A 56,548-nucleotide genomic window follows, 5' to 3' on the forward strand; every position below is an offset into this window, starting at 1 on the left:
TTCGGGGGGGGGTACCCCCCGCGGGGGGGGGGCAAGGGCACCCACCCGGCCCGCGCCTGCACCCTGCGGGGGGGGGGGTTGGCTGGCCGCCCCCCCCTACACCCAACCCCCACGCGTCCCTATACGCCCGACCGCCCGCGGCCGCATCACCGGTCGGCATCTCGCTGATGCCGGTGATGCGGCCGCGGGCGGGGAAGGAGGTTCAGCGGTCGAGGTCGATCATGAAGCGCCTCGTACCGGGAGCGACCGTGTCCGCGTGGATCGAGCCACGGGCGCGGTCGAAGTCCCCGGTGCCGCCGGTGATCGCGTTGTCGAACGAAGGCGGCGCGCCCGGGTTGAGGTTGCCGAAGACCATCCCCTGGGCGGTGATCTGGCCACCGGGGAGGGTGTAGGTCACGGTGCACTCCTCGGCGCCACCGTTGTCGGTGCGGGTGGTGGTGCAGGTGCCGCCGGTCTCGCCGACCTGGTTGCCGTCCAGATCGGAGAGCACCGAGCGGAAGACGGTCCGGTCGCCCTGGGCGGGGGCGCCGCCGGGGTTGACGGGGAAGAACGACTGCTGGGCGAGGCGGCCGATGAGGGTGATGACCCGGTCACGGGCCTGGGGGGCGGGCGATTCGGTGTTCGTCGCGGCCGTCGCGACGGGGGCGGAGGCGAGGAGGGTGACCAGCGCGGCGGCCGTGCCGAGGCAGGCCGTTCTCACAGGGCGCATTCGTGTGGCTCCTGAAGTCGGTGTTCATGAGGGGTCGGGCGGCTCATTCATAACCTCGGCCCTGCCGTCGCCCGGAACGTCCCGGCACGACCCACCGGCAGATTCGACCGCACGGACCACCGGGGGCAGATCCCCGACCGGCGTTCGCCGCTGCCGGGCGCACCGCGCCGTTCGACGCCTCCGCGGAGGTCATGGCCACGGTCGCCGCCTGAAGCGGGTGGGAGGTGAGGGCGTTTGTCGGTCGGGAGTGGCAGGGTGGGGAGCATGCGCGGCCGTTTCGTCTCCACCACCACGCCCCAGGACCTCGTCGGCCTGCTCGGCGAGCTCCGCTGGGACCCCGCCGAGGCCCTCGCCCCGAGCTGGAACGTCGCCCCGACCGACCCCGTCCCGGCGGTGCTCGAACGGGTCGACCGCGAGACCGGCGAGCTGCTGCGGCAGTTCCGGCCGCTGCGGTGGGGCCTCGTCCCGTCCTGGTCCAAGGACGCCTCCGGCGGCGCCCGCATGATCAACGCGCGCTCGGAGACCGTCCACGAGAAGCCCGCCTTCCGCAAGGCCTTCACCGCCCGGCGGTGCGTGATCCCGGCGGACGGCTACTTCGAGTGGCGCGAGGTCCCGGCGGAGGCCGACCGCAGGAAGTTCAAGCAGCCGTACTTCCTCAGCACCGGCTCGGTGATGCTGATGGCCGGGCTGTACGAGTTCTGGCGCGACCGCACCCTCGCCGAGGACGACCCCGCCGCCTGGCTCGCCACCGCGACCATCATCACCACCGACGCGACGGACACCGCCGGCCGCGTCCACGACCGCATGCCGCTCACCATCGCCCCGGACGACGTGCCCACCTGGCTCGCCCCGGACGTCACCGACGCCACCGAGCTGCACCACCTGCTGCGCCGCCCCGCCGACGGCGCCCTGCGCGTGCGGGCCGTGTCGACGGCCGTCAACAGCGTGCGCTCCAACGGCCCGGAACTGCTCGACGGCGCCGAGGACCCACTGGGACTGGCGGACTGACGGTGCGGAGTGACGGTGGGGCCTGACGGTAGGGCCTGACGGCGCATCACCCACCTGCCCAAATCCGCTGACAGCCCGCTGATCTCCCGTTACGGTTGGCGAGCAAGCGTCAACGGGGGGTGGGCAGCACGGTGATCACGTCGATGACGACGCACGCCCGGCCCGAGGGCGGCCTGCCCGACCACGACGCGTTCGAGCAGCGCCGCCGCCCGTCCGCGCCCTCCACCACCGCCGTCAACCCGCACACCGAGCAGCGCAGCGTCGTCCTGCCGCCCGCCGCCGCGCGGGCCGCGCTCAGCGTCGAGGCCACCCCGCCCTGGCACAACCTCCCGCCGCGCTCCGGCGGCGGCTTCGTCGGGCGGGACGCCGCGCTCCAGGCCATCGGCGAGGCGCTCGCGGACGGCGACGGCAGCGGGCTCGTCACCCAGGCCACCACGCTCCACGGCCTCGGCGGCGTCGGGAAGACCACGCTCGCCCTGCACTACGCCTACGCCCACGCCGACCACTACCGGCTGATCTGGTGGATCACCGCCGAGTCCGAGGAGCAGCTCGCCGAGGCCTTCGCGGACCTCGCCGTCCAGCTGTACCCGTCGTGGGCGCTCACCGCCACCCCGGGCCAGCAGGTCGAGTGGGCGCTGGCCTGGCTGCGCGCGCACGACCGCTGGCTGCTCGTGTTCGACAACGCCGAGGACCCGCTCCACCTCACCCCCTACCTCGGCCGCCTCCTCGGCTGCGGCCACCAGCTCGTCACCAGCCGGCGCGCGAGCGGCTGGCACCCGGGCATCCGGCGGGTGCGGATCGACGTGCTCGACGGGCCCGAGGCCGCCCGGCTGCTGTGCGACACCGCCTACCCGGGCAGCGCCGTGGACGCCGACGAGCAGGCCGAGGCCCGCTCGCTCGCCGACGAGCTCGGCCACCTGCCGCTCGCCCTCGCCCAGGCCGGGGCGTTCGTCCAGCAGACCCGCACCACGTTCGCGGCCTACCGCCGCCGCCTGCTGCGCTCCACCGGCCCCAGCACGGGCACCCGTCCGTCCACCGTCGAGACGGTCGCGCGGCTGTGGCAGACGACGCTGCACACCGTCCAGACCACCGCGCCGTTCGCCGTCGAGCTGCTGCGCACCCTCGCCTGGTACGCCCCCGAGGCGCTGCCGCGCGAGGCCCTGGTGCCGTTCGGTGCGCGCCGGCCGGACGAGGTCGCGGCCGGGCTCCGGCTGCTCGCCGACTACAACCTGATCACCCTCGGCACGTCCACGGTCGCCGTGCACCGGCTGCTGCAGAGCGTGCTGCGCACCGCGGACGGCGGGCGGCGGATGCGCGAGCGCGCCGAGCAGCAGCTCGCCGAGGCGGCGGCGCGGCTGTGGCCGGCGTCCGACCCGCGGATCCGCCGGGCGCTGCTGCCGCACATCCGCGAGCTGGCCGCCACCGGCCCGTCCGAGCGGCCGACGGCGCGGACGGTCGCTCTCTACCGCTTGGCGGCGGAGGAGTTCACCGACAAGGCGCAGCGGGTGTTCGCGCTCCCGCTGGTGACGGCACTGGCGGACGGCCAGGCCCGGCTGCTGGGCACCTACCACCCGGACACGGTCGCCACCCGCGGCCGGCTCGCCGAGCTGCACGCGCGCACCGGCGATCCGGCCCGGGCCATCGCGCTGACGCGGTCCGTCATCGCGGACCGCCTGCACCTGCTCGGCCCGGACGACCCGGCGGTGCTCGGCGACCGCAACACGCTCGGCCACGCGTACCGGCGGTCGGGCCAGCACGCGCTGGCCGTCGAGGAGTTCGGCTCGGTCGTGGCGGACCGGACCAGGGTGCTCGGCGCCGACCACCCGGACACCCTGTCCAGCCGGGCGGGCCTCGCGTACGCGCTGCAGGTGGCCGGGCGGCACGCGGAGGCGGTGGCCGAGTTCGAGCGCGTGCTGGCCGACGCCGCCCGCGTCCTCGGCCCCGACCACCCGGACACCCTGACCCGCCGGATCGGCCTGGCCTTCGCCCAATTGACGGCGGGCGAGCACCGGTTGGCCGTCGCCCTGTACGAGGAGGCGGTGGCCGACCGCACCCGCGTGCTGGGCCCGGACCACCCCGACACGCTGACGAGCCGCGGCTGGCTGTCCGCCGCGCACGCCGTCGCCGGCGACCACCCGGCGGCGGTGGCCGGCTACGAGGCGGTCGTGCGCGACCGCACGCGCGTCCAGGGCCCGGACCACCCGCAGACGCTCGCCGCCCGCTGCCGCCTCGCCCTCGCGCGCAGCGACGCGGGCAGCCCGGCCGCGGCCCTCGCGGAGTACACGGAGGCCGTCGCCGACTACGGCCGCTCCCTCGGCCCCGACCACCCCGAGACGCTCGCCGCCCGCACCGGCCTCGCCCGCGCGCACCGCGAGGCGGGCCGCTACCGGCGGGCGGTCGAGCTCCACCGCGCGCTGGTGCAGGACCGCGAGCGTGTCCAGGGGCCGGACCACCCGGACGTCCTGGAGGAGCGCGGCGACCTCGCGTTCGCGCTGCGCCTCGCCGGGCCGGCCGCGCAGGAACTGCCGGAGCGGGAGCGGCTGGTGGCCGACCGCATCCGGCTCCACGGCCCGGACCACCCGCACACCCTCGCCGAACGCCACCGCCTCGCCTGGGCGTTGCAGGCCGCCGGTCGTCCGCGGGCGGCGCTCGCGGAGTGGGAGCGGCTGGTCGAGGAGCACGCCCGCGTCCACGGCCCGGACCACGGGGAGACGTTCAACGCCCGCCTGGGCCTCGCGCAGGCCTGCGGCGCCGCCGGCGACCACCGGCGCAGGGCCGACCTGTGCGACGCTCTGGTCGAGGACCGCACCCGGGTCCAGGGGGCGGACCACCCCGACACCCTCGGTGCCCGCCGCTGGCAGGCGCTGGCCCACGGGGAGGCGGGGGACCACCGTCACGCGCTCGCGTTGCTCACGGCGCTCGCGGCCGACGCGGCCCGCATCCAGGGGCCGGACCACCCCGACACCCTCGACAGCCTCTACTGGCTGGCCACCGCACACCAGCGCGTGGGTGACCACCGCAGCGCTCTGGCGGTCTACACCGGGCTGGTGGCCGACCGCACCCGCGTGCTGGGCCCCGACCACCCCGACACCCTGGACGCCCGGCACTGGCTCGCCGCGACACACCGGGACACCGACGACCCCCGCACGGCCGTCAGGCTGTACGAGGAGCTGGCCGCCGACCGGGCGCGCGTCGAGGGCCCGCAGCACCCCGCCACCCTGGGCGACCTCCTGGCCCTCGCCCGCTGCCTGACGGTCACGAGCGAGCACCACCGCGCGCTCGCCCTCTACCCGACGCTGGTCACCATCGGCACCCGCGTCCTCGGCGCCGACCACCCCACCACGCTCGGCATCCGCTGGTGGCAGGCCCACGCACACCAGGTGGCCGTCGACCACGCCCGCTCGCTCGAACTCTTCGAGGCCCTGGTCGCCGACAGCACCCGGATCCACGGCCCCGACCACCACGAAACGCTCACCAATCGCTGGTGGCAGGCCACGGCGCACCGCCTCGCCGACGACCACGCCCGCGCCCTCGAACTCTTCGACGTCCTCGTCACCGACAACGCCCGGATCCACGGCCCCGACCACCATGAAACGCTCCAGGCCCGCTCCGGCCTGGCCTGGGCCTGCTCCGCCGCACGGAGCCACCGCCGTGCCCGGGACATCGCGGAGGAGCTCGTCGCGGCCCGGACCCGGCTCGTGGGCCCGGACCACCCGGACACCTTCGGCGCCCGGTTCACCCTGGCCTGGTTCGTCCAGGAGGCCGGCGACCACCGGCGCGCGATCGCCCTCTTCGAGTCGCTGGCGTCCGACCGGGCCCGCGTCCTCGGTGCCGACCACCCGGGGGCGCTCGGCGACCGGTGGTGGCTCGCGGTCGAATACCGGGTGACGAACGACTTCGGGCGGGCGACGGAGCTGTGCGAGGCCCTGCTCGCCGACCGGCTGCGCCTCGACGGGCCGGACCACGCGAGCACGCTCGGTACCCGGTACCTGCTCGCCTCGACGCACCAGGCAGCGGGCGACCGGCACCTCGCCGCCAGGCTCATCGAGGAGCTGCTCCAGGACCGCATCCGCGTCCAAGGCCCGGACCACCCGGCCACGCTGACCGAGCGCGCCAACCTCGCCTTCGCCCGCCACGAGGCGGGGATGATCCGTCAGGCCCTGGACGACCGGGAAGCGCTGCTCGCCGATCGGCTGCGGATCCAGGGCCCCGAGCACCCCGCCACCCTCGACCTGCGCCGCGCGATCGCCCGGACCCGGCGCGAACTCGGCGAGGCCGACCGGGCCGTCGAGCTGTACGAGGCGCTGGTCGCCGACCGGACCCGGATCCAGGGCCCCGACCACCCCGACACCCTCGACGAGCGCCGCGGCCTCGCCCAGGCCCTCAACCTGGCCGGCCGCAAGCGGGCGGCGATCGCCGAACGCGAGGCCGTCGTCGCCGCGCACGCCCGCGTCCTCGGCCCCGACCACCCGGACGCCCTCGCCGCCACCGAGTCGCTCGGCCACGGACTCCGCCGCGCCTGGCAGCACGACCGCGCCGCCGCCGTCTTCGAGCACGTCAGGTCCGGCCGCGTCCGCGCCCTCGGCGCCGGGCACCCCCTCACGCTCGACGCCTGGGACAGCATCGCGCTCAACCACTGCGACGCCGGGCGCTACGCCGAAGCCGTCGCCTGCTACGAGGACGTCCTCGACGCGGCGACCCTGGCCCTCGGCGAGGGCAGCCTCCAGGTGCTGATGACGCGCCGCGACCTCGCCGACGCCCGGCTCCTGGCCGGTTACGCCGGTTTCGCCGGTTTCGCCGGTAGCGCTGAAGCCGCCGTGGCCGACTACACCGCCCTGGCCGCCGACGCGGCCCGGCACCTCGGCGCCGCCCATCCGATGGTCCTCGCGACGGAGGGCAACCTCGCGCTCGCGCACCGGGCGACCGGCGACCAGGAGGCCGCCACGCTCCTGGCGGCGGAGCTCGTCGCCCGCACGCGCGAGACCCTGGACCCGACCGACCCCCGCGCCCTCCTGGCCCGCGAGATCCAGGGCCTCGTCCTCGCCAACGGCCCCCGCCCGCTGCGCGCCGTCGTCCTCCTGGAGGAACTCGCCGAGGAAGCCACCGAGGCGCACGGCCCCCGCCACCCGGGCACCCTGAGCATCCGCCAGAGCCTCGCGTACGCCCGTCTCCGCGCCGGGGACCACGCCGGGGCCGTCCGCGTCTACGCGGGCGTCGTCGCGGACCTCCTGCCGCCCGACAGCCGGAGCGCCGTCACCCTGCTGACCGACGGGCACCGGCGGCTCGACGAGCGGGCCCTGTCCGTCGGGGCCGAGCGGCCCCGCGTGGTCGGCCACTACCCCACCCTCGCCGTCGGCCTCGCCCGAGCCCTCGCCGGGGCGGGCCGGCCGGAGGCCGCGCAGGAGCTGCTCGACGCCGTCCGGGCCGGGCGGGAGGCCGTCATGGGCCCCGAACACCCGCTGGCCGTCGAGACCCGGGCGAGGCTGCACGGTTCGGCGGAGCCTCCCGCCCTCACCGCCGTGCCCGACCTGCCGCTCCCCGCACGACGGGCCCGGCGGACGGCCGTGACGGTGTCCCGCAGCGCCTGGCGCCCCCGGCTCACGCTGCTCGACGAGCCCGCGCCCGGCACCACCGTGCGGCTCGAACTGCGGCTGGAGCCGGACGCGCCCGGCGCCGACCCCCGCGAGCTGCCGGACCTGCGGCTCGTCGCCGCCGTCGCCTCGGACGCCGCGCTCGAACCGCCGGTCGCCGCCTACGCGCCCGGCCGCGAACCGGCCGTACTGGCGCTGACGCCCGCCGTGCCGGGGCGGCACCGGGTGCGGATCACCGTGTACGACGCGGGCCACGGCGCCGCCCTCCAGGACCTCACCGCCGTCGTGGACGTGCCGCTGCCCGGTCCCGTCCGCAGCCTCCCCGATCCCCAGTCCACGCAGGAGTGACGCACGTGCCCCAGGAGCTCCTCGTCGAGATCCGGCAGAACCCCTCCGCGAACTTCACCCGGCTCCCCCGCCAGCGCAGTCCGCGAGAAGCCGAGGACGCCAGGGACGCCAGGAACCCCGAGGACGCCGAGGACCCGCTCCCGCTCGACCTCATCGTCTCGCTGCGCCGCCGGCGCGACGACACCCTGGACATCCACGCGTTCCGGCCCGGCGAGCGCACCCCGCGCACCCGCCCGCACCGCGCGGAGCTCGCCGTCACGGGCACGAAGCTCCTCGCCAGGGCGGCCCGGCTGCGCACGACCTGGCGCGACCAGCTGGTCCGCTACGCGACGGTCGACGACTTCGGGATGCCCGACGACTACCCGTTCGCCTCCGCCGTCGACGTGTCCCACCTGCGCCCCGTCGCCGAGGGCCGGGCGGCCGAACTCGCCGAGGAGGGACGGTACTTCCTGGAGACGATGCTCGACGGGCCCGGCCGGGAGCTGACCGTCTTCCGGGAGTACCTCAACCGGACGCTCACCGAGCACGGCCCGCTCCGGATCAGCTTCGACTCCGACCTGCACCTGCCGTGGCCGATGCTCGCCGTCGACGGCGGACCGGGCCCCGACGGCCGCCCGGACCCGTGGGCGGACTTCCTCGGCCACCGGCACCAGATCGAGCAGACCGGCGCCGCCTACCCGCCGATCCAGCCGCCCCACCCGGCCCGGCCCCGGCCGGTCACCAGCCTCAACACCGACGACACCCTGGAATCCATCGGCCGCGCCCCCGAGGTCCGCAAGCTGCTGGAGGACCGCTCGCACCTCACCGTCCGCACCGAGTCCCGCGGCCTGCTCGACGCCCTGTCGCGCGCGGTGCTGGACGAGGACGTCATGTACTTCTGGTGCCACGGCCAGTTCGTCGCCGACGGCTCCGCCTTCAAGCAGCTCGCCGTCCGCCTCTCCGACGACCGGCACATCGACGCCGACCTCGTGCGCCGCCACCGGCGCCGGCACCTGGACGCGCCGGAGGCGATGTTCCGGCCCTTCGTCCTCCTGAACGCCTGCCACACCGGGCAGTCCGCGGAAGGCGAACTCGAACACCTGGGGCGGGCGTTGGTCGACCTCGGGGCGGAGGGCGTGCTCGGGCCGCAGATCGAGATCCCGCAGGTGTTCGCCGCCGAGTACGCGTTCGCCTTCCTCGACCTCTACCTGACCGGCGGGCTGACGGCGGGCGAGATCACCCAGACCCTCGTCAGGCGCTTCGCCCGCGAGCACGGCAACCCGCTCGCGCTCACCTACTCCCTGCACTGCGGCATCGACAGCATCCTGGAGCTCACGCCGTGACCCGCCGCCCGCCCCCGCCGTCCGTCCGGCCCGTCACCGTGGACCTCGACGAGGACGGTCGGCTGCTCGTCCCCGGCACCCGGACCCCGGTGCCCGAGGCGCGCGTCGCCGAGCACCTCGCCCGGCACGTGCGCGTGCCGGAGCGGGCCACCGACATCTACGTGTACGTCCACGGCTGGCAGACCAGTCCCGCCGCGGCGGACCGCGCGGCCACGGCGCTGCTCTCGCGCGCCGCCGACCTGCACCGGGGCCGCCCGGGCGCGTACCCGGGCCTGGAGCGCGGGTACCGGCCGTGGTGCGTCGTGGTGCGCTGGCCGTCGTCGAGCCTGCCCTCGCTCGGCGGGTACCGCCGCGTCCGTGAACGGGCGCACGCGATGAGCGCGCCCGGCCGCGGCCAGGCCGGGTACGTGCTCGGCCACCTGCTCGGCTACCTCGACGCCGACCGCGGCCACCCGGCCGACCCCGCCGTGCTGGCCAACCGCAACGGCCAGTACCTGCACCTGGTCGGGCACTCCTTCGGCGGGCGGTTCCTGTGCGAGGCCGTCCAGCACGCGGCCGAGCGGCCCGCCGGGCCCCGGGTCCTGAGCTGGAGCCGGCCGGGCGATCCGGCGCGGCCGTTCACCGTGGACAGCGCGCTGGTCTTCCAGATGGCCGCGCCCCGCGACGCCTTCTCCCGGCTGTTCCCGCGGCTGTTCCCCGAGTCCGACCGCAGGCCGGCCCACGCCGCGCCGCTGCGTGGGCCGCTCGTGCTCACCCACTCCCGCTGGGACCGCGCCACCGGCTTCTGGCACCTGCGGGCCGAGGGGCGGCCGGGCATCGGCCACTCCGGCACGGGCGTGGCGCCGGTGCACCAGTTCTCCACGCTCCTGCGCCCGGCCGGTTCGCCGTACCCGCACGACGTGCTGGACCACCCGATCGTGAACGTCGACGCGAGCGCGGTGTACCGGGGCGGCCCGGCCACCCGGCTGGCACCGGCGGGCGCCCACTCGGACTTCCAGCACCCGGAGTCGGCGCACCTGTTGCTGAGCCTGGCGTCGCACTCGCGCTGAAAACCCGTACGGGGGCGGCCCGGGCGTCTGGCAGGATGCCGCGCGTGGACCTGGAAGCGATCTTCGAAGCGATCGACGCCGTCGACTGGGAGGCGCACCCGCACCGCCGGGACCCCTACACCGCCGACACGGCGGTGAACCTGCGGGCCCTGGCCGCCGCGACCACGCTCAACCAGGCCTCGCGCGGGATGACCAGGCTGCTGGACAGCGCCATCACCGACGACTTCGAGGGCACGGTGTACCCGGCCGCCGAGCTCGCGGTGCCGATCCTGCTGGACGTCGTCGAACACGGCCACCGGCGGGCCGCCTCAGCCGCGCTGGACCTGCTCCAGACGCTGCTGAATCGTTTCCCCGACCCCGACTTCGGCCGGGTCGGCGCCCCGGGCCTGCCCGGCCTCCAGGCGTGCTGTGTCATCGCCGACCTGGTCCGGGCCCGGCGGGACGTCCTGGTGCTCCACCGCGACGACGGCCGTCGGCTCCTGGCGCTGGCCGCCGACCACTGGCGGTTCGAGGTCCGCGAGGTGGTGGACGCGGACGCGGACGGCGTGGGCGTGTTCGGCGTCCTGACCGGACGGCCTCCGGCCCGGCCGGTGCGCGCGGAGCTGCACTTCGAGCGCGGGTTCCTCGGCGTCCCTGCCGTCGAGGTGGAGCACGGGCCGGAGGACGACAGCGGAGAATCGTTTCTCCGGCTGGTCGGGATCCCCGAGGCCTTCGTGGCACCGGGCACGTTCGTCGTGCCTTGGGAGTGCTACGACTTCGAGGGCTGACGACGCCTTCGGGGGCCCGGTCCCTCGGCCGGTCCTTCGCCCACCGAGGATCTCGGGTGAGCGGCAGTCTGATCATCGGCTATATTCGCCGGGCGGCCCGCCGGGAGCGGGCCCTTCGCCCACCGAACCGCCCCGGGGAAAGCAGCCACCGTGTCACGGCCCATTGACGACCCGTCCGCCGAACCCGCCACCGGTCCGTCGGCCGCCCAACCGGCCCCCGACGTCGAACCGAAGCCGAGCGCCGAGCGGGAGCCTGCGGACGCCCGGCCCGCCGCCGCAGTGCCCGCGCAGCCCGCCGCTCCGGACGTCAACGCCAACCCGTACGCGACCGGCTCGGCTGCCGCTCCGGACGTCAACGCCAACCCCTACGCCACCAACCCGTACGCGACCGGCCCGGCCGGCGCCGGCCTCGCCGCCGGACGGCAGTTCGGACCGGTCCCCGGGCAGCAGGCCTGGCCGCCGTACGTGCCCGGCGCGCCCGGCGCCCCCGTACCGCCGCCCTTCGTCCCGCAGCCGAAGGCCAAGGTCAGCGGGATGGCCGTCGCCTCCTTCGTGCTCGGGCTCATCGGGTTCCTCCCGCCGCTGTCGCTGGTGTCGATGGGCCTCGCCCTCGGCTCGTTCGGCCGGATCTTCCGCCGCCGGCAGGGCGGCTTCGGCTTCGCCGCCGTCGGCCTGATGTTCTCCGTCACCTGGACCCTCTTCGTCGCCATGCTCGGCGGCATCATGGCCTTCGCGTACCACGACCTGACGTCGGGCCCGACGCGCGGCGCCGACGGCCACCCGGTCGTCGCGGGGCGGGCCGGCTCCTGGTACCTGCAGGCGGGTGACTGCGCCGTCGGCGACATCCACACGTACCGGAGCGGGTCGGACCACTACCAGGTCGTCCCGTGCGCCCAGCCGCACCGACTGGAGGTCTTCGCCTCGGTGACGCTCCCCGGCAACGGCTCCTACCCCGGCGTCGCGAGCGTCGAGGCGAGCGCGCGCCGGATGTGCCAGGACCGGGCGAGCTCCGCCGACCTCCCCGAGGACGGAATGATCGGGTACTTCTACCCGAGCCAGGGCCGCTGGTGGCTGTTCGACGACCGCGAGGCGCTGTGCGTCTACTCCTCCCTCACCCCGTGGTCGGGCCAGGTGAAGTCCAAGGACTCCGGCAAGCCCGGCAGCCCGGTCTAGTACCACCCTCCGCCGCTCCGATGGCCCCTGCCCTCACCGGGTGGGGGCCATCGTCGTTCTTCAAGTCCCCGGCCGAGGCGGGGCAGCATCCAATGCGCCGAGGCCGACGGCTCGGCAGCCCTGATGGACCACCTGCGGTCGCTCGGACATGAACGCATCGCGGTCATCGCCGGCGACCCCGGGTTCAGCAATGCCCGCGAACGCGTCGCCGGCGCCCGCGCCGCCCTGGGCGAGGGCGGGCTTCCCGAGCAGTACGTCATGGCGCGCGAGCACACGGCGGCGTGGGGCGCCGAGGCGTTGCGGCGCCTGATGGAATTGCGGCCCGAGCCGACCGCGGTGTTCGCTTCCAGCAGCGATCTCGCGCTGGGCGCACTGCGCGAGGCCGACGCCCTCGGCCTGGACGTCCCCGGCCGGCTGTCCTTCGTCGCGTTCGGCAACGCCGACTGGTTCGAGGTCTGCCGGCCGCCCGTCACCGCGTTCGCCCACCCCCTGCACGAGATCGGCATGATCACCGCGCAGGTGCTCCTGTCCCGGCTCAACGGAGACAGCCCCGCCGAGCCGTCCCGGATCCGGGTGGAGGGCCGCGTGATCCTCCGCGAATCGACGGCACCCCCACTGGTCTGACGACTGGCCGTCCTGGACGCCGTTGCCGTAGGGGGTGCCCGTTCCTTTCTCGGACGTGCTGTACGTGCCGTACGTGCCGGGGGTCCGCTCAGTGGAGTTCCGTCAGCAGCCCCTCCTCCCGGACCATCCGGCGCTCGGTCGCCAGGTCGAGGCTCCGTGCGAAGGTCCAGTAGAGAGCGCCGGCCACCGGCAGGCCGACCAGGAGCGAGTAGTCGACACCGTCGAGGAACTTCGCGACAGGCCCGACGTAGAGGCCGGTGATCACCATGAACGGGGCCATGCAGGCCAGGCCGATCACGTAGGCGAGGTTTCCGCGCCAGCCCCAGCGGCCGTATATGCCTTGCGGGTTGAAGATCTCCCGCACGACGTACTGGCCGCGCCGGACGAAGAAGAAGTCGACCAGGTTGATGGCCGTCCAGGGGATGAACAGGTACGTCAGCACGACCACCACGTTCGCGAAGAACCAGTTGAAGCGGTCGATCCCGACGAGGGTGGAGACCGCGCCGACGGCCACCAGCATGATCCCGATCGTCGCCACCCGGATGGCCCGCGTCGGCCGGACCGGACGGAACGAATCGACGATCGAGATCATGGTGAGGCTGCCGCCGTACTGGTTGATCGCCATGATGGAGAGCAGCCCGACCAGCAGCACCACGACCGCGATCGTGCCGAACCCGTCGAACAGCCGGTCGGCCGCGAGCTTCAGCGCGGTCACCGGGTCCGTGTCCGCGGGGGCGGCGGCCGAGACCACGGCGCCGAGGACGAACACCCACACCCCGGAGACGGCGCTGGGCAGATAGGTCCACCAGAAGGTGCTGCGGACGGACACGTCGGGTCTCAGGTAGCGCGAGTAGTCCGAGACGTACGGCGCCCAGCCCAGCTGGAAGCCGGCGACGAAGACGAACACCAGCATGAACGGGGCGAGTTCGAACGGGCCCGGGTGCCAGATGCCGGCCGGCAGACCTCCTCCGAACAGCGCCGCCGCCGTGACCGCCACGGTGACCACGACGAACGGCCAGGTCAGCCACCTGTTCAAGCGGTGGATCCAGTCGTAGCCGAACAGGGCGATCACGGCCGCGACCATCGCGGCGATCAGATAGCCGACCACGTTGGGGATCCCGAAGAGCGTGTTCATGGCCTGACCGGACAGCAGGGCGTCCGAGGTGTTGAACGCCACGTAGTTGACCAGGGCGAACACCCACACCGTGAGCGCGGCCCCGAGGTAGCCGAACTGCGGCCGCGACTGCACGAGTTGGGGCAGTCCCAACTGGGGTCCCTGGGCCGCGTGGAACGCCATGAAGAACGTACCGAAGAGCGAGCCCAGCACGGTGGCGATCACCGTCCAGACGAGTGAGGCGCCCATCGAGAGCGTGACGACTCCGGTCGCCAGACCGGTGAGGTTGAGGCTGCCCACGAACCAGATGGCGCCCATGCTCGACGGTTCGCCGTGCCGCTCGTCCAGGGGCACCCAGTCGATCGAGTGCTGTTCGATGCCTGCGGGACGTGCGTGGCCCTCGGCGTTCGAGGCGATTTTCCCCATGTGATGGCCTTCTGTGTGCGGGGCCGTCCGCGGCCCACGTCGACTACCCCGGCATTCCGTGATCACGGGGGGCGGCGCCACCCTAGGGACTGACTTAAAATTCAGTCAATGGTTCTGACGAAACGCACCGTCGCCCCCGCCGCCGTACCCGGCCGGCGTACACCCACACGCGGCCAGGCACGTCGGGCCTGAACCGGGTCGGACCCGCCCAACTCGGATCCGACCCGGTTCAGGCCCGGGTCAGTTGACGTTGACCGCGGTCCAGGTGGCCGCGACCGCCCTGTTCACCGACGTCACGCCGCCGTCGGACTTCTGGTGGACGACCAGGTCGCCGCCGATCACCCGGCAGGCCGGCGTAGGTGCGTTCGTAGCGCAGGTGCCGGGTGCCGTCCTGGTCGAGCACGGCGTCCTTGGCCTTGCCCCGTGCCACCGACATGGTCTGACGCGCCAAGCCGAAACGGGCGGCACACCTAGCCGCCGGCCCGGCACCACCGAGAGCCGCCGACCGGCTGCTTCGTCACCCGCCGATCGACGGGTGTTCACAGTGGTGCGGAAGTTGCCAGTCTGGCGATCACATTGACCGACGCCCGTGGCCCGCAGACCCCTCCGCCGGCCCGGGCGCCGCGCACCCGGCATCCACTGCACCGCGCGGAATCCCGACACCTCCACTGGGGATGACCCATGCCCTCCTCCAAGCGCACCGCCCTGACCGCCCTCGGCGCCGCCGCCGTCGCCACGGTCACCACGCTGCTGCCCTCCGCCCAGCCGAACGCCACGGCCGCACACCACCCCACCGCGCACGCCCGCCCCATACCTGCGAGTGCCGGGCACCTGCACCGGGTCGACGCGACGGCGCCGAGCTCCACCGCCGACTGCCAGGCCCAGTCGGGCACGGACTGCTACGGCCCGCTGCACTACCGCACCGCCTACAACCTGCAGCCGCTGTACGACGCGGGCATCGACGGCACCGGCCGCACGATCGTCATCGTCGACTCCTTCGGCTCGCCGACGGTCCAGCACGACCTGGAGGCCTTCGACCGCCAGTACGGGCTGCCCGACACCCAGGTCGAGGTGGTCAAGTGGGGCAACGTGCCGGCCTTCGATCCGACCAACAAGGAGCACACCGCCTGGGCCGGCGAGACCACCTTGGACGTCGAGTACGCCCATGCCGTGGCGCCCGGCGCGCACATCCTGCTGGTCGAGACCGGCACCTCCGAGAACGAGGGCACCTCCGGATTCCCCGAGATGATGGACGCGATCAAGGACCTGGCCGCCAAGGGCCGCGGTGACGTGATCAGCTTCAGCCTGGGCGCCACCGAGGACACTTTCGCCGAGGAGGCCGGCCGGGCGGGCGACTACCACTTGCTGCAGAACCTGCGCTACGGCCTGCAGGCCGCCGCCGCGCAGAACACCACCGTGCTGGCCGCGAGCGGCGACAACGGCGCCACCGACAAGATGCTCGACGGCAAGACCTACTACCAGCAGCGCGAGGTGGGCTGGCCGGCCTCCGACCCGCTGGTCACCGCCGTCGGCGGCACCAGGATGTATCTGGACGACAGCGGTACCCGACTCTCGCCCGACGAAGTCTGGAACGACGGAAACGGCGGCGCCACCGGCGGTGGGATATCCCGGGTGTTCGCCCGTCCCGACTACCAGGCCGGTGTGGCGGCCACCACCGGTGCCAACCGGGGCATCCCCGACCTCAGCATGAGCGCCTCCCCGCAGGGTGGCGCCTGGATCTACAGCAGCTACGACCCGGCACACACCGGCTGGGAGGTCATCGGCGGCACCAGCCAGGCCACCCCGATGCTGGCCGGCGTCACCGCGCTGGCCGACCAGGCAGCAGGCACCCGCCTCGGCGCCCTCGGCCCGCGCCTCTACCCGCTCGCGCAGGGCCAGGACGCCGACCACCCGCACGGGATCCTGGACGTGACCAGCGGCGACAACTCCGCCCACGGGGTCACCGGCTACTCGGCCGGCCCCGGCTACAACCTCGCCACCGGCTGGGGCACCATCGACGCCTACCAGTTCGTCAAGTCCCTCAGCGGCCGCGCCGACCTCTGACGCGCTCCAGGACACGATCGTCCCCCGGCGCTCCGATGGCCCCTGCCCTCACCGGGCGGGGGCCGTCGTTGTGTTCCTCGGCGTTCCGAATCCCGTTCACAGTTCAGCTCTTTGAACGGGCCAATCGCCAAATACCCGCCTACAACTCCGCATTCGGCTTCTCTCCGGATTCGCGGATCTGGACGAGAGGTCTTGACCACCACCCCGCCGACCGCTTCACTCCCCGTACCGCACCTCCCTCGCACGGCACCTCCCTCGCACGGCACCCATCACCCGCGCGCCACCCCCGAGACGAGGCGATCCCCCATGAGCCGGCCCGGCCCCACTCCCCGCAGGATCAAGCCCGTCCTCCTGTACTCCTTCGGCGCACTCGGCGGCGTCCTCTTCGGCTACGACCTCGGCGTGATCGCGGGCATCCTCGTCGTGGTCGCCAAGTCCTGGCAGCTGTCCGGCTTCGAGCAGGGCGTCCTGACGGCCTCGCTGTCCGCGGGCGCGATGCTCGGCGCGGGCCTGGCCGCGCGGCTCAACGGGCGGATCGGCCGCCGCCGCACCATCATGGCGGCCGGCGGCGTGGTGATCGTCGGCACGCTCGCGTGCGCGCTCGCGCCGGACTTCGGTGCGCTGGTGGGCTTCCGGACGGTGCTCGGCCTCGGGGTCGGGCTCTCCTCGGCCACCGTGCCGACGTACCTGTCCGAGCTCGCGCCGGCGCGGATCCGGGGCGCGATGGGCTCGCTCAACCAGATCTTCATCGTCGGCGGCATCCTGATCGCGTTCCTCGTCGACTACTGGCTCCAGCCGCACCACCTGTGGCGCTGGATGTTCGCGGGCGCGCTGGTGCCCGCCGTGATCCTCGTCGCCGGGCTCGCGTTCCTGCCGGAGACGCCGCGCTGGCTGGTCAACCTCGGCCGGGAGGACGAGGCCAGGGCCGTCCTCGCGGCCACCCACCCGGCCGGGGAGATCGAGGCCGAACTCGCCTCGATCCGCGCGGTGATCCGGCTCGATGCCGCGCAGACCGCCTACCGTGTACGGGAGTTGTGGGCCCCCTGGGTGCGGCCGATGCTGCTGGTGGCCCTGCTGCTCGCGGTCGGGCAGCAGTTCGGCGGCGTCAACGCGATCAACGCGTACTTCCCGACGATGCTCGTCTCGCTCGGGCTCACCACCGACACCGCACTCCTCTCGGCGATCATCCTCGGCATCACCAAGCTCGCCTTCACCGCGTGGGTGGTGTTCGTCGTGGACCGCTGGGGCCGCAAGCCGCTGTTGCTGATCGGCAGCGCCGTGATGGTGGTGACGCTGGGCCTGACCGGCTGGGTCGTCACGCACGTCCACGACAAGGCCGCCCTCGGCACGCTGACCGTCGTGCTGCTCGTCCTCTACCTGGCCGGGTACGAGCTGGGCTGGGGCGCGGTGGTGTGGGTCATGATGGCGGAGGTGTTCCCCCTCAAGGCGCGCGGCGCCGGGACGGGCGTCGCGGCGGTGGTGCTGTGGGCGGCGACCGGCGTGGTCACCGCCGGCTACCCGGTCATGTCCGACCGCCACCACCTCGGGGTCGGCGGCTCGATGTACGTGTTCGCCGGCGTCAACGCGGTCCTGCTGGTGCTGACCCTCCGTCTCGTGCCGGAGACGAAGGGCCGCACCCTGGAGCAGATCGAACTCGGCCTGCGCGCCTGAACCCCGCCTGAATCCTGCGCACCTGAACCCCGCCTGAATCCTGCTCGTCCCCGAGGGGCCGCAGGTCCTTACAAGCGGTCGGCGTCGAGGTCGGGGAAGGTGAAGGGCCCGCCCAAGTAGGCGAAGACGGGGTCGTCGTGGGCGGGCCGCCCGTGCGCGGCGTGGACGGTGTCGGCGTGGACCTCGGCGTCGTCGGCCGGGGCGTAGCCGAGCGCGCGGGCCTCGTCGAGGGAGACCCAGCCGCCGCGCGTGTTCGGCGAGACGCCGTAGACGATGCGGTAGCCGGGCTTCTCGACGGCCAGGCAGGCCTCCAGCAGGCGGGCACAGTCGTCCGGGGAGAGCCAGGTGGAGAGGGCGCGGGGGTTCGGCGGTTCGGCGAAGCAGGTCATGATGCGGACGCAGATGACGTCGAGGCCGTAGCGGTGGTGGTAGAGCGCGCCGAGGGCCTCGCCGGTCGCCTTGGAGACGCCGTAGTAGGTGTCGGGCAGTGGCGGGGTGTCGGCGGTGAGCGGGTACTCGGCGGGCGTGCGGTAGCCGACGACATGGTTGGAGGAGGCGAAGACGACGCGGGGCACGCCGGCGCGGCGGGCGGCCTCGAAGACGGTGTAGGTGCCGTGGATGTTGACGTCGAGGATCCGTTCCCAGGGCGCTTCGAGGGAGATCCCGCCGAGGTGGATCACGGCGTCGACGCCTTCGCAGGCGGCGCGCATCGCGTCGGCGTCGGTGACGGAGGCCTGGACGGCCTCCTCGCCCTCGCCGGGGTCGAGCGGCACGAGGTCGAGCAGCCGGAGGGTGCGGCCGGGGCGGGCGAGCCGGGGGCGGATGAGGCTGCCGACGGCGCCTGCCGCGCCGGTGACGAGGATGCGGGACACGGTGACTCCCTGGACCGGGGACGGGTGCACCCCATGCTCACAAAGGCTGAAGGCAGTTCACAAGAATGACTGTCATTCAGATATGAGAACGCCGATCCCTTGACCGCCGCGCGCGGGCCCTCCTACGCTCCTCGGTGTTCCCACCGCTGGACGCTCTCCACGAAGGGACCCACCCCGTGCCCGCACGCACCGGCCTGCTCCCGCTCGACGGGCTCCTCTTCTTCCCCGTCACCGCCTTCGCCCCCGACGGCTCCTTCGACCCCGGCGCCCACCGCGCCCACCTCGACGGGCGCCTCGACGACGGCCCCGCCGCGGTGTTCGCCGCCTGCGGCACCGGGGAGTTCCCCGCCCTCGCCCCCGCCGAGTACGAACGCTGCGTCTCCGTCGCCGTCGACGCGGCCGGCGGACGCGTGCCCGTCGTCGCCGGCACCGGCTACGGCACCGCACTCGCCCTCGCCTACGCCCGCGCGGCGCAGGACGCGGGCGCCGACGCCCTGCTCGTCCTGCCCCCGTACGGCCCCGAGGGCGGCCAGGACGGCCTCGTCCGCCACATCACCGCACTCGCCGACGCCACCCCGCTCGACCTGATCCTCTACCAGCGCGACCGGACGGCCTACGAGCCCGGCACCGTGGCCCGCCTCGCCGCGCTGCCCGGCGTGATCGGCTTCAAGGACGGCCTCGGCGACCTCGACCGGATGCTGCGCACCGTCAGCGCCGTCCGCGCCGCCGGACACCCGGACTTCCTGTTCTTCAACGGCATGCCGACCGCCGAGATGACCCAGCTCGCCTACCGCGCCATCGGCGTGCCGCTCTACTCGTCCGCCGTCTTCTGCTTCGCCCCGGACATCGCGCTCGCCTTCCACCGCGCCTTCGCCGAGGACGACCGGGGCACGCTGACGGTGCTGATCGAGCTCTTCCTGCGGCCCTACGTCGAACTGCGCACCCTGCGGCCCGGCTACGCGGTCTCCCTGGTCAAGGCGGCGACGCGGGCCGTGGGCCACCCGGTCGGGGGCGTGCGCGCGCCGCTGACCGAGCCGGCGCCGGAGCACGTGCGGGCGCTGCTGGACCTCGTCGACCGCACGCGGGAGGCGCTGGCGTGACGCCGGCCTTCGGCGCGTACCTCTACCCCTGGGACGTGGACGGCGACCCGGCCTGCGGCGCACGCCTCGCCGGGCTCGGCATCCGGCGGGCCGCCGTCGCCGCCGCCTACCACAGCGTGCGTGCGCTGACGCCCCGCCACCCGCGCCACAAGGTCGTCACCGCCGAGCACTCGGCCGTCTACTACCGGCCCGACCAGGACCGCTGGTCCGGCCCCGGACGGCTGCGCCCGGTCGAGGCGCCGTGGTCGCCGCGCTCCTTCGGCCGGGCCACGGAGTCGCTGGCCGAGGCCGGGGTGGAGGTGTACGCCTGGACGGTCCTCGCACACGGGCAGCGCCTCGGCGTGCGCCACCCCGACGCGGCCGTCCTCAACGCCTACGGCGACCGCTACCCGTGGGCGCTGTGCATCGCCTCCCCCGCCGTGCGGCTCTACTGCGCCACGCTGGCCGCCGAGACCGCCGCCCAACCGGGCCTGTCCGGAGTGGAGTTGGAGTCCTGCGGCTGGTACGGCTTCGACCACCTGCACGCACACGACAAGGTCGCGGGGGTGTCCCTGCCGCCGGCGGCGCGGCTGCTGTTCTCGCTCTGCTTCTGCCCGCACTGCCGGGACGGCTACGCGGCGGAGGGCGCCGAGCCGTGGGCGCTACGCGCGAAGGTCCGGGACGCGCTCGACCCGGTCTTCGCCGGCACGACGCAGGACACGGCGCTCGACCCCGAGTCGGCCGCGGCCGTCGCCCGGATGCGGGTGCGCACCGCCGCCGAGCTGCGGCGGTCCGTGCTGGCAGCGGTGGCGACGGAACGCCCGGACCTCCCCGTCCTCCTGCACGCCCAGCCGGACCCGCTCGGCTTCGGCCCGTCCCCGGGCCTGGCCCCCAAGGACGCCCGCGGCGCCGTACCCGTCGTGCTCGCCCCCACCCGCGCGGAGGCCGCCCTGGCCGCCGTCCGCGCGTACGCCGCTCCGGGCCGACGCCTCGCAGCCACCGTGAGCGCGGTCGCCGGCCTCGGCGGCGATCTCGCCGACCTCCCCGCCTGGTGCGCGGACCTGGCTGCGGCCGGCGCGACCGAGCTGCGCTTCTACCACCTCGGCCTGGCCTCCCACCAGGATCTCGCCGCCGTCCGCACAGCCGCCCGTACAGCCGTCGAGAAGGTGAACACGGGCCTGCTCCCTACCGAACTCCCGGAACGGTGAGGTAGGTTCGGACCCATGCCGGTCTATACCTGTGCAGTGCAGCGCAAGCAGATCTGGCCCGACGACTCCGTCGTGTGGGCCACGAACGATGACCGTGTGAACGTGATCGCATGGCCTGGTGAGCCTTCCGACCTGGGCGAGATGCTCCTGGAGAAGTTCCTCGAAGAGAACCGGACAGGCATCGCACCGGACGGATTCCGCGCGGTCGTCTGGGCCGGTGACAGACGCGGCGAGAAGCTCGACGGGAGCGCCGACGCGCTGGCCGTCGTCGAGGTCACCGCTGGGGCCGCCCGCTCTGCACCCGAGCCTCCCAAGACCACTGCGCGCCGCCGTTGGGGCTGGCTCCGGGGCCGTTCCGCGCCTGATCCGAAGTAAGAAGCCGTCCGCGGAGCTCCTCCCCCGCCCTGGGAAGGAGCTCCTTCGCGTTTCGGGCCGGACCGCTCAGTGGCGGTACGCGGCCGTCGCGATATCGACGAACGACCGGACCAACGGGTTGGTGTCGCCCTCGTTCCACACCGCCACCACTCGGCTCGGCGCCATGTCGACCAGCGGTACGACGGCCAACTCCGCTGGCAGGTCGTGTCCGAGCGGGGCCAAGCCGACCGTGGCGTTCCACAGCACGGCCTGCAGGCACTCCTGGACGGCGCGCACCACCGGGCCCTCGCGCGGCGTGCCGCCGTTCCAGTACGACTGCCAGACGGGGTCGGTGCCCGGCGGGAACTGGAACCAGCGGCGGTCGCTCAGCTCGGCCAGCCGCAGCCGGTCGCGGCGGGCCAGCGGATCGTCGGCGCGCAGCACCACGCCGACCGGATCGGCCCGCAGCGCACGCACCGTCAGGGCGGTCTCGTCGAAGGGCGCCCTGGTCAGCGCGACGTCGACGAGTCCGGCGCGCAGCCCGCAGGTCGGGTCGGTCAGATCGGTGTCGCGGATGCGGATGTCGACGCCGGGGTGGCTCCGCCGGTAGGCGGCGGCCAGCCTGGCCACGCCCGGATCGGTGCCGTCGCCCAGGATGCCGACGGTGATGGTCGCGTGGCCGGCCGCCGCGCTCACCCGCTCCCGGACGCGGTCGGCGTGGTCGAGCAGGGCCCGCGCCTCGTCGAGCAGCACCGCGCCCACCGGCGTGAGCGTGACGCCCGCGGGCGAGCGGGCGAACAGCAGGGCCCCGACCTCGGCCTCCAACCGCTTGATCGCCCGGCTCAACGGCGGCTGGCTCATGTGCAGTCGGGTGGCGGCCCGGCCGAAGTGGAGTTCCTCGGCGACGGCCACGAAGTAGCGCAGGGTTCGTAGCTCCACGCTGCAACGATACCCACGAGGTATCGGCGCTGCGGGACAGGTCTTGGACGGCCGTGCGGTCCCGGCGGTGCACTGGTGAGCATGACCGAAGAAGCGAAGACCAGCGAGCCCGCCGTGCACGTCGTGGGGCCCGGCCAGGGCGAAACGATCGTCCTCGGCACCACGCACATGCGCGTCCTGGAGGACGGCAGCCACACCGGACACCGCCTCGCGATCGCCGAGTCCGTCCTCGCCCCGCACACCCAGGGGCCGCCCCAGCACCGCCACGGCCGGCACGACGAGGGCTTCTACGTCCTCTCCGGCACCGTGCGGTTCACCGTCGGGACGGACGACTACGAGGCCACCACGGGCACGCTCGTGATCGTCCCGCCCGGCACCCCGCACACCTTCGCCAACCTCACCGACCAACCCGCCGTCATGCTCAGCACGTTCACCCCCGACCTGTACGTGCAGTACTTCCGGGACCTTCAGGAGTCGCTCGCCGACGGGCGGCCCCTGACGCCGCAAACCAACCTCGACGCGATGAGCCGCTACGCGACCGAGCCCGCCACCGACCACGCGTGATTCACCGAACGGGAACCATGAACCACATCGCCTACGGGATCGTCGCGGGACTGCTCGCGCTCTTCTACGTCTACTCGGGCACGCTGAAGGCCGTCCGTAGCCGGGACCAACTCCGGCCGATGATGGCCTGGGTCGATCGCATGCCCCTGCCCGCCGTCAGGGCGCTGGGGGCGGTGGAGGTGCTCGGGGCGGCCGGTCTGATCCTGCCGCCGCTGACGGGTGTCGCCCCCGCACTGGCCGTTGTTGCCGCCGTCGGCCTCGTCCTCCTCCAGGCCGGCGCGATCACCGTCCACCTGACCGGCGGAGACCGCCGGATCGCCCTCAACGCCGGGCTCATCGTCACCGCGGCCGTGACCGCCTGGCTGGCCACCGGGCTGTGATCGAGCGCGGCTCGACGCTTCATAGAAAGTCGACGGGTCCGACTTTCTGTGCGGCTGGATTGGTTGCGCACTTCGGGTTCTCGGGCGCCGCTTCGGCACTGTCGAAGCGGCGCCGATGGTGGGCCCGTCCTCTGTACGCAGGAAGTCGGCGTGGTCGACTTCCTGCGTCAGCGGATCGGGACGGGGGTGCCGTGGAGGAGGAGGGGCCGGCCGGCGCCGTGTTCCCAGGCGTCCCAGGCGTCGTGGACGCGGCGGGCCTGGTCGGGCGGCATCACGGTGTCGAGCAGGTAGCAGGGTACCCAGTGCAGGGCCCGGATGTTGGCCGGCGGGCGGTGCAGGGTCGTGGCTCTGGCTTGGCGCAGGGTCACGATGCCGCCCGCGTAGACGAAGTTGATGCCCTCGGGGTAGTTGTGCCGGGAGACGTAGTCGACCGTGAGGATCGTCCGCAGCGGCAGGACGAGACCGGTCTCGGACTCCAGGTGGCGGCGGGCGGCGAGGTGGGGCAGCTCGTCGGCCTCGGCGCTGCCGCCGGGGAGGGTGTAACCGTCGCGGTAGACCGGGTCGACGAGGAGGACGCAGAGTTCGCCTCCCAGGTCGGCGTTCTCGTGGAGGACGAGGGCCTGCTGGCCCAGGCGGCGGCCGGGCGGCTTGCTGATGAGGTGGTCGTTCAACTCGACTCCTGATGGGCGGACTTGGGAGGCGTGTTCCATGGCAGCGAATCCCCCGGCAGCGAGGGAACTTACGCGGAGGGCAGCGAGGAGGAGATCGCGCGAATTCACGCCGGCTCGTCGTTGAGGAGCCGGCGGCGGGAGTGGGCGCCCGAACCGGGCGCGATCTGGCGGGGATTGAGGACGCTGACCTGGTCGGCTCGGGTGGTCCATTCGATGCCGCCGCCGATGGGCCGGAGGTACATGACGCCGGCGCACTGCTCCATGAAGACGCCCTCGCGGGGCCGGCCGTCATCGAGGTGCCCACGGTCGATCACCACCTCGTGGAGGAGGGGGACTTCGGACAGCACGGATCTCTGGTCTTCGAACATGGGGGTCTCCGTAGTCGCACAGCGCTATCGGCGCATCACCTGGTGTAGCCATGGTGGCGTGATTGCCCCTACGATCGGAAGTCATTCCCGCTTGACAAAATCCCCGCGTGGGATTCAGAGGGCAACGGAGTTCTGATCATGCGTGAAACCGAGCTGGATCCCTCCGCATCGCCGCTCAAGGCCTTCGGCGCGCAACTGCGCAGGCTGCGCAAGGCGGCTGGGCTCACGCAGATCCAGCTCGGGAACCTCACGAACCTGAGTGACAGCCAGATCTCCAACCTCGAAAGAGGGACACGCAATCCCACACTCGAATGGGTCCTGGCGGCTGATCAGGTCCTGAAGACCGGGGGAACGCTGGAACTGACGTTCTGGACGCTGAGCGGCTCATCTCTCCTGGAAGGGTTCCCGGAGTACGCGCAGCAAGAGGCAAAGGCGCAGAGCATCAACCACTTCGAGTTGGGAGTCGTACCCGGTCTCGCTCAAACCATGGAGTACGCCGAAGCCTTCGCCGGAGCCGCTGTGCGGCGTGGCAGCATCACCGAGGATCAGGCCGCAGACCGACTGGACTTCCTCTCCGCGCGGCAGAAACTACTTGAGCGCCCATCAGCGCCTCGCCTTCATCTCGTCCTTGACGAGGGCGCCTTGATGCGACCGGTGGGCGGGCCCAGGGCCATGGCTCGACAGCTGGCGCACCTCGAAGACCTCGCTACCCGTCCGAACACCACGATCCAGGTAGCACCGTTCGCGCTCGCGGAGGAGCTGCCGTTCACCATGATGGTTACGCTGCTGACCCTCCCGAATCGGACGCTCCTGGCATACTCAGAGTGCCAGTTGCGCGGCATCCTCGCGCGGGACTCTGGGACCGCCCAGGCTTGGGAGCGGGACTACCATCAACTTCAGGTGGAAGCGCTTCCCAAGGCCGCGTCACTGGAGATGATCCGCAAGTGCAAGGCGTGAGAGGAATGTCATGATCCCCCCTGTAGACCTGACCGACGCCGCGTGGTTCAAGAGCAGCTACAGCAACAACGGTGGGTCTTGCGTCGAGGTGGCTGCAGGCTTCCTCGGCCTCGCCCCCGTCCGTGACTCGAAGGACCCCCAGGGTCCCGCCCTCGTCTTCCCGGTCGAGGCCTGGCGGTCGTTCGTCACGGCTGTCCAGGCTGGCGAGTTCGGCGACGTCTGAGAGGAATGCCATGATCCCCGCTCCCGACCTGACCGACGCCGCATGGCGCAAGAGCAGCTACAGCGGGAATGGAGGCCAGTGCGTCGAGGTAGCCGACGGATACATCGGTGTCATGCCCGTCCGTGACTCCAAGGATCCGGAAGGCCCCGCCCTGGTCTTCCCGGTGGAGGCCTGGCAATCATTCCTCGCTGGCATCCGGGCTGGCGAGTACGGCGATGCCTGAGAGGAATGCTGTGATCCCCGCTGTAGATCTGGCCGACGCCGCGTGGTTCAAGAGCAGCCACAGCAACAACGGGGGCAACTGCGTGGAGGTGGCTCCAGGCCTCCTCGGCCTCGCCCCTGTCCGCGACTCGAAGGACCCGGAAGGCCCCGCCCTGATCTTCCCAGTGGAGGCCTGGCGGTCCTTCGTCGCCGGCATCCAGGCCGGCGAGTTCGGCGACGTCTGAGCCGAACGCCCCGTAATTCCCTCGCCACCGCCCCCCCATCACCGCTCCTGCGCAGGAGTCAGGACGACGGCGTGTTCGACCGCTTCGCCGGTCACGTCGAGGACTTGTGGGCGCGTGGGCGCGACGTGTGGACCACCCCGGAGGTTGAGCATGCCCAGGCGTGACTACGAGGACGACCCGAACGCCCCCAAGGCCAACAGCCTGGTGCCGGCCGCCTCGGTCGTCGTGGTCGACGGGGGCGGGCGGGTCCTGCTCCAGCGCCGCGCCGACAACGGCATGTGGGCACTCCCGGGCGGCAAGATGGAGCTCGGCGAGTCCCTCGGCGACTGTGGCATCCGCGAGACGTACGAGGAGACCGGAATCCGTATCGAGATCATGGGGATCGTCGGCACCTACACCAACCCGGGACACGTCTTCGCCTACGACGACGACGAAGTCCGGCAGGAGTTCAGCATCTGCCTGCTCGGGCGACCGGTCGGTGGCGAGCTCCGGGTGTCGGACGAGTCTTACGAGGTGGCCTGGTTCACCGCAGGAGCGACAGATGAGCTTCCGATGGTCCCCAGCATCCGAAAGCGGTTGGCCGACTGGCGGTCGGGGGCCATTCCGGTGGTGCGCTGAGGTCTGAAGCGACCTACGCTCGGCCAAGGCTTTCCCCGGCCGAACGCGCCGTAATTCCCTCGCCACCAACGCCCCTTCACCGCTACCGTCCCCCCAAAGATCACGGAGGGGGTGCGCCGATGCGGCCGCTGCTGCTACTCGACGTCGACGGGCCGCTCAACCCCGCCGCCCGCAAGCCCCACCGCCGACCCGCCGGCTACGAGACCCACCGGGTCCTTACTCCCCGCTGGGAGGCCTCCGAACGGCGGCGGCTCACCGAGTGGGGGCTTCCCAACAAGGCCCCCAAGCCCCTCCGGCTCTGGCTCAACCCGGACCACGGGCCCCACTTGACCGCCCTCCCCTTCGACCTCATCTGGGCGACCACCTGGGAAGACGAAGCCAACGCCTTCATCGCCCCCGTCCTCGGGCTGCCCGAACTCCCCGTCATCACCTGGCCCGAACCCCGGCCCACCCCACCCCGCGGCGTCTTCTGGAAGACCCCCGAGATCGTCGCCTGGGCCGAGGGCCGCCCGTTCGCCTGGGTCGACGATCAGATCACCGACGCCGACCGCGACTGGACGGCCGCCCACCACGACGGCCCGGCCCTCCTCCACCGCGTCGACGACCGAACCGGCCTGACGACCGACGACTTCGCCACCCTCCGGCAGTGGGCGAATCAGCTCACAGGTGACGCGTAGCCAGCGCCAGCCGCTCCTGGGCCTCGAACAGCGCGTCGCGGATCATCTGTTCGCGCCCCGGCGTGAGCCGCGCGAGCGGGACGGAGCAGCTGACCGCGTCCCGGGCCGGCGTGCGGTACGGGACGGCGACGGCGTAGCAGCCCAGGCCGAGCGTGTTCTCCTCCCGGTCCGTCGCGTAGCCGCGCTCACGGACCGCTCGGAGGTCGTCGAGCAGGGCCGCCCGGGTCGTGTGGGTGTGGTCGGTCAACGGCTCCAGGCGCTCGGGCAGCAGCCGCCCGATCTCCTCGTCCGACATCGTCGCCAGCAGCGCCTTGCCGAGGGCCGTCGCGTGGGCGGGCAGCCGACGGCCGACGCGGGTGAACGGGCGGAGGTAGTGCTGGGAGGCGCGGGTGGCGAGGTAGACGACGTCGGTGCCGTCGAGGCGGGCGAGGTGGATGGTCTCGGTGGTGTCGTCGGCGAGGCGGTCGAGGGCCGGGCGCGTGGCGGCGACGGCTTCGTCGCCGTCGATGTAGGCGGTGCCGACGAGCAGCGCCCGCACCCCTATGCCGTACCGGGTGCCCGTCAGGTCGGTCTCCACCCAGCCGAGGTCGACCAGCGTGCGGAGCAGCATGTAGAGGCTGCTCTTCGGGTAGCCGAGGGCCTCCTGGACGTCGGCGAGGCTGTGCAGTCCGGGGCGCTCGGCGAAGTACTCCAGCACCTCGATCGTGCGGACGGCGGACTTCACGCCCGCTGCTGCGGCGGCGGTGGCGGAACTCGGCTGCGCCATAGGGGTCCTCCCTGTTCGCGTGCGCGTGGACGGCGAGAGCAATATAGCCGCGCCGTCAGCGCCGAAACCGGCGGCGCGTTCACATCCCTGAACTTCGTCCAGACTCTTGACTGGGACACGCCCACGGCCGTGTCATGGTGAGCGGTCCCCGCACGACGCAACACGACGCAGCACGATTTCCCCCGCCGCCTCCAGAGCCGAAGGACCGTCATGAAGCGCTTGCTCACCGCCCTGTGCGTCTCCCTCGCCCTCCTCGCCACCGCCCCCGTCCAAGCCAGCGCCACCACCGCCGCCACCACCTCCATAGAAGCGAAGACCACCGACGCAGCCTCCTGGACCGGCGACTTCACCGGCTACGGCAGCAGCACCTGGACCAGCGCCTGGGGCACCCTCACCAAGGGCAAGTGGGGCCAGCAGAACCTCAGCCTCGTCAACGACCCCGCCGCCCCCGGTGACGGCTCCGCGCTGCAGGTGTTCTACGGCGCCGGGTCCTCCGCCAACTCCTGTTCCGACTGCCCCTCCAGCGGCGGCGGCCAGTTCTACACCGACCTCCCCACGCTCGGTCTCGGCGACCTCGCCAACTCGCCCACCCTGGACCTGAAGTACAGCCTCAAACTGCCCGCCGGCTTCGACTTCGGCAAGGCCGGCAAGCTCCCCGGCCTGTACGGCGGCTCCCCGGGCGAGGCGTCCGGCGGCAACCACGGCAACGCCTGGTCCACCCGCTACATGTGGCGCAACCCCGGCTCCGGCGCCGGCGACGGCGAGGTGTACCTCTACACCCCCACCAACTCCGGCCCCACCGGCTACGGCGTCGACCTCGGCCTCGGCTCCTGGCAGTGGCCCGCCGACGGCGCCTGGCACAGCGTCGAGCAGCTCGTCGACCGCGGCAGCGGCGACGTCACCGTCTGGCTCGACGGCGCCCAGGTCTTCACCCAGCCCGGCGCGGGCGCCCCGGACCTCGCCTCGATCCCGTTCAGCGGCGTGTTCTTCTCCACCTTCTACGGCGGCCACGACACCTCGTGGGGCCCGTCCACGGACCAGTACGCGTACTTCGCGCACTTCAGCCTCGCCACCGGCGTCCAGCACTGACGGCAGCCGGAGCCGGCCCCCGGCCACGAACGCCGGGCTGAGAACGCGCGGTCCGAGGCGCCCCGGCCGAGAGCGCGTGCGGGCCGGGAGGCGCCGCACCACCTCCGGGTCGGAGCTCGCGGCGCGAGGACGCGCTCGTCAGCCGCGAGCAGCCCCGGGCCGTGGGAAGTCCCGGTGATCCGAACGAGTGGACTCGCCGGGGTGGGCGGCGGGGACGGGCGGGACGGGCGGGCCGCCGTGGTGAATGGTGCCGTCCGAGCCCGTGACCCCCTGGAAGAGGCGCCCCGACGTGCGACGCACCCACTACCGCAGGCTGTTCGCCACGACGCTGTTCGTGGCCTCCGTACTCGCCCCCGTCGCGGCCGCTCCCGCCGCAACGATCGCCACCGCGACCGTGCCCGCCGCAGCCGTCGAGCACTGCCACCACGGCGTGTGCCCCGGTTCCACCCTCGGTCCCGAGTTGACCGCTCGGCTGGACGCGAAGATCGAAGAGGTGCGCCGGCAGGCGGGCATCCCCGGGGTCGTCGTCGGACTGTGGATGCCCGGCAAGGGCGACTACGTCCGCGCGACCGGCGTCGCCGACAAGACCACCGGCGCGCCGATGGCCCTGGACTCGCGGATCCGGATCGGCAGCGAGACCAAGACCTTCACGGTCACCGCGCTGCTGGAGCTCGTGGACGAAGGCAGGGTCGGGCTCGACGACAAGATCTCCGACTACGTCGACGGCGTGCCGTGCGGCGACCGGATCACGCTGCGCCAGCTCGCCGAGATGCGCAGTGGCCTCTTCCCGTACACCTCGGACGCGGGCTTCGCCCACGACCTGGAGAGCGATCCGACCCGTGCCTTCACGCCGCAGGAGGTGCTCGCGTACGGCTTCAAGCACGACAACACGTTCGGGCCGGGCGAGCAGTTCCAGTACTCCAACAGCAATCTCATCCTGCTCGGCCTCGTGGTGGAGAAGGTCACCCGGCGGCCGCTCACCGACGTGATCCACGAGCGGGTGGTGCGGCCGTCGCACCTGCACCACACGTTCCTCCCCGGCGGGGCCGAGTTCCCGGAGCCGCACCCGCGCGGTTACACGGATCAGACGCCGACCGGCGCGACCGCGGACGCCACCGACTGGAACCCGAGCTGGGCCTGGGCGGCCGGCGCGATGATCTCGGACCTGCCGGACCTCCGCCACTGGGCCGAAGTCCTCGCCACCGGGCGCCTGCTGAGCCGCGAGACGCAGGCGCAGCGGCTCACGACGTTCCCGACCGGGTTCCCCGGGACGAGCTACGGCCTCGGCATCTTCGACACCAACGGCTGGATCGGCCACAACGGCTCGATCCCCGGCTACGAGACGGTGACCATCTACCTGCCGGCCCAGCGGGCCACCCTGGTCATCATGATCAACACCGATTCCAAGACCGGGGGTCAGGAGCCCTCCACCCTCCTCGGCCGCGCGATCACCGCCATCGTGACCCCGGACAACGTGTACGACGGCGCGGCCACCGCGGGCTGAGCGACCAGGGGGCGTGCAGCGGCCGTCGGCCGGTGCACGCCCCCGGCCACGCGCCCTTCGTGCGGGGTGCTGTCGCAGCCGGTCACGGACGCGGGACCGTTCGTCACGGCCGCTCCGGCCTGGCCGTCCGGGCGTTGCCCGGTGATCCGCAGGGGCGGAGAATGAAGCACGGGGTGTGTGCCTCAGCCTCAGGAAGGGAGCTTCCGATGGCCTGGCGTATCGAGGGCACGTATTTCGAGAACTGCAATTGCGACATGGTCTGCCCCTGCTCCACCTCCGGCCTCTCGGCTCCGGCGGACTACGACCGCTGCCGGGTGTTCCTGGCCTTCCACGTCGGTTCCGGCCGGGTCGACGACGTCGACGTGAGCGGTCTGACGGTCGCCGTGGTGGCCGACACCCCGCCGCTCATGAGCGAGGGCGGCTGGCGGATGGGCGTGATCATGGACGCGGCCGCCTCGCCCGAGCAGGCCGAAGCGCTCGGGGCGGTCTTCTCCGGTCAGCGCGGCGGCCCGATGGAGGCCCTCGGGCCGCTGGTCGGGGAGATGCTCGGGCTGGAGGTCGCCCGGATCGACTACGCCGAGGAGGGCCGCAGCCACCGCGTGCGGATCGGCGACGCGGTCGACATCGAGGTCGAGGACTTCGTCTCTCCGCTCGACGCGACCGGGAAGGGCGTGCGGGTCAGCGGCGTGGGATTCCCCGCGGACACCCTCGCGGCCGGAACCGCGACGAGGTCGCGCGTGAACGCCTTCGGCCTCGAGTTCGGAAACGAAGGGAAGAACGCCTTCTCGGCGCCGTTCTCCTGGGCGGCCTGAATGTCCGTCCAGACCGCTCGACGGGCCGTCGTCCCGGCGAGCCGGGCGGCGCTGTTCGCCGCGGCGGCGCTGGCCTGGGTCCTGACGGTCCGCAGCTCGTCGGGCATGATGCCCGGACCGGGCACGATGGGGCGCGACCTGTGGGGGTTCCTGGTCCTGTGGGGGCTGATGATGGCCGCGATGATGCTTCCCTCCGTCACGCCGGTCGTCTCGTTGTACCTGCGGACGCTGCGCGCCCACGCGACGGGCTGGACGCGCGCGGGCCGTAGCACCGGTCTGGTCGTCGGTTACCTCGCCGTGTGGGAGGCCTTCGGGCTGGCCGCGTTCGGCGCGGCCTGGGCGGGCGGTGAACTCGCCGCCAGGGCGCCGAGCGCCGCGCCCTGGGTCGGCGCCGTCCTGCTGGCGGCGGCCGGCCTGTACCAGGTGACCCCGCTCAAGGACCGCTGCCTGAGCCACTGTCGCTCCCCCATCGGGTTCCTCATGCACTTCGGCGGCTACTCCGGGCGGCTGCGCGACCTGCGCGTCGGCCTCTACCACGGCGGCTACTGCGTGGGCTGCTGCTGGGGCCTGATGGTCGTCCTGATCGCGGTCGGCGTGATGAACCTCGCCTGGATGGCCGGTCTGGCCGCGGCCGTGTTCCTGGAGAAGACCTGGCGCCACGGCAAGGCGTTCAGCCTCGTCCTGGGGGCCGCCCTGATCGGCTACGCGTGCTTCGTGCCCTGGAACCCGGGCCTGGTCCCGGGACTGCACATGTCGTCGGCCATGCCCATGTGAGCGGACCTCCGGCGGAGGAAGGGACCGGAGGAGGAAGGGACCGGAGGCGGGCGGGCACCGATGAGGGCCGAGGTGCACCGCCCGCCGCCCGTCCCGGTCAGTCCTGTGCGGAGACGCTCGACAGGTAGGCCGCCGCCTTGTCCGGGTCGAGGAGCCAGCGCTCCCAGTCCCCGGGGTCGTTGAAGCCGTTGGCGAACCGGTCGGCGACGGCGGGGAGCCGGCCGGCCACGGCGATGACGTTCGCGACGTACTCGGGCGCCGGGTCGAGCATCGCGTTGGTCCACTCGGTGACGGCGCGCGCGTCCTGCCAGAAGCGGTCGAAGGCGGCCTGCATGAACCCGCGGTCGAAGGGCCGGTCGCCGTGGGCGAGGATCGCGTCGAGGTAGACGGCGGCGCACTTGGCGGCGTTGTTGGAACCCTGGCCGGTGATCGGGTCGTTGGTGACGACGACGTCGGCGACGCCCAGCACCGCGCCGCCACCGGGCAGTTCGCCGACCGGACGGCGGACGACCGGGGTGATGCGGCCGACCAGCGTGCTGCCCGCGTCGGTCACCTCGATGCCGTTCAGAGTCCGCTCGTACTCGCCGGGCACGAAGGTCCGCATCAGGTCGACGATCCCCCGCAGGACCTCGTCCGGCTCGGTGACCCCGCCGAAGACGTCCGCCGGTCCGCCCGGGAGCGCCTCCCAGAGCAGGACGTCGCATGGGCCGGCCGCGGTCAGCGCGGGCAGGACGAAGAACTCGCCGGCCTCGGGCACGAGGTTGAAGCCGACGACGGGGATGTCGTGCCCGGGGCGCGGGCCGAGCCCGTCCACGTACGCGGCGGCGAGGGCGCGCCGGGGCCGGTCGAACGGGGAGCGGTCGGCGTCGCGCTCGAAGAGCGAGGCCAGTTCGCCCTTGCCGACGGCGACGAGCACCAGGTCGTAGGCGGGGGCGAGCCGGTCGAGGTCGGCGACCGTGGCCTGCCGCACCTCCACCCGGCCGCCGCGCGCGGCGAAGGTCTCCAGCCAGGTGGACATCTTGAGCCGCTGGTCGACGGACTGCGCGCTGCCGTCCAGGCGGCCCACCCAGTCGATCGCCCGCGCACCGTCCGGGCCGAGGACGGTGACGCCGATGCCCTCGATCTGCGGTGCCTCGCCCGCCCAGAGGTCGAGTCCGAGGACGCGCTCGGTGCGCAGCGCCGCGTCGAACATGCACTGGGAGGACATCACCCGGCCGTCGCGGATCGCGTCCGCCGGGCGGTCGGTCATCACGGTCACGTCGTAGCCGTGGGACTGGAGGCCCAGGGCGAGCTGGAGGCCGGCCTGGCCGGCGCCGACGATGAGGATCGTGCGCATGCTCCCCGCTTTCCTGCCGTGCGGCGTGAGCCGCGCGTCATGACTGGCGTGTGACTTTCCGTGTCTGGATACCAGGCGGCCCGCGCCGCGTCCACACCCCCGGCACGCTCCGTGCAACCCGGCTGACGCTCCGCCACGGACCCGCGCCTCCGAACGCCCGTGCACGAACCGGACGTTCACGACTCGTCATCTGCAATGGGAACCGTTTCCAAACAATCCCCCATCGGATGGTCAATCTCTCGTGTAACCGGAGGGTACGACGTCGCAGGTCAGGCAGGGTGATCACATGAGAAGCAAGAACTCCTCCGCCGCAGTGCGCATGCCAAGGAAGACGTCCCGCCGGACGCCCTTCCGCGCCCTGCCGCTGGTCGCGCTGGCCACCGCCGGCGTGGTGATATCCCTCGGCACCGTCGTGCCCGCCTCCGCCGCGACGTCCCGGGTGGACCTCAACGTCCTCGTCGTCACGGACGGCAACCCCTGGGTCGAGGGCATCCGCAAGCAGCTGGTCTCCGAGGGCGTCCCGACGACCGTGGTCGACCTCACCAGCGCCAACCGCGCGACCATCTCGGCGGCCTTCCTCGCCGACACCCTGGCCGACGGCACCCCGCACGGCCACTTCGAGGGCGTCGTCCTGCCCAGCGACTCCCCCGGTCAGCTCTCCGCCGCCGAGCTCTCCGCCCTCACCGGCTACGAGGCCTCGTACCACGTGCGGCAGGTCGACTCGTACGTCTGGCCCGGCGCCAACACCGGTCTGAGCGCCCCCGCGTGGACCGGCTCGATGGACGCCACCACCGCCACCGCGAGCGCCTCCGCCCGCGGCGACGCCTTCCGCTACCTCAACGGCCCCGTGTCGTTCGAGGGCACCGCCGGCGGCAGCGGCTCGTACGGCGCGCTGCCCACCGCGCTGCCCGACAACGCGGCCACCGGCTCGCACTTCGAGCCCTACATCACCGAGACCATCCCGGGCACGTCGACGCAGGGCGTGCTCGCGGGCGTCTACACGAGCGGCGGGCGCCAGCAGCTCGTGCTCACCTTCGCCTACAACTACTACCAGCAGCAGTTCCAGCTGCTCGCCCACGGCATCGTCGACTGGGTGACGCGGGGCGTGCACCTCGGCTACTGGCGCAACTACTTCTCCGCCCACATCGACGACCTCTTCAACGCCAATGCGCGCTGGAGCCAGAGCGGCAAGTGCACGCCGGGCGAGGGCGACTGCGCGGCCGGGGTGCCGAGCACCAACCCGCTCCGGATGACGGCCGCGGACGTCTCCACGGTGGTGAACTGGCAGCAGCAGAACAACTACCAGCTGGACTTCCTGTTCAACGCCGACCCCGGCCTCGAGTACGCGCAGGCGCAGGGCGGCACCGACCCGCTGAGCGTCGCGCTCCTCGCGAACAAGAACAGCTTCATGTGGCTCAACCACACCTACGACCACGACTTCCTGGGCTGCGTCCAGGACTTCTCGGTCATCCCGTGGCGGTGCCAGACCGACGCCTCCGGCGCCATCCAGTACGTCGACCAGGCCACCATCGACGGCCAGATCGCCCAGAACATCCAGTTCGGCCTGGCCAACGGGCTGCCGTTCCGGCCCAACGAGCTGGTGGGCGGCGAGCACTCCGGCACGTTCAGGCTGCCGCAGCAGCCGAGCGACAACCCCAACTTCCTGACGTCGCTGGCCGCCAACAACGTCCAGTGGCTGGGCGTCGACGCCTCCCGCGAGACGGGCCAGCGCCAGATCTCCTCCGCGCTGGGCGTGCCGCGCCACCCGGTCAACGTGTTCTACAACGTCTCGACGCAGCAGGACGAGGTGAGCGAGTACAACTGGCTCTACACCTCGAAGGCGAACGGCGGCAGCGGCAACTGCGAGGCCAACCCCGCCACCACCACCTGCATCTCGCCGCTGGACCTCAACACGGCGTGGTCGAGCTACGTCCTGCCGCTGCAGACCGAGATCACCCTCGGGTACGTGCTGTCCAACGACCCGCGGCCGTTCTTCATGCACCAGTCCAACCTGACGGACGACCAGCTGGCGCTGCAGACGATGAGCGGCATCCTGTCGGCCTACCGCACGTGGTTCACCACGGACACCCCGGTGGTCAACCAGACGCTCACCGACGCCGGGACCGTCCTCAAGAACCAGAACGCCTGGCAGCAGACCCAGAACGCGGGCTCGGTCACCGGGTACGTCCAGGGCGGCGTCGTCACCGTCAACGGCCCGGCCGGCACCACCGTGCCGGTCACCGTCCCGGCCGGCACCACCGTCACCGGCGGCGGCGCGTTCGGCGCGGCGTACGGCGGCGAGCAGTCCGCCTACACCGCCCTCGGCACGACGGCCACCGGCCTGACCCTGCCCACCGCCGTGTTCGGCACGGTCGCCGACTCCACCCCGACCGGCCTCGGCGCGGAGCTCGCCTCCTACGCCAAGGGCTCGCCGCACGACGTCCGCCGCACCGGCGACGCGATCGTGATCACCGACCCGACCGGCAAGCACGTCCTGCCGAAGCTCGCCGGCAAGCCGGAGGAGCAGCTGCACATCGGCGACCACCACCACAACCCGTACAACGTGCTGCCGCCGAACCTGAAGAAGAAGTAACGCCTCAAGCAGGCTCCCTGCGGCCCGCGTTCGCGCGGGCCGCAGTGGTCGCTCCCGCCGTCCGCAACGCGGGCGAGGCCAGGCCCGCCGCTGCCGCCGCGCCTCCGAGGACGGCGCACAGCGCGAGCGCGCTCCTCGCCCCGGCCGCGTGGGCGAGGCCGCCCAGCACGTTGGTCGCCGGCACCAGCGCCGCGCTCTGCACGAGCGTCAGCGCGGACTGCACGCGCGACAGGTGCGACCCGGGCGCCGCGCCCAGGACCAGCGGGCCGACGTGGCAGGCGAACAGGCTCGACCCGGCGCCGACCACCACCGCCGCGAGCACGGCCACCGCGGGGACGGGAGCCGCGGCGAGCGCGCCGGTCCCCACGCCGGCGACGGCCAGGCCCAGGCTCGCCCCCACGCCGGTCCGCCGCAGGGGACCACGGCGAGCGGCCACCAGCGCGACCGCGAGTACGCCCGCGCTCTGCCCCGCCCCCACCAGACCTGCGGCCCCGGGGCCCCAGCCGGCCGACCGGGCCAGCAGCGGCCCGAGCAGCGAGACCACCGGCAGCAGTCCGGCCGCGGCGGCCGCCGTCAGCAGCAGCGCCGGGCGCAGCACCGGATCCCTGGCCACCAGCCGGACGCCATCGGCGATGCCCGCGGCCAGGCCCTCCCGCCGCGACGGCCGTTCCTCCTCCGCCATCGGACGCACCCGCACCATGACGGCGAGTACGGCCGCGAAGGTGCCCGCGTCCACCAGGGCCGCCCCGCCCAGGCCCGCCGCCGCGACCAGCGCCGCGCCGATCGGGGCGCCGAGCAGCGCCGCCACCTGGCTGCCGGCCTGCTGGAGGGCCATCGCCCGGGGCAGTTGCTCGGGGCCGACGAGGCGGCGCGGCATGGAGCCGGTCGCGGGGAGGTAGAACGCGTCGACCGTCCCGGTGACGGCGGCGAAGGCGATCAGCATCCAGACGGGCGCCGCCGACGCCCCGCTCGTCGCGGCGAGCCCGAGTGCGGCGGCGAGCATGACCGCGTCCCCGGCGATCATCACGCGGCGGGCGCCGGCGCGGTCCCCCACGGCCCCGCCGAGCAGGAGGAGGACGGTCCGGGGCAGGGTGATCGCGGTCAGGACGAGGGCCGCCGTCCGGCCGCCGTGGGCGCTGGCCGCCCACCCGAGGGCGAAGGTCAGGGCCGCGTCGCCGGCCAGTGAGGCCCGGGTGCCCGCGAGCCAGACCAGGTAGGGCCGGGGCAGAGCCGGTCGCCGTACGGGCGGGACGGGCGGGACGGGCGGGACGGGCGGGACGGGCGGGACGGGCGGGACGCGCGTGGTGCCGATGGTTCGCATGACGGGCGACCGTAGGGCCCTCCAGTTGGTCGAGGGCAAGCCGAGAACGAGCCGCCGGGGCCGCCGGGGCCGGCACCGCCACCTCCACCGTCACCGGCGGCGGCGGACGACGGCCAGGAGGACGAGCGACGCGGCCTGGATCGCGGCCACGACCGCGACGAGCGCGGGGATCGACGTCTCGTACAGGGCGCCCGTCAGGACGCCTCCGGCCAGGGTGGCCGCGCCCGTCACGGCCGCGAAGACGCCGTACGCGGTGGCGCGGTTGGGGGCCGGGACGAGGTCGGCGATGGTGGCGCGGAGCGTCGCCTCGCTGAGGCCGGTCGCCGCGCCCCAGAGCAGTGCGCCCGTGACCGCCGCCGCCAGGGTGTCCGTGAACGCCAGGGCCGGGACGGCGGCGGCCAGGGCCGGGAGCGCCAGCAGGACGCGCGGGCCGACGCGGTCGTACAGCCACCCGGCCACCAGGGCCGCCGCCGCGTCGGCGAGCATCGCGCCCGCGTACAGCACCGGGATCAGCGAGACGGAGAGCAGGTGGCGCTGGACGAGGTGGTAGGAGAGCAGGCCGAAGGTCGCGAAGCCCGTCATCGTGGTGGCCGTGAAGGCCGCGTAGACCCAGAACACCCGTGGCAGGCGGCGCGATCGGGACCGCTCCCGGCGGGCTTCGGGCACTGCGGCGGGCTCGTACACCGCCGGGTCGGGCACCCGGGTGCGCAGCCACCCGAGCAGCACCAGGACGGCCGAGCCCGGGATCGCGAGGACGCCCAGCGCCGGGCCGTACCCGCCGCCCGCCGCCAGGACCCCGGCGACGGTGAGCGGCCCGACCACCGCGCCGACCTGGTCGAGCGCCTCGTGGACGGCGAAGCCCCGGCCGCGGCCGGTCGCGGCGGTGGCGTGCGAGAGCAGCGTGTCCTTGGCCGGGGAGCGCACCGCCTTGCCTACCCGCTCCGCGACGACGAGCACGCAGGCCGGCCCGAGCGCCCCGACGACGCCGAGCGGCGGCACGGACAGCACGGTGAGCGCGTAGCCCGCGATCGTCAGCGCCCAGAAGCGCCCGGTGCGGTCGGCCAGCGGCCCCGACACCAGCCGCAGGCCCAGCGCCGCCGCCTCCCCGGCGCCCGTCACCGCGCCGACCACCACGGCGGAGGCCCCGAGCGAGGCGAGCAGCGGGCCGGTGACCGACCGGGCGCCCTCGTACACGAAGTCCGCCAGGAGGCTGATGATCCCCCACCAGACGACGAACCGCCACGGTCGCATCGGGGCGCTCCCTCCGGTCCCCCGGTCCCTGGTCACCCGCTGACGATCCGCCGTCCGGTGACGCCGTCCGGCCGGATCCGCACCCACAGCGGCCGGTCGCCGCCCGCCCACGGGGCCGAGCCCGGCAGGCCCGCGAGGTGCCGGAGCTCCTCCTCGTCCGTGACGTGGTGCGCGGTGCCGAGCACGAGGACGGTCCAGCCGCGGCCGAGGTACTCGTCGAGGTGGTCGACCTGGAAGGACGCCTCCACGCCGTCCTCCGGGTCGGTCACGCTGCCGGTGGCCGTCCGGTACGCGAACGAGCCTTTGTCCACGACGTAGTTGACCGGGAACACCACCGGGCCCGGCCGCACCGGCAGGCCGACCCGGCCCACCCCGTGGGTGCCGACCAGCGCCCAGCACTCGGTCTCGCCGAGGTCGAGCAGGCGCGGGCGCGGCCCCGGCGCCCCCTGCCCGGGCGGGGCGTCGGCGCGCCCCTCCACGAGGACCTCCCGGGTGGTTCCGAGCACGGCGGCGATGCGGACGAAGCCGCCCGGGTCGAAGGCGGGGCCGGCCGTCAGCAGGTGGCGCAGGTAGTTCGGCGCCATCGCCGCGCGCTGCGCCAACTCATCTTCGCTGATTCCGAGTTGCTCACGCCTTTCGGCGATCCTGCGGGCCGCGGCGGCGGCGTCGGGCTCGGCGGCTGGGGTGTCGGTCACGGTGGCGGCTCCTCGGCTGGGCTGGTCCGGACGGGCCCCGGCCCCCTCGGCTCCGGCGGGGCCCTCGGCACTGGCGCGGGCCCATCCAATCGCCCGGCCGCCGCCAAGTCGAGCACGGCCGGGCCACCGTGCGTGTCGCCGGCCCGGCCCGCCCCACCCACCGCCCGGTGGACGCGCCTTGATCCGATTCCCGTCGAACTGCGATCATCTGACCTGATGCGTAATCAGGTTCGGTTCGAGCACGGGGAGAAGAGATGTCCATGATCGTAGTGACGGGTGCCACCGGCACGGTCGGCTCGAAGATCGTGACGGGGCTGCGCGAGCGCGGCGAGAGCGTCCGCGCGCTGCTGCGCAATCCCGCCGAGGCGCCGGCGGAGTGGGACGGCGGGGTCGAGAAGGCCGCCGCCGACTTCTCCGACCCGGCCTCGCTGGACGCGGCGCTCGCCGGCGCCGACGTGGTCTACCTGCTGGTCGCCGTCCACCCGGACATGGCCGGCCACGAGCGGAACGTGATCGACGCGGCAGTGCGCACCGGCCGCCGGCCGCGCGTCGTCCTGCACGCCGCCGCGGGCATGGAGCAGCGCCCGGCGGGCGTCCGGTTCGTGGCCTCGCACGTCGCGGGCCTGGACCACCTGCGGGCGAGCGGCCTGCCGTGGACCGTGATCGCGCCGAACGGCTTCTATCAGAACTTCCTCGGCATGGCGCAGAGCGTGCGGGCAGGCCGGCTGGCCGTGCCGGGCGGCGAGGGCGCGGTGTCGTACGTCGACGCGCGGGACGTCGCCGCGGCGGCCGTCGAGGTGCTGGCGACGGAGGGCCACGAGGGTGCCGTCCACACCCTGACGGGCCCGGCGGCGCTCACCCACGACGCCCTCGCCGAGCAGCTGGGCGCGGTGGCCGGCCGCACGGTGCGGTACACCGCCGTCGCCCCCGACGCCGCCCTCGCCGGCATGCTCGACGCCGGCTGGGACCCGTGGCGCGCCGAGGGCATGGTCGAGCTCTACGGCCTGTACGCGGCCGGGCACGCCTCCGCCGTGAGCCCGGACGTCGAGAAGCTGACCGGCCGTCCGGCCCGCTCCTTCGCCGAGTTCGCCGCCGAGCACGCCGGGGCCTTTGCCGACTGACCCAACGTCGGCTGATCCCACGTCGGCTGACCCCACGTCGGCGGGCCGCCGCCGTCGCCCTCACCCGGACGGCCGACGGCGGCTGCTCCGCCCGTGTGATCACCGCCACTCCGGACCGCCCCGGTTCACCGCCGGTTCAGCGCGGGCGGAAGATCTGTTCACCTCCCCCGTCTAAATTCTTCACCCCGGGGATCACCAGGCCCCCGGAACCCGCGTCCGAGCGCGGGCCGTGAAGAACGAGGGGAAACGAAGAGATGCTCCAGCGGAACCGCCGGTCCAGCAGCCTTGCCCTGAGTGCGGTGGCACTGGTGGGCGCCCTGTCGCTGACGGCGTGCGGCAGCGACGACAACAACCCCGCCCCCGCGGCGAGCGGTTCCCCGGCCGCCGCCGGCGCGTCGATCAGCTGCGGCAAGAACGGCTCGCTCCTCGGCGCCGGTTCCACCGCGCAGGGCCCCGCGATCGACGTGTGGAAGAACCTCTACGCCGCGTCCTGCTCGGGCACCACCGTCAACTACAGCGGCGGCGGCTCCGGCGCGGGCGTCCAGCAGTTCAACCAGGGCAAGGTCCAGTTCGCGGGCTCCGACTTCGCGCTCAAGCCCGCCGACGTCGACGCCTCGAAGGCCGTCTGCACCGGCGGCAAGGCGATCGACCTGCCGATGGTGGCCGGCCTCGTCTCCCTGGTCTACAACGTCGACGGCGTCGACAACCTGATCCTGGACGGCCCCACCGCCGCCAAGATCTTCGACTCGCAGATCACCAAGTGGAACGACCAGGCGATCGCCGCCCTCAACCCGGGCGCCAAGCTGCCGGACGCCGACATCCAGTCCTTCCACCGCTCGGACGACTCCGGCACCACCTTCAACCTGACCTCCTACTTCGCCAAGACCTCCGGCGGCGCGTGGAGCGCCGCGCCGGACAAGGCGTGGAAGGGCAAGAACGGCCAGTCCGCCAACGGCAGCGCCGGCGTCGCGGCCCAGATCAAGCAGGTCAAGAACTCGATCGGCTACGCCGAGCTGTCCTACGCCCAGACCAACAACCTGAAGAGCGCCCAGATCAGCACCGGCGCCGCCAAGCCCGCCGCGGCGACGGCCGCCAACGCCGCGCTCACCCTCGCCTCCTCCACCGTCGTGGGCACCGACGGCGACCTCGCCCTGTCCCTCGACTACGCCACCAAGGCCGACAACGCCTACCCGATCGTCCTCGTCACCTACGAGATCGTCTGCGACAAGGGCAACAAGGCGGACACCCTCGACACCCTCAAGGGCTTCCTGACCTACACCGTCAGCGACGCCGCCCAGAAGGCCATCGGGGACAAGGGCTACGTCCCGCTGCCCGCCGCCATCGGGGACAAGGTCAAGGCCGCCGTCACCAGCCTCGGCTGACCCGCGCCCGGCACACGTCCGACCGGCACCCGCCGGCCCCGCAGCAAGGGGCCGGCGGGTGCCGCCGTCTTCCCTCCGGGAGGCATCGGCGGCAGGCTGGTCCCGGGAGGGTGACATGACGTGGATCGGACCCAGCACGGCCCCCGAGGTGACGGTGCCCGACGTGGTCGGGCTGCTCGTGCCCCAGGCGCGCAAGGTCGCGGGGGAGGCGGGCCTCGCCATCGCCAGCGGCGATCCGGACGGCCCGCCCGTCAGCGCGCTGACCTGGCCCGGTGTCTGGGTCGTCACCGGCCAGCACCCCGCCCCCGGTGCGAGGATGCGCCGCCACGGCTCGATGGTGGTCGAGTTCGCGGAAGTGCACGACGAGAACGGCCCGCGGCGCCCGCGCTGACGGCAGGCACGAAGACTCCCCCTTCCTCCCTCGGGAGGTGCCACCGGGAGGAAGGGGAGGCCTGGGTGCGCGGACGCTCAGGCGTGTCCGCGCGTGGCGCCCGGCGGGACCGGCACGGTGACGGCCCAGCCCGCGGCCAGCGAGTCGACGAACTCGCCCAGCAGCTGGCCGACGTGCTGCGCCACGGCCCAGTGGGTCACCAACTGCTCCCGCGGGGCGTCGAGTTCGCGGTGGACGGCGGTCGGCGCGGCCTCGCAGTACTCGCGCTGGAGGCGCAGCCGGTCGCGCAGGTCCCCGGAGCGCTTGCCGGTGATGACGATCGTGGGCACGTCGGCGCGGGGCAGCCGGCCCTCGTGCCGCAGGAAGCGGGCGCGGGCGCCGCGCCACTCGCGCCGGACGGCCGCGCAGGTGCGGGCGTCGGCGTCGAGGCGCAGGACGACGCCGTCCGGGGACGCGCCCGCGGGGCCGGTGTCGACCCGGCCCAGCGGTTCCCCCGGGTGGGAGGGGTCGACGAGCCCGAGGGCGAGCACGTGGCCGGGCAGGCGGCGGGCGGCGGTGGCGGCGAGGTAGCCGCCGAGCGAGTGGCCGACGAGTACGACGGGCCGCTCGCCGGCGACGTGGCGGACGAGGTCGGCGAGGTCGGCGGCGGCCGCGTCGATGTCGAAGTGCCGGCCGCCGGTGTAGCTGCTGCGGCCGTAGCCGGCGCGGTGGTACGTCACGACCGGTCCGGTGGTGGCGAGTTCGCGCAGTAGCCACTCGGCGTGGCCGGCCCCGTCGCCGAGCGCGCCGTCGAAGACGACGAGCGGCGCGGACGGGTCGGCCGGGGCGTCGTCCGGCGGCCGGTGCACGCGGTACGCGAGCACGTTGCCCGCCGTGGTGGTCATCGTCCGCTCGTCGCCGTGGGCCGCCGGCGCGGCGCGGCGCCGCCGTACGGCCTCGACGGCCCCGCCCACCACGACCCCGGCGAGGACGGCGGCGGCGAGGGCGGCGGAGCGGCCCAGCACGGGGGACGAGGAGGCGGCAGGCCAGAAGCGGTGCGGCAGACGGGCCATGGCGGAGGTCCCTTTCCCGGTGCTGGCGGAGCGGAGGTGATACCGGCCCGGGGGCGCCCCGACCCCGCCGACGGGGGTACGGCAGGACGGGGCGCACCCGGGGTCCGGTGGCGGCGACCGGTGCGCAACGAGGCGCGGGTGGCTCGGTCGCGTCCGGCGCCGGGCACCAGCATTCGCTAACCGCTGCCGCACTGTCAACTGGTATGGATCAACTATGTCCTGACGTTCATCCTGGCTGAATCCGCCGGGGCGGCGAAGTCGTCGCCGCAGGGGCGCACGGAGCTGCCGCTCGCGCCCGGCGTCGGCTTCCGGCACCGCTCGCCCGCGCCCGCCGGGAGCCCCGGCCACCACTCGCCCGCGCCCGGCCGGGCGCTCGCCCGCCCCCGCCGGACTCAACGCCCCGGCAGGGCCCGGCCGTTCCCCGGCGCCGGGGGCATCCGGAGCGTAACGATTCGTCAAGGCCCGTTCCGCTCCCTGTCGGACGTCACACCCCGGGCGCATACTGTGCTCCGCGGCTCGCACCCGTGCGACAGGGCCACTCCGGTCCCGGCGCGGGCTGCGCCGCGGCGGGGGAGGTCGCAGTACCGTGGCGATAGTCGTACTCATCCTGGTCCTGGCCCTGTTCTGGCTCGTCACCGGCGTCCGCGTGGTCCAGCAGTACGAGCGCGGGGTCGTCTTCCGGCTCGGCCGCGTGCGCAGCCGGGCCCGCCAGCCCGGGCTCACGCTCCTCATCCCGGTCGTCGACCGGATGCGCAAGGTCAACGTCCAGGTCGTCACCATGCCGGTGCCCGCGCAGGAGGGCATCACCAAGGACAACGTCTCCGTCAGCGTCGACGCCGTCCTGTACTTCCGGGTCATCGAGCCGATCAAGGCCACCGTCGACGTCCAGAACTACAGCTTCGCGATGCTCCAGGTCGCCCAGACCTCGCTGCGCTCGATCATCGGCAAGAGCGAGCTCGACGACCTGCTCTCCGGCCGCGAGCAGCTCCACCGCGGACTGGAGATCATGCTGGAGAGCCCGGCCACCGGGTGGGGCGTGCACATCGACCGGGTGGAGATCAAGGACGTCACGCTCCCCGAGACCATGAAGCGCTCGATGGCCCGCCAGGCCGAGGCCGACCGCGAGCGCCGCGCCCGCATCATCACCGCCGACGGCGAGTTCCAGGCCGCCGCCAAGCTCGCCGAGGCCGCGACGACGATGGCCGAGACCCCGGCGGCGATGCAGCTGCGCCTGCTCCAGACGGTGGTCGAGGTGGCCGCCGAGAAGAACTCCACGCTCGTCCTGCCGTTCCCGGTCGAGCTGCTGCGCTTCTTCGAGGCCGCCGCCGCCAAGGCCTACGCGGCCGTGCCCGACTCCCCCGCGGACGGCGCCTGAGGACCGGCGTCCGCCGCTCTCACGGACGGACCATCGGCAGCAGGACCTCGTCCACGATGGCCTCCGGGTCCAGCCGGACGGGCGCGCCGCCGCACATCTTGAACCGGTAGAGCATCAGCGCCGGGACGACGTCGATGACCAGCGGCGTCACCGCCGCCGCACGGACCTCGCCGCGGACGGCGCCCCGGGAGAGGACCTCGGCGATCAGTCGGGTGGTGGGTTCGACCACGCGCACCAGCACGATCTCCAGGAAGGCGTGCGCCCGCTCGTGGTCGAGCTCGCTCATGACGGCGCGCACGGCCGCGCCCGACTCGCTGAACATCGCCGTCCGCAGCCGGGTGACCACCTCGACGAGGTCCCCGCGCAGGCTGCCGGTGTCCGGGGCCGGCCCGGCCGGGGGCAGGCTGGCGCGCAGGGCGTCCATGACCAGCTCCTCCTTGGACGACCAGCGGCGGTAGAGCGCCGCCTTCCCGGTCTGCGCCGCCGCCGCGACGCCCTCCATGGTGAGCCGCGCGTAGCCGTCCGTGACGAGCTGCCGGAGCGTGGCCCCGAAGATCGCGCTCTCCAGCACCTCGCCGCGCCGGCGCAGCGGCACGGCGTCGGCCGCTCCGCGCGTGGCCTCGGGTTCGGCGGTCATGCCGGCACCACCTCTCCGCTGTCCCGGATCCACCTCCGAGTTTAGTGAACGAACGCGTTCTCTCCTACTGGGCCGCTTTGACGCGTTCGCGCCTCGCGGTGCGCTGCGGACCCCTATGCTCGCCGGATGGAGTCGAACGGGACCTTACAGCCGTGCGAAGTACTGGTGGCCGGCGCGTACTTCGCGGACCTGGTGTTCCACGGGCTGCCCCGGCCGGTCGAGCCCGGCGGCGAGGTGTTCGCCGACGGCTTCGCGTGGGTGCCCGGCGGCGCGTACACGCCCGCGATGGCGCTGCGGCGACTCGGACGCGACGTCGTCTGGAGCGCCGACTTCGGCACGGACGCCTTCAGCGCCCAGGTGCTGGCCAGTGCCCGCCGGGAAGGGCTGGACGCCTCCGCGTTCCGCCACCACCCCGTCCCCGTCCGGAGCGTGACCGTCGCGATGGCCTACCCCGGCGACCGCGCGATGGTCAGCTTCCAGGACCCGGTCGCCCCCGCGCCCCTCGTCCCGCTGCTGCGCCGGTACCGTCCGCGCGTCCTGATGGTGCCCCAACTGCGCTGGGACGACGACATGGTGGCGGCCGCCGGGGCCGCCCGGCGGCTCGGCACGCAGGTGGTCATGGACTGCCACGACTCCCCCGCGACGCTCGACGACCCGGCGGTCCGCCGCATCCTGTCGCTGGTCGACGTCCTCACCCCGAACGCCGCCGAGGCGCTGCGGCTGACCGGCGCCGCCGGGCCGGAGGACGCGATCGCCGAACTCGCCGCCCTGGTGCCGACCCTGGTGGTCAAGCGCGGCGCGGACGGCGCCACCGCGGTGCGCGGCGGCGAGCGCCACGACGTCCCGGCCGTCCCGGTGCGGCCGGTCGACACCACGGGCGCCGGGGACTGCTTCAACGCGGGCCTCGTCCACGGCCTCCTGGACGGCCTGGGACTGCCGGACTGTCTCGCGGCCGCGGTGGTCTGCGGAGCGGCGGCGACCACCGGCCCCGGCTCGGACGCGGCCCTGCGCGCCGACGAGCTCGCCGCCCTGCTGCCGTCGGCCGCCGTCCCGCACACCTGAGGTGAACACTTCACACCGCTGAGTGATCGTGCTAGCGTCCGGCGGATGTCACGGATGTCACCCGTCACAAGGGTTCTGGTCACCGATCTGGACGGCACCTTACTCGGCGGCACCCGGGAGGAACGCCGCCGCCTGCGCGACGCACTGGCCCGCCACCCCGAGGTGACCCTCGTCTTCGCCACCGGCCGGGGCCTGTCCTCCGTCCGCGACGTGCTGCGCGACCCGCTCGTCCCGCGCCCGCGCTGGATCATCGCCGACGTCGGCGCCACCGTCGCCGACGGGGCGGACTTCTCCCCCGTCGACCCGCTCCTGGAGCAGCTGCGCGCCGGCTGGCCGGGACCGGCCCGCATCCGCGCCGCGCTGCGCCGCTTCCCCGCCCTCACCTACCAGTTCGGCGTCGTCCAGGAGGGCCGCTGCTCCTACCACGTGGCCCCGGAGCGGCTCACCCGCGAGGTCACCGACGCCGTCCGGGCGCTCGGCTGCGGCTGGGAGTACTCGGCGGGCCGCTACTTCGACGTCCTGCCCGCGGGGGCGTCCAAGGGCAACGCCCTGCGGGCCCTGGCCGGGAAGCTGGGCTGGACGCCGCAGCAGATCCTCGTCGCCGGCGACTCGCTCAACGACCTGTCGCTGTTCAGGACCGGCGCACACGGCGTGGTCGTCGGCGGCGCCGAGACGGCCCTGCTCGACGCCGTCGCGGGGGACCCGCTGGTCCGCCGCCCCCGGCAGACCGGCGCCGCCGGGATCCACGCGGTGCTCCAGGACCTCGGCTGGGTCGGCCCCGATCCGGACCGGCCCCGCCGCCGGCACTCCGTGGTGGTCGCCTACCACCGGCCGCCGATGCACTGGACCGGCACCAGGTGGCAGCCGCCCAGCAGCCCCAACGGCATACTCCCGACCCTGACCAGCGCGTTCGCCGACGGCCTGCCGGGCGTGTGGGTCACCGCGCTGGCCGGCGGCGACCGCGAGGCCCCCCGCCCGCACCCCACCGGGCTGCCGCTGTCCCTCGTGCCGCTCAGCGCGGAGCAGTGGACCGGCTACTTCCACCGGGCGTGCAAGGAGACGCTGTGGCCGGTGCTGATGTCCGAGCCCGCGCGGTCCGTCCCCGACCGGCACGCCTGGGCCGCCTACCGGGCGGTGAACGCGCGCTTCGCCGAGCACATCACCGCCGAGGCCGCGCCCGGCGCCACCGTCTGGCTGCACGACTACAACCTGTGGCTCGTCCCCGGCCTGCTGCGCGGCACCCGGCCCGACCTCAGGACCGGGCTCTTCCACCACACCCCGTTCCCGGCCCCCGAGGTCTTCGCGGCCCTGCCCGTCGCGGCCGAGCTGCGCGCCTCCCTCGCCTGCCTCGACTGGGCCGGCTTCCACACCGACGCCTTCGCCGAGCGCTTCCGGCGGACGCTGGGGCAGCGCGCCCCGCGCACCGAGGTGCACCCGCTGGGCGTCGACCGGGCCGCCGTCGAACGGCTCGCCCGGCTGCGCAGGCCGAGGCCGCGCCCGGCCGCCGGGCGGGTGGTGCTCTCGGTCGAGCGCCTCGACTACGCCAAGGCACCGGTCCAGAAGGTCGACGCCCTGGACCGCCTGCTGGAGCGCCGGCCGGAGCTTCGCGGGCGGCTCGTCTTCCGGCTCGTCTGCCCGCCGCCCGAGCCCGGCATCACCGCCTACGACTCCACCCGCCGGCAGCTGGAGCAGCGCATCGCCGAGGTCAACGAGCGCTGGCAGCAGGGCCGTTGGCGGCCGGTCGACTACCTGCCGGGCAGCCTGTCCGCGGCCGCGGTCGTCGACGAGTACCTGACGGCCGACGTGCTGTGGGTGACGTCGTTCCAGGACGGGATGAACCTGACGGCCAAGGAGTTCGTCGCCGCCCAGACCGCGCTGCCCGCCCGCACCCCGGGCGTGCTGGTGCTCTCCCGGCACGCGGGGGCCGCCGCCGAGCTCGGCGACGCGGCCCTCCTCACCGACCCGCACTCGCCGGAGGACCTGAGCACCGTCCTGGCCCGGGCCCTCACCCTCTCCGCCGCCGAACGCCGGGCCCGGATGAACCGGCTCTCCGAACTCCTCGGCCGCGAACGGCCCGCGGACTGGGCAGCACGGATCGTGCGGGCGATCCGGGACTCCGCACCGGAGGCCCTCCCGGCCCGTACGGGTGTCAGTTGACCCAGTCGAGCCAGAACATGAAGCACCGCTGGAAGGCGCCCGGCGCCCCGGCGCCGAAGGTGACCACCATGGCCTGCCCGACGGCGACGTCCGTCGGGTCGACGCCCGGTGACCACGCGATCTTCGCGTCGATGCCCGGGATCGAGCGGAACGGGGAGTACGCGCCCAGGCCGCTGCTCGCCCGCCCGATGACCGCGCCGTCGCGGCGCAGCTCGGCCCGGCACAGCCCGGTCGGCCGCAGCTCGTAGCCGCGGGCCCCGACGAGGGCGGTGCGGGTGCGCGCCTTGCGGCGCGGGTCCCAGCCGCGGCTGCCCCGGACCGTCGGCACGTGGTGGCCGTTGACGGACAGGGCGCCGTGCTCGCGGTCCGGCACCGCCGTGACGGTGGGTATGCCGGCGCCGGTCAGGCGGACGATGACGGAGGGCCAGCGGTCGTGGCTGATCTGCAGGGGCCCGAACGGGCTGTCGGCCACGCGCTGTTGCGACAGGTTGACCTTGCGGCGCTGAGCGGGGGCGGACATGCGCGATCGACTCCTGGATCTGCCGTGGGGGTGTTTCCGGGCCCGGACAGGGCGGGGTGCAGCCTACAGCGCCGTTCGGCGGCCCCGTCGGCGGGCCGGGTCGCGCTCAGGTGCAGGCCGCGCCGGAGGCCTGCCGGTTCGCGGGGTCGACCATGACCGTCGGGACGATCGTCTCGTGCGGGAGCTCCTTGTGTTCGCGCAGCCGGTCGGCCATCTGCTGGACGGCGAGCGCGCCGACCTCGGCGCCCTTGATGAGGAGCGCGGCCCGCATCGCCGCCGGTCGGCCGGTCTGCCAGTCCTTGCAGGCGAGGTAGGCGCCGATGCCGATGCCGACGACGTTCTCCGGCCCGAAGCCGGCCTCGGCCAGGGCCTTGATGCCGCCTTCGACGTCCTCGTCGTTGCAGCCCCACACCACCCAGTGCCGGACGCCGGGGCTGGTGGACAGCGCGTAGGCGGTCCGCTTGCGGGCGTCGTCGACGGTGTTGGCCGCCCACACCTTCGCGTTCTTCAGGACGGCGCCGGCGTGGGCGGAGAACGCCTGTGCCGCCGCGTTCACCCGGTCGCGGCAGACCGGGATGTCGTCGTTCGCGACGGACAGCGTCCAGGTGTCGGCGGGCTTCCAGCCCGTCCTCCCGTACTCGATGGCCGCGCGTTCGCCGACCGCCGCGCCCATGGCGGCGCCGTTGAAGCCGACGCGCGGGACGAGTCCGTTGGAGAAGCAGGCACCGGGGTCGGGGTAGTCGGCGCAGAGCTGGTCGTCGGTGGAGAGCAGCGGGACGTCGGCGCGGCGGGCGAGGGCGACGAGGTCGGGGCCGACGGTCGGGTCGGGCACGACGGCGATGAGGCCGCCCGTCTTCCTGCCGAGGGCCGCCCCGGCCTCCTTGAGGGCGCGGTCACGGTCGTTGCCGAGGTCGACGACGGTCAGCTCGACGCCGAGCTGCGCCGCCCTGGCCCTGGCGCCGGCCGCCTCGTCGACGAAGTAGCCCTGGTCGCCCTGCTTCTGCAGGAAGGTGATGGTCAGCGGGCCGTGCGCCGCCGGGTCGGGCGGGTCCGCCGAACAGCCCGTCAGCGCGAGGGCGAAGGCGGCGACGCCGGACGTGCACAGGCGCAGGCGCATGGATGCTCCAAGGTGGGGGGCTTGGTGATTTGAACGTTCAAACACTCATAAACGAACGCGATCGAACGCGGCGGTGACAGGAAACGCCACGTTCACCCGCCCGTCAAGGCCTCGCGTCCGACGAACTTCGGGCCGATACCGGCTCGTTATCGTGCGGAACCTGCCTCTTGAGCCGGGCCGGGTGGAGCCACTAGCCTGCGCCTGCCCCTGTTGGGATCTGAGCCCCACCGGTCGCCTTCCGACACGAATCAACAAATTCCAACAGGCGCTCGCTCTGGCGACCCCCACCCACCCCCACCCTTGGAGCACCCATGCGCCCACGCATGCGCAGATCCCGACGACTCGCCGGCGCGCTGCTGTCGCTCGCCCTCGCGACCCCGGGCCTCGGCGCCCTCGCGCTGACCACGGCGACCCCCGCCGCCGCCCTCGACAACGGCACCGCCCTCACCCCGCCGATGGGCTGGAACTCCTGGAACTCGCTCGGCACCAACGTGACCGAGCAGCAGGTCAAGCAGACCATCGACTTCATGTCCGGCAACGGCCTGGTGGCGGCCGGCTACAACACCGTCACCATCGACGACGGCTGGTCGCTCTGGCACCGCGACGGCCAGAGCACCGACATCGTGCGGACGTCCTACGGCTCGATGCAGCTCTACGACGCCGCCGGGAACCCGGTCGCCGGCACCGACGGCACCGGCAACGACCCGACCTCCGGCCACCTCGCCCCGCGCCCGGACACCTTCCCCTCCCAGGTCGTCAACGGGCAGACCGTCAACGGCATCCAGTACCTCGCCTGGTACGCCCACAGCAAGGGCATGAAGTTCGGCCTGTACGGCACGGACACCTACCTGACCTGCCAGATGCACCCCGGCAGCCTCGGCCACGAGGCCACCGACGCGAGCGACTTCGTCTCCTGGGGCGTCGACTACGTCAAGTACGACGACTGCCCGTACGGCCCCCAGATCGTCGGCCCGGACGGCCACAACTACTACACCCAGGGCGAGGGCAAGGAACTCACCCAGTCCATGTACGCCCGGGTGCAGACCTTCCAGCGCGCCCTCGACGCCGCCTCCGCCGCGCAGGGCAGGCCGAGGGTGGCGCTCAGCGTCTCCGCCCAGCCGGTGCACACCGGCGTGCCGTACCTGCTGGGCGCCAACGACCCGGCCCGCACCGACCCGGTGATCCGGGCGGCCGGCACCCCGGCGTACCAGTCCCCGGGGTACGCGCCGACCGGCGTGTGGTGCGGGCAGGTCGCCAACCTGTGCCGGATCGGCGGCGACCGCGGCAGCGACCTGAGCGGCGTGCTCTACGGGCAGCAGCTGGGCACCGCGCTGCAGTACCCGGGCAACGTCCGCCCGGGCAGCTGGAACGACATGGACATGATGTTCACCGGCTGGCAGGACGTCTACGGCTCGTGGGGCGTCACCGACACCTGCGCGTGCCACAAGCCGTTCACCGACGACGAGTCGCGCACCGAGCTGTCGGTCCTGTCGATGATGGCCTCGCCCCTCATCTCCGGCGCCGACCTGCGCACCTACGCCGACGCCCAGCACACCGACGGCAGTACGAGCTGGTCCACCGGCATCCCCGCCTCCGGCCTGGCGCTCATGAAGAACGCCGACGTCATCCGGATCGACCAGGACGCGCTCGCCAGGCCGGCGACGCTGGTCGGCGCCCCGCCCACGAACGGCACCGCCCCGGTGGTCCTCAAGCGGCAGCTGGCGGGCGGCGACACCGCCGTCCTGCTGGTCAACCAGGACCCGAACAACTGGCAGACGATCGGCAGCACGCTCGGCTCGCTCGGCCTCACCGGCGGCTACACGTCCAAGGAGCTGTGGACCGGCGCCACCGGCACCGTCGCCTCCGGCGGCACCGTCGGCGGCACCTGGGTCGCCCCGCACGGCGTCGCGATGTTCCGCCTCACCCCGCAGGCCGCGTTCACGCCCGCGGCGGTGATCGGCGACGGCGCCTACCACGCGATCGGCGCGGGCGGCACCGGCGGCCAGGCGCTGGAGGTCCAGGGCACCTGCAGCGCCGCGGACGGCGCGGCCGTCGACGTCAACACGTGGTGGAGCACGCACACCTCGGAGCAGTGGAACTTCGCCGCCAATCCGGACGGCACGGTGCGCATCACCGACAACTGCTACACCGGCACCCAGGTGCACGGCACCCTCACCGCCCCCGGCTCGTCCGGCGCGGCCGCGTACGTCACCAACGGCTACGACCCGAACAACGCCCGCCAGAAGTGGCGGGTGCTCCAGAGCACCGCGACCGGCGCACTGACCGTCACCAACGTGGCCACCGGCCTCGCGCTCGCCGCCGCCGGCCCGGCGGCCGCCTCCGCCGTCGTCACCGTCCAGCCCGACCCGGCCGCGGCCGGACAGGCCTGGACGACCCTCTCCTGATCCACCGTCCGCTCCGACCCGGTCCCCACCCGCCCGCCGGGTGGGTGGGGACCGGGTAGACCGCGGCGATAACGGGAACGTCTCGAATTGACGCGAGCGCATCGAAGACCCTTGACGAAAGTCCGGGCGGGGAGTTTCCTGTCCGAGCACGTTTGATCAAGTTTGCTTCTGATCGATTGTGTTTGATTCAAGCCGCGACTCAAACGCCGTGCCCACATCCCCCACCCTTCTCTCCTGACCGGGAGCCACCGCATGTTCATTCGCCGCAGCCGTGTCCTGTCCGCCGCCGTCCTGGGCTGTGTGACCCTCGTGGGCGCCGTCGGGTGCTCGACCGGCCAGGAGTCGTCCTCCGGCTCCGTCGCCAAGGTCGACGGCAAGGTCTCGCTGACCTACCTGCAGAAGCAGGGCGACCAGGAGTACTTCGTCGGCGAGGCGGCCGGCGCCAAGGCCAAGGCCGCCGAGCTCGGCGTCGACCTCAAGGTCGTGAACCTCGGCAACGACGCGAACAAGACGGTCAGCGAGGTCCAGTCGGCCATCGCCGGCAAGAGCAACGGGCTGATCGTCGTCGTGCCCGACCCGGCCGTCGGCCCGCAGGTCGTGCAGACCACCAAGGACGCCGGCGTCGCCCTGCTCACCTCCGACGACCAGATCTGCGCCACCGGCCCCGCGCCCGCCTCCTGCGGCAAGGGCGACCTCGTCGCCCGGGTCGGCTTCTCCGGCGAGCAGATGGGCGGCGAGGTCGGCAAGCGGGCCGCCGCCGAGTTCAAGAAGGCCGGCTGGAACCCCGCCGACACCCGCATCATCTCCGCCTGGAAGCAGGACGTCACCGTCTGCGGCGACCGGATCAAGGGTGCCAAGGCCGCCTTCGCCGCCGCCGGCGGGGCCGACGTCAAGAACATCGACGTCGCCACCGACAACACCCCCACCGGCGCCCAGGACAAGACCGCCGCCACCCTCACCGCCAACCCCGGCGTCAAGCACTGGGTGGTCTGGGGCTGCAACGACGAGAACGTCCAGGGCTCCGTCACCGCCCTGCAGAACGCCGGCGTCAGCCCCGACGACATCGACGGCGTCGGCCTCGGCGCCTACCTCGCCTGCAAGGACTGGACCAGCGGCAAGCCCTCCGGCATGAAGGCCGCCCTGTTCATCAACGGCAAGGACGTCGGCGCGCTGGCCGTCCAGACCATGGTCGACAAGCTCAAGAACGGCAAGGACTTCCCCGCCGAGGCCTTCGCCCCCACCACCATGGTCGACGCCTCGACCTGGCAGAGCACCGGCATGACCTGCAGCTGAGCACCACCCCTTCCGGTACCCAAGCGACCCCCAGCACCTCCAGCGAGGCACGCATGACCTCACCCGAGTCCCCACCCGGCTCCGGGCCCTCCCCCCGGCCCGCCCAGGGCCTGGTCGCCGAGAACATCGGCAAGACCTTCGGCAGCGTCCGGGCGCTGCACGGCGTCAGCGTCGACTTCCCGCCCGGCAAGGTCACCGCCCTGATGGGCGAGAACGGCGCCGGCAAGTCGACCCTGCTGCGCATCCTGAGCGGCGACCACCGCCCCACCGAGGGGCAGGTCCTGCTCGACGGCGCCCCGCTCGACCTCTCCTCCCCCACCGACGCGCGCCGCGCGGGCATCCGGATCATCCCGCAGGAGCCGGAGATCATCCCGCACGTGTCGGTCGCCGAGAACGTCTACGCGGGCAGCCTCCCGCGCCGGGCCGGGCGCCGGCTCGACCGGGCCGAGCTGCGCCGGCGGATCACCGCGGACCTGGCCGACCTCGGCTTCGAACAGGTCCTCGACCCGGACCTCCTCGGCTCCGAACTCACCGCCGCCCAGCGCCAGTTGGTCGAGATCATGCGCGCGCTCACCGGCGCCGTGCCGCCCCGGGCGATCGCCTTCGACGAGCCCACCTCCTCGCTCTCCGAGCACGAGGTGGAGGCCCTGTTCGCCCTGATCGGCCGGCTGCGCGACCGCGGCATCGCGGTGATCTACGTGTCGCACCGCATGAAGGAGATCTTCCGACTCGCCGACCGGATCGCCGTCCTGCGCGACGGCACCCTGACCGGCGTCCTGCCCGCCGACGGGACCGACGAGCGCGAGCTCGTCCGGCTCATGGTCGGCCGCGACCTGGCCGGCCTGTTCGTCCGCCAGGACGTCGCCACCGACCGCGTCGTGCTCGACGTGCGCGGCGTCAGCACCGACGACGTCCACGACGTCAGCCTCCGGGTGCGGGCCGGGGAGGTCGTCGCCCTCGCCGGGCTCATCGGCGCCGGGCGCTCCGAACTCGCCCTCGCCCTCGCCGGGGACGTGCCGATCCGCTCCGGCGAGGTCCTCCTCGGCGGCACCGCGCTGCGCCTTCGCTCCCCCAAGGACGCGATCCGCGCGGGCCTCGGGCTCGCCCCCGAGGAGCGCAAGGCCCAGGCGCTCTTCCTGCACCGGACGATCCGCGACAACACCTCGCTGGTCAGCCTCGACCGGCTGCGGCGGCGGCGGTTCGTGCGGCGCGGCGCCGAGCGGCAGCTCGCGCAGGAGTACGCGGACCGGCTGCGGGTCCGCGCGCCCTCGATCGAGAGCGAGGTCCGCACGCTCTCCGGCGGCAACCAGCAGAAGGTCGTGCTCGCCCGCTGGCTGGCCCGCCGCCCCGAGCTGCTGATCCTGGACGAGCCGACCCGCGGGGTCGACATCGGCGCCAAGGCGGAGATCTACCAGATCATCGCCGACCTGGCCCGCGACGGCGTCGCCGTCCTGGTGATCTCCTCCGAACTGCCCGAGGTCCTCGGCCTGGCCGACCGGATCCTGGTCATGCAGAACGGCCGGATCACCGGCGAACTCGGCCGCGCCGAGTCCTCCGAGGAGGCGATCCTCGCCCTGGCCATGTCGGAGGACCTCGCGCCCGCCGACACCACCGACCCCACGACCGGAGCCGCCCGATGACCACCCCCTCCACCACCGCCGACCAGCGGCCGCAGGCCCCCACCGGGCCCGCCCGGCCGACCGGCGCGCGGGCCGTGCTGGGCGCCGTCGGTGGCCAGAACCTCATCCTGCTGCTGGCCCTGGCGGCCGTGCTCGCGCTGTTCGGCTTTCTCAACCTCAACTACCTGGGCTGGCAGAACATCCAGGTCATCGCCGAGGCGGTGACCATCGCCGGGCTGCTCGCCGTGGTCCAGACCGTGGTGATCATCTGCGGCGGCCTGGACATCTCGGTCGGCTCGCAGGCCGGCCTCGCCTCCGTGGTCAGCGCGATGGTGTTCACGTCCACCGGCTCCAGCGCCGCGCTCGGCATCGGCGCGGCCGTGCTGGCGGGCGCCGGCGTCGGGCTGCTCAACGGCGTCGTGATCATCTACGGCCGGGTCAACCCGACCATCGCCACCCTGGCCGGGCTCGCCGCGTACAAGGGCGTCGCCCAGCTGATCTCGGACGGCCGCGCCCAGGGCTACGTCCTCGGCGACCCGCTGTTCGTCTTCCTCAGCCGGGGCAAGATCGCCGGGCTGCCGACCATGGTGTGGATCCTCATCCTGGTCGCCGCCGCCGTGCACGTCCTGCTCACCTACACCGACATCGGCCGCAACATCTACGCCCTCGGCGGCAACCCCACCGCCGCCCGGCTGGCCGGCATCGACCTCAACAAGTACCTGCTGTCGGTGTACGCGCTCACCGGCATGGTCGCGGCCGTCGCCGGCGTCCTGCTGACCGCCCGCACCGGCTCGGGACAGCCCACCTCCGGCAGCGAGGGCCTGGAGCTCCAGGCCATCACCGCGGCCGCGCTCGGCGGCTGCGCGCTCAAGGGCGGCAAGGGCGGCATCGCCGGAACGCTCCTCGCCGTCGCGCTGCTCGGCGCGCTGCAGAACGGGCTCACCGTCCAGGGCATCAACTCCTTCTGGCAGAACGTCGCCCAGGGGCTCCTGCTCGTCGTCGCCGTGGTGATCCAGCAGCGGCGCGGGCGCGAGCGGGCCGTCGGCCTGCCCGC

The 56,548-nt window shown here is 73.5% G+C and carries 50 protein-coding genes (1 of these 50 cut by a window edge); 35 read left to right on the plus strand and 15 right to left on the minus strand.

Annotated features, from left to right (window positions below; translation table 11 throughout):
* Nucleotides 1-202: 202 nt before the first annotated feature.
* A complete protein-coding gene (locus ACFXDE_RS11325; RefSeq protein ID WP_380493112.1) occupies nt 203-709 on the minus strand; it encodes a hypothetical protein in 507 nt (168 codons plus the stop codon).
* 264 nt (nt 710-973) lie between these two features.
* Between ACFXDE_RS11325 and ACFXDE_RS11330 the strand changes: the two genes are divergently transcribed.
* From ACFXDE_RS11330 to ACFXDE_RS11360, 7 genes are all read left to right on the plus strand, one after another.
* Entirely contained in the window at nt 974-1,717 is a 744-nt protein-coding gene (locus tag ACFXDE_RS11330; RefSeq protein WP_380493114.1) for an SOS response-associated peptidase, read from the plus strand.
* Between the two features lie 143 nt (nt 1,718-1,860).
* Nucleotides 1,861-7,656: an FxSxx-COOH system tetratricopeptide repeat protein gene (gene fxsT / locus ACFXDE_RS11335; protein ID WP_380493116.1), complete on the plus strand. Its 5,796-nt coding sequence runs from the start codon at nt 1,861-1,863 to the stop codon at nt 7,654-7,656.
* 5 nt (nt 7,657-7,661) lie between these two features.
* A complete protein-coding gene (locus ACFXDE_RS11340) occupies nt 7,662-8,978 on the plus strand; it encodes a CHAT domain-containing protein (protein WP_380493118.1) in 1,317 nt (438 codons plus the stop codon).
* Complete coding sequence (locus ACFXDE_RS11345) at nt 8,975-10,027, plus strand: hypothetical protein (protein WP_380493119.1); 1,053 nt, start codon at nt 8,975-8,977, stop codon at nt 10,025-10,027. The genes ACFXDE_RS11340 and ACFXDE_RS11345 overlap by 4 nt, the downstream gene beginning before the upstream one ends.
* Before the next feature lie 44 nt (nt 10,028-10,071).
* Complete coding sequence (locus ACFXDE_RS11350) at nt 10,072-10,794, plus strand: hypothetical protein (protein ID WP_380437599.1); 723 nt, start codon at nt 10,072-10,074, stop codon at nt 10,792-10,794.
* A 150-nt stretch (nt 10,795-10,944) separates the two neighbouring features.
* Nucleotides 10,945-11,967 carry a hypothetical protein gene (locus ACFXDE_RS11355; protein WP_380493120.1) on the plus strand — a complete coding sequence of 341 codons (1,023 nt, stop codon included), beginning with the start codon at nt 10,945-10,947 and terminating at the stop codon, nt 11,965-11,967.
* A gap of 123 nt (nt 11,968-12,090) precedes the next feature.
* Entirely contained in the window at nt 12,091-12,591 is a 501-nt protein-coding gene (locus tag ACFXDE_RS11360) for a LacI family DNA-binding transcriptional regulator (protein ID WP_380493122.1), read from the plus strand.
* Between the two features lie 88 nt (nt 12,592-12,679).
* Here ACFXDE_RS11360 and ACFXDE_RS11365 read toward each other — a convergent pair whose 3' ends face one another.
* Nucleotides 12,680-14,131 (minus strand): purine-cytosine permease family protein, encoded by a 1,452-nt coding sequence (locus ACFXDE_RS11365; RefSeq protein ID WP_380493124.1) that lies wholly within the window; start codon nt 14,129-14,131, stop codon nt 12,680-12,682.
* Nucleotides 14,132-14,812: 681 nt separating this feature from the next.
* On the opposite strand from ACFXDE_RS11365, the gene ACFXDE_RS11370 reads away from it, so the two are divergent.
* Both ACFXDE_RS11370 and ACFXDE_RS11375 read left to right on the plus strand, forming a co-directional pair.
* Nucleotides 14,813-16,195 carry a S8 family serine peptidase gene (locus tag ACFXDE_RS11370; protein ID WP_380493126.1) on the plus strand — a complete coding sequence of 461 codons (1,383 nt, stop codon included), beginning with the start codon at nt 14,813-14,815 and terminating at the stop codon, nt 16,193-16,195.
* Nucleotides 16,196-16,501: 306 nt separating this feature from the next.
* Nucleotides 16,502-17,866 (plus strand): sugar porter family MFS transporter, encoded by a 1,365-nt coding sequence (locus ACFXDE_RS11375; RefSeq protein ID WP_380493128.1) that lies wholly within the window; start codon nt 16,502-16,504, stop codon nt 17,864-17,866.
* A 68-nt stretch (nt 17,867-17,934) separates the two neighbouring features.
* Here the strand turns inward: ACFXDE_RS11375 and ACFXDE_RS11380 are convergent, their stop codons facing one another.
* Nucleotides 17,935-18,738: an NAD-dependent epimerase/dehydratase family protein gene (locus ACFXDE_RS11380; RefSeq protein ID WP_380493130.1), complete on the minus strand. Its 804-nt coding sequence runs from the start codon at nt 18,736-18,738 to the stop codon at nt 17,935-17,937.
* A gap of 176 nt (nt 18,739-18,914) precedes the next feature.
* On the opposite strand from ACFXDE_RS11380, the gene ACFXDE_RS11385 reads away from it, so the two are divergent.
* Genes ACFXDE_RS11385 through ACFXDE_RS11395 form a run of 3 tightly spaced genes read left to right on the plus strand, consistent with a single transcriptional unit; the run spans nt 18,915 to nt 21,400 of the window.
* Nucleotides 18,915-19,838: a 5-dehydro-4-deoxyglucarate dehydratase gene (locus ACFXDE_RS11385; protein WP_380493132.1), complete on the plus strand. Its 924-nt coding sequence runs from the start codon at nt 18,915-18,917 to the stop codon at nt 19,836-19,838.
* Nucleotides 19,835-21,025: a hypothetical protein gene (locus ACFXDE_RS11390; protein WP_380493134.1), complete on the plus strand. Its 1,191-nt coding sequence runs from the start codon at nt 19,835-19,837 to the stop codon at nt 21,023-21,025. The genes ACFXDE_RS11385 and ACFXDE_RS11390 overlap by 4 nt, the downstream gene beginning before the upstream one ends.
* A 15-nt stretch (nt 21,026-21,040) precedes the next feature.
* Nucleotides 21,041-21,400, plus strand: coding sequence for a hypothetical protein (locus ACFXDE_RS11395; protein WP_380493136.1), 360 nt, complete (start codon nt 21,041-21,043; stop codon nt 21,398-21,400).
* A gap of 66 nt (nt 21,401-21,466) precedes the next feature.
* On the opposite strand, the gene ACFXDE_RS11400 is transcribed toward ACFXDE_RS11395, so the two are convergent.
* Nucleotides 21,467-22,318, minus strand: coding sequence for a LysR family transcriptional regulator (locus ACFXDE_RS11400; RefSeq protein WP_380493139.1), 852 nt, complete (start codon nt 22,316-22,318; stop codon nt 21,467-21,469).
* Between the two features lie 81 nt (nt 22,319-22,399).
* Between ACFXDE_RS11400 and ACFXDE_RS11405 the strand changes: the two genes are divergently transcribed.
* On the plus strand, nt 22,400-22,882 hold the full coding sequence (locus ACFXDE_RS11405) for a cupin domain-containing protein (RefSeq protein ID WP_380493141.1): 483 nt from the start codon (nt 22,400-22,402) through the stop codon (nt 22,880-22,882).
* A gap of 17 nt (nt 22,883-22,899) precedes the next feature.
* Nucleotides 22,900-23,262 carry a DoxX family protein gene (locus tag ACFXDE_RS11410; RefSeq protein WP_380493143.1) on the plus strand — a complete coding sequence of 121 codons (363 nt, stop codon included), beginning with the start codon at nt 22,900-22,902 and terminating at the stop codon, nt 23,260-23,262.
* A 167-nt stretch (nt 23,263-23,429) separates the two neighbouring features.
* On the opposite strand, the gene ACFXDE_RS11415 is transcribed toward ACFXDE_RS11410, so the two are convergent.
* Nucleotides 23,430-23,933, minus strand: a complete 504-nt coding sequence (locus ACFXDE_RS11415) for an NUDIX domain-containing protein (RefSeq protein WP_380493145.1) — start codon at nt 23,931-23,933, stop codon at nt 23,430-23,432.
* A 104-nt stretch (nt 23,934-24,037) separates the two neighbouring features.
* Nucleotides 24,038-24,301, minus strand: coding sequence for a hypothetical protein (locus ACFXDE_RS11420; RefSeq protein ID WP_380493148.1), 264 nt, complete (start codon nt 24,299-24,301; stop codon nt 24,038-24,040).
* 138 nt (nt 24,302-24,439) lie between these two features.
* On the opposite strand from ACFXDE_RS11420, the gene ACFXDE_RS11425 reads away from it, so the two are divergent.
* The 6 genes from ACFXDE_RS11425 (at nt 24,440) to ACFXDE_RS11450 (ending at nt 27,222) form a co-directional block, all read left to right on the plus strand.
* Nucleotides 24,440-25,258 (plus strand): helix-turn-helix domain-containing protein, encoded by an 819-nt coding sequence (locus tag ACFXDE_RS11425; protein WP_380493151.1) that lies wholly within the window; start codon nt 24,440-24,442, stop codon nt 25,256-25,258.
* A 10-nt stretch (nt 25,259-25,268) separates the two neighbouring features.
* Nucleotides 25,269-25,481: a DUF397 domain-containing protein gene (locus tag ACFXDE_RS11430; protein ID WP_380438782.1), complete on the plus strand. Its 213-nt coding sequence runs from the start codon at nt 25,269-25,271 to the stop codon at nt 25,479-25,481.
* Nucleotides 25,482-25,491: 10 nt separating this feature from the next.
* Complete coding sequence (locus tag ACFXDE_RS11435; protein WP_380493154.1) at nt 25,492-25,704, plus strand: DUF397 domain-containing protein; 213 nt, start codon at nt 25,492-25,494, stop codon at nt 25,702-25,704.
* A gap of 10 nt (nt 25,705-25,714) precedes the next feature.
* On the plus strand, nt 25,715-25,927 hold the full coding sequence (locus ACFXDE_RS11440; RefSeq protein WP_380493156.1) for a DUF397 domain-containing protein: 213 nt from the start codon (nt 25,715-25,717) through the stop codon (nt 25,925-25,927).
* 150 nt (nt 25,928-26,077) lie between these two features.
* The gene (locus tag ACFXDE_RS11445) at nt 26,078-26,545 is read left to right on the plus strand and encodes an NUDIX hydrolase (RefSeq protein ID WP_380493159.1); all 468 of its coding nucleotides are present in this window, start codon (nt 26,078-26,080) and stop codon (nt 26,543-26,545) included.
* Between the two features lie 119 nt (nt 26,546-26,664).
* Entirely contained in the window at nt 26,665-27,222 is a 558-nt protein-coding gene (locus ACFXDE_RS11450) for a hypothetical protein (protein WP_380493162.1), read from the plus strand.
* Here the strand turns inward: ACFXDE_RS11450 and ACFXDE_RS11455 are convergent.
* Entirely contained in the window at nt 27,206-27,988 is a 783-nt protein-coding gene (locus ACFXDE_RS11455; RefSeq protein WP_380493165.1) for an IclR family transcriptional regulator, read from the minus strand. The genes ACFXDE_RS11450 and ACFXDE_RS11455 overlap by 17 nt on opposite strands.
* 210 nt (nt 27,989-28,198) lie before the next feature.
* Here ACFXDE_RS11455 and ACFXDE_RS11460 point away from each other — a divergent pair, with 210 nt between their 5' ends.
* The 4 genes from ACFXDE_RS11460 to ACFXDE_RS11475 all read left to right on the plus strand — a co-directional run bounded on the left by ACFXDE_RS11460 (nt 28,199) and on the right by ACFXDE_RS11475 (nt 32,167).
* Nucleotides 28,199-29,077: a polysaccharide lyase gene (locus tag ACFXDE_RS11460; protein WP_380493168.1), complete on the plus strand. Its 879-nt coding sequence runs from the start codon at nt 28,199-28,201 to the stop codon at nt 29,075-29,077.
* 289 nt (nt 29,078-29,366) lie between these two features.
* Nucleotides 29,367-30,581 (plus strand): serine hydrolase domain-containing protein, encoded by a 1,215-nt coding sequence (locus ACFXDE_RS11465; protein ID WP_380493169.1) that lies wholly within the window; start codon nt 29,367-29,369, stop codon nt 30,579-30,581.
* 206 nt (nt 30,582-30,787) lie between these two features.
* Entirely contained in the window at nt 30,788-31,393 is a 606-nt protein-coding gene (locus ACFXDE_RS11470) for a DUF1326 domain-containing protein (protein WP_380493172.1), read from the plus strand.
* Entirely contained in the window at nt 31,394-32,167 is a 774-nt protein-coding gene (locus ACFXDE_RS11475) for a DUF2182 domain-containing protein (protein ID WP_380493174.1), read from the plus strand. It begins immediately after the preceding gene.
* A 97-nt stretch (nt 32,168-32,264) separates the two neighbouring features.
* Here ACFXDE_RS11475 and ACFXDE_RS11480 read toward each other — a convergent pair whose 3' ends face one another.
* Nucleotides 32,265-33,503, minus strand: a complete 1,239-nt coding sequence (locus ACFXDE_RS11480; RefSeq protein WP_380493177.1) for a styrene monooxygenase/indole monooxygenase family protein — start codon at nt 33,501-33,503, stop codon at nt 32,265-32,267.
* Between the two features lie 286 nt (nt 33,504-33,789).
* On the opposite strand from ACFXDE_RS11480, the gene ACFXDE_RS11485 reads away from it, so the two are divergent.
* Complete coding sequence (locus tag ACFXDE_RS11485; protein WP_380493179.1) at nt 33,790-36,096, plus strand: hypothetical protein; 2,307 nt, start codon at nt 33,790-33,792, stop codon at nt 36,094-36,096.
* 4 nt (nt 36,097-36,100) lie between these two features.
* On the opposite strand, the gene ACFXDE_RS11490 is transcribed toward ACFXDE_RS11485, so the two are convergent.
* From ACFXDE_RS11490 to ACFXDE_RS11500, 3 genes are all read right to left on the minus strand, one after another.
* The gene (locus ACFXDE_RS11490; RefSeq protein WP_380493181.1) at nt 36,101-37,417 is read right to left on the minus strand and encodes an MFS transporter; all 1,317 of its coding nucleotides are present in this window, start codon (nt 37,415-37,417) and stop codon (nt 36,101-36,103) included.
* Nucleotides 37,418-37,507: 90 nt separating this feature from the next.
* A complete protein-coding gene (locus ACFXDE_RS11495; protein WP_380493184.1) occupies nt 37,508-38,668 on the minus strand; it encodes an MFS transporter in 1,161 nt (386 codons plus the stop codon).
* A gap of 32 nt (nt 38,669-38,700) precedes the next feature.
* Nucleotides 38,701-39,363 (minus strand): pyridoxamine 5'-phosphate oxidase family protein, encoded by a 663-nt coding sequence (locus tag ACFXDE_RS11500; protein WP_380438759.1) that lies wholly within the window; start codon nt 39,361-39,363, stop codon nt 38,701-38,703.
* Between the two features lie 254 nt (nt 39,364-39,617).
* Between ACFXDE_RS11500 and ACFXDE_RS11505 the strand changes: the two genes are divergently transcribed.
* From ACFXDE_RS11505 to ACFXDE_RS11515, 3 genes are all read left to right on the plus strand, one after another.
* On the plus strand, nt 39,618-40,484 hold the full coding sequence (locus ACFXDE_RS11505) for an NAD(P)H-binding protein (RefSeq protein WP_380493188.1): 867 nt from the start codon (nt 39,618-39,620) through the stop codon (nt 40,482-40,484).
* 254 nt (nt 40,485-40,738) lie between these two features.
* A complete protein-coding gene (gene pstS / locus ACFXDE_RS11510) occupies nt 40,739-41,866 on the plus strand; it encodes a phosphate ABC transporter substrate-binding protein PstS (protein ID WP_380493191.1) in 1,128 nt (375 codons plus the stop codon).
* A 115-nt stretch (nt 41,867-41,981) separates the two neighbouring features.
* On the plus strand, nt 41,982-42,257 hold the full coding sequence (locus ACFXDE_RS11515; protein ID WP_380438753.1) for a PASTA domain-containing protein: 276 nt from the start codon (nt 41,982-41,984) through the stop codon (nt 42,255-42,257).
* 77 nt (nt 42,258-42,334) lie between these two features.
* Here ACFXDE_RS11515 and ACFXDE_RS11520 read toward each other — a convergent pair whose 3' ends face one another.
* Nucleotides 42,335-43,309 carry an alpha/beta fold hydrolase gene (locus ACFXDE_RS11520; protein ID WP_380493194.1) on the minus strand — a complete coding sequence of 325 codons (975 nt, stop codon included), beginning with the start codon at nt 43,307-43,309 and terminating at the stop codon, nt 42,335-42,337.
* A gap of 586 nt (nt 43,310-43,895) precedes the next feature.
* Here ACFXDE_RS11520 and ACFXDE_RS11525 point away from each other — a divergent pair.
* A complete protein-coding gene (locus ACFXDE_RS11525; protein WP_380438749.1) occupies nt 43,896-44,684 on the plus strand; it encodes an SPFH domain-containing protein in 789 nt (262 codons plus the stop codon).
* A gap of 19 nt (nt 44,685-44,703) precedes the next feature.
* Here ACFXDE_RS11525 and ACFXDE_RS11530 read toward each other — a convergent pair whose 3' ends face one another.
* Nucleotides 44,704-45,321 carry a TetR-like C-terminal domain-containing protein gene (locus ACFXDE_RS11530; protein ID WP_380493196.1) on the minus strand — a complete coding sequence of 206 codons (618 nt, stop codon included), beginning with the start codon at nt 45,319-45,321 and terminating at the stop codon, nt 44,704-44,706.
* Between the two features lie 126 nt (nt 45,322-45,447).
* Here ACFXDE_RS11530 and ACFXDE_RS11535 point away from each other — a divergent pair, with 126 nt between their 5' ends.
* Nucleotides 45,448-46,383, plus strand: a complete 936-nt coding sequence (locus ACFXDE_RS11535) for a carbohydrate kinase family protein (RefSeq protein WP_380493198.1) — start codon at nt 45,448-45,450, stop codon at nt 46,381-46,383.
* 45 nt (nt 46,384-46,428) lie between these two features.
* Nucleotides 46,429-48,540: an HAD-IIB family hydrolase gene (locus ACFXDE_RS11540; protein WP_380493200.1), complete on the plus strand. Its 2,112-nt coding sequence runs from the start codon at nt 46,429-46,431 to the stop codon at nt 48,538-48,540.
* On the opposite strand, the gene ACFXDE_RS11545 is transcribed toward ACFXDE_RS11540, so the two are convergent.
* Nucleotides 48,533-49,060: a hypothetical protein gene (locus ACFXDE_RS11545; protein ID WP_380493202.1), complete on the minus strand. Its 528-nt coding sequence runs from the start codon at nt 49,058-49,060 to the stop codon at nt 48,533-48,535. The two genes, ACFXDE_RS11540 and ACFXDE_RS11545, sit on opposite strands and share 8 nt — an antisense overlap.
* Before the next feature lie 106 nt (nt 49,061-49,166).
* Nucleotides 49,167-50,177 (minus strand): substrate-binding domain-containing protein, encoded by a 1,011-nt coding sequence (locus ACFXDE_RS11550; protein WP_380493204.1) that lies wholly within the window; start codon nt 50,175-50,177, stop codon nt 49,167-49,169.
* Nucleotides 50,178-50,500: 323 nt separating this feature from the next.
* Between ACFXDE_RS11550 and ACFXDE_RS11555 the strand changes: the two genes are divergently transcribed.
* The 4 genes from ACFXDE_RS11555 to ACFXDE_RS11570 form a co-directional block, all read left to right on the plus strand.
* Entirely contained in the window at nt 50,501-52,582 is a 2,082-nt protein-coding gene (locus ACFXDE_RS11555) for a glycoside hydrolase family 27 protein (protein WP_380493206.1), read from the plus strand.
* 252 nt (nt 52,583-52,834) lie between these two features.
* A complete protein-coding gene (locus tag ACFXDE_RS11560; protein WP_380438735.1) occupies nt 52,835-53,875 on the plus strand; it encodes a substrate-binding domain-containing protein in 1,041 nt (346 codons plus the stop codon).
* A 53-nt stretch (nt 53,876-53,928) separates the two neighbouring features.
* The gene (locus ACFXDE_RS11565) at nt 53,929-55,515 is read left to right on the plus strand and encodes a sugar ABC transporter ATP-binding protein (RefSeq protein ID WP_380493208.1); all 1,587 of its coding nucleotides are present in this window, start codon (nt 53,929-53,931) and stop codon (nt 55,513-55,515) included.
* On the plus strand, nt 55,512-56,548 hold the 5' portion of the coding sequence (locus tag ACFXDE_RS11570; protein WP_380438731.1) for an ABC transporter permease. Its footprint extends 4 nt past the window's final position; only the first 1,037 of its 1,041 coding nucleotides appear in the window; its start codon is at nt 55,512-55,514; its stop codon lies off the right edge, out of view. The genes ACFXDE_RS11565 and ACFXDE_RS11570 overlap by 4 nt, the downstream gene beginning before the upstream one ends.

Source organism: Kitasatospora sp. NPDC059408 (genome assembly GCF_042751525.1).
GTDB lineage: Bacteria > Actinomycetota > Actinomycetes > Streptomycetales > Streptomycetaceae > Kitasatospora.

Excerpts from the sequence above, each read along its gene's own strand:
- ACFXDE_RS11325 (WP_380493112.1), bottom strand. The coding sequence starts at position 709 with ATGCGCCCTGTGAGAACGGCCTGCCTCGGCACGGCCGCCGCGCTGGTC.
- ACFXDE_RS11330 (WP_380493114.1), top strand. The coding sequence starts at position 974 with ATGCGCGGCCGTTTCGTCTCCACCACCACGCCCCAGGACCTCGTCGGC.
- fxsT (WP_380493116.1), top strand. The coding sequence starts at position 1,861 with ATGACGACGCACGCCCGGCCCGAGGGCGGCCTGCCCGACCACGACGCG.
- ACFXDE_RS11360 (WP_380493122.1), top strand. The coding sequence starts at position 12,091 with ATGGACCACCTGCGGTCGCTCGGACATGAACGCATCGCGGTCATCGCC.
- ACFXDE_RS11365 (WP_380493124.1), bottom strand. The coding sequence starts at position 14,131 with ATGGGGAAAATCGCCTCGAACGCCGAGGGCCACGCACGTCCCGCAGGC.
- ACFXDE_RS11370 (WP_380493126.1), top strand. The coding sequence starts at position 14,813 with ATGCCCTCCTCCAAGCGCACCGCCCTGACCGCCCTCGGCGCCGCCGCC.
- ACFXDE_RS11375 (WP_380493128.1), top strand. The coding sequence starts at position 16,502 with ATGAGCCGGCCCGGCCCCACTCCCCGCAGGATCAAGCCCGTCCTCCTG.
- ACFXDE_RS11395 (WP_380493136.1), top strand. The coding sequence starts at position 21,041 with ATGCCGGTCTATACCTGTGCAGTGCAGCGCAAGCAGATCTGGCCCGAC.
- ACFXDE_RS11405 (WP_380493141.1), top strand. The coding sequence starts at position 22,400 with ATGACCGAAGAAGCGAAGACCAGCGAGCCCGCCGTGCACGTCGTGGGG.
- ACFXDE_RS11410 (WP_380493143.1), top strand. The coding sequence starts at position 22,900 with ATGAACCACATCGCCTACGGGATCGTCGCGGGACTGCTCGCGCTCTTC.
- ACFXDE_RS11420 (WP_380493148.1), bottom strand. The coding sequence starts at position 24,301 with ATGTTCGAAGACCAGAGATCCGTGCTGTCCGAAGTCCCCCTCCTCCAC.
- ACFXDE_RS11425 (WP_380493151.1), top strand. The coding sequence starts at position 24,440 with ATGCGTGAAACCGAGCTGGATCCCTCCGCATCGCCGCTCAAGGCCTTC.
- ACFXDE_RS11430 (WP_380438782.1), top strand. The coding sequence starts at position 25,269 with ATGATCCCCCCTGTAGACCTGACCGACGCCGCGTGGTTCAAGAGCAGC.
- ACFXDE_RS11435 (WP_380493154.1), top strand. The coding sequence starts at position 25,492 with ATGATCCCCGCTCCCGACCTGACCGACGCCGCATGGCGCAAGAGCAGC.
- ACFXDE_RS11445 (WP_380493159.1), top strand. The coding sequence starts at position 26,078 with ATGCCCAGGCGTGACTACGAGGACGACCCGAACGCCCCCAAGGCCAAC.
- ACFXDE_RS11450 (WP_380493162.1), top strand. The coding sequence starts at position 26,665 with ATGCGGCCGCTGCTGCTACTCGACGTCGACGGGCCGCTCAACCCCGCC.
- ACFXDE_RS11455 (WP_380493165.1), bottom strand. The coding sequence starts at position 27,988 with ATGGCGCAGCCGAGTTCCGCCACCGCCGCCGCAGCAGCGGGCGTGAAG.
- ACFXDE_RS11460 (WP_380493168.1), top strand. The coding sequence starts at position 28,199 with ATGAAGCGCTTGCTCACCGCCCTGTGCGTCTCCCTCGCCCTCCTCGCC.
- ACFXDE_RS11470 (WP_380493172.1), top strand. The coding sequence starts at position 30,788 with ATGGCCTGGCGTATCGAGGGCACGTATTTCGAGAACTGCAATTGCGAC.
- ACFXDE_RS11475 (WP_380493174.1), top strand. The coding sequence starts at position 31,394 with ATGTCCGTCCAGACCGCTCGACGGGCCGTCGTCCCGGCGAGCCGGGCG.
- ACFXDE_RS11480 (WP_380493177.1), bottom strand. The coding sequence starts at position 33,503 with ATGCGCACGATCCTCATCGTCGGCGCCGGCCAGGCCGGCCTCCAGCTC.
- ACFXDE_RS11485 (WP_380493179.1), top strand. The coding sequence starts at position 33,790 with ATGAGAAGCAAGAACTCCTCCGCCGCAGTGCGCATGCCAAGGAAGACG.
- ACFXDE_RS11490 (WP_380493181.1), bottom strand. The coding sequence starts at position 37,417 with ATGCGAACCATCGGCACCACGCGCGTCCCGCCCGTCCCGCCCGTCCCG.
- ACFXDE_RS11495 (WP_380493184.1), bottom strand. The coding sequence starts at position 38,668 with ATGCGACCGTGGCGGTTCGTCGTCTGGTGGGGGATCATCAGCCTCCTG.
- ACFXDE_RS11505 (WP_380493188.1), top strand. The coding sequence starts at position 39,618 with ATGTCCATGATCGTAGTGACGGGTGCCACCGGCACGGTCGGCTCGAAG.
- pstS (WP_380493191.1), top strand. The coding sequence starts at position 40,739 with ATGCTCCAGCGGAACCGCCGGTCCAGCAGCCTTGCCCTGAGTGCGGTG.
- ACFXDE_RS11515 (WP_380438753.1), top strand. The coding sequence starts at position 41,982 with ATGACGTGGATCGGACCCAGCACGGCCCCCGAGGTGACGGTGCCCGAC.
- ACFXDE_RS11520 (WP_380493194.1), bottom strand. The coding sequence starts at position 43,309 with ATGGCCCGTCTGCCGCACCGCTTCTGGCCTGCCGCCTCCTCGTCCCCC.
- ACFXDE_RS11530 (WP_380493196.1), bottom strand. The coding sequence starts at position 45,321 with ATGACCGCCGAACCCGAGGCCACGCGCGGAGCGGCCGACGCCGTGCCG.
- ACFXDE_RS11535 (WP_380493198.1), top strand. The coding sequence starts at position 45,448 with ATGGAGTCGAACGGGACCTTACAGCCGTGCGAAGTACTGGTGGCCGGC.
- ACFXDE_RS11540 (WP_380493200.1), top strand. The coding sequence starts at position 46,429 with ATGTCACGGATGTCACCCGTCACAAGGGTTCTGGTCACCGATCTGGAC.
- ACFXDE_RS11545 (WP_380493202.1), bottom strand. The coding sequence starts at position 49,060 with ATGTCCGCCCCCGCTCAGCGCCGCAAGGTCAACCTGTCGCAACAGCGC.
- ACFXDE_RS11550 (WP_380493204.1), bottom strand. The coding sequence starts at position 50,177 with ATGCGCCTGCGCCTGTGCACGTCCGGCGTCGCCGCCTTCGCCCTCGCG.
- ACFXDE_RS11555 (WP_380493206.1), top strand. The coding sequence starts at position 50,501 with ATGCGCAGATCCCGACGACTCGCCGGCGCGCTGCTGTCGCTCGCCCTC.
- ACFXDE_RS11560 (WP_380438735.1), top strand. The coding sequence starts at position 52,835 with ATGTTCATTCGCCGCAGCCGTGTCCTGTCCGCCGCCGTCCTGGGCTGT.
- ACFXDE_RS11565 (WP_380493208.1), top strand. The coding sequence starts at position 53,929 with ATGACCTCACCCGAGTCCCCACCCGGCTCCGGGCCCTCCCCCCGGCCC.